The organism is Pseudomonas sp. ME-P-057 (assembly GCF_030208975.1).
Lineage (GTDB): Bacteria > Pseudomonadota > Gammaproteobacteria > Pseudomonadales > Pseudomonadaceae > Aquipseudomonas > Aquipseudomonas lutea.
In genome coordinates, this window is sequence record NZ_JARVSX010000023.1 from 114,754 (window position 1) to 171,366 (window position 56,613).

Annotated in this window: 54 protein-coding genes and 1 other RNA gene (2 of these 55 cut by a window edge); 41 read left to right on the forward strand and 14 right to left on the reverse strand. The window is 60.1% G+C overall.

Annotation, left to right across the window (positions count from 1 at the left end; translation table 11 throughout):
* On the forward strand, positions 1-842 hold the end of the coding sequence (gene cysN / locus QRN48_RS13645) for a sulfate adenylyltransferase subunit CysN (protein WP_037014749.1). The gene continues 1,057 nt to the left of window position 1, outside the view; 842 of the gene's 1,899 nt are visible here — the last part of the coding sequence; its start codon lies off the left edge, out of view; its stop codon occupies positions 840-842.
* A gap of 447 nt (positions 843-1,289) precedes the next feature.
* On the opposite strand, the gene QRN48_RS13650 is transcribed toward cysN, so the two are convergent.
* Positions 1,290-1,727 carry a Z-ring associated ZapG family protein gene (locus QRN48_RS13650; RefSeq protein ID WP_037014744.1) on the reverse strand — a complete coding sequence of 146 codons (438 nt, stop codon included), beginning with the start codon at positions 1,725-1,727 and terminating at the stop codon, positions 1,290-1,292.
* Positions 1,728-1,872: 145 nt separating this feature from the next.
* Between QRN48_RS13650 and QRN48_RS13655 the strand changes: the two genes are divergently transcribed.
* The 3 genes from QRN48_RS13655 (at position 1,873) to zapE (ending at position 5,036) form a co-directional block, all read left to right on the forward strand.
* The gene (locus QRN48_RS13655) at positions 1,873-2,502 is read left to right on the forward strand and encodes an alpha/beta hydrolase (RefSeq protein WP_191942953.1); all 630 of its coding nucleotides are present in this window, start codon (positions 1,873-1,875) and stop codon (positions 2,500-2,502) included.
* Between the two features lie 28 nt (positions 2,503-2,530).
* The gene (locus tag QRN48_RS13660) at positions 2,531-3,880 is read left to right on the forward strand and encodes a tryptophan--tRNA ligase (RefSeq protein ID WP_191942954.1); all 1,350 of its coding nucleotides are present in this window, start codon (positions 2,531-2,533) and stop codon (positions 3,878-3,880) included.
* 61 nt (positions 3,881-3,941) lie between these two features.
* Complete coding sequence (gene zapE, locus QRN48_RS13665; RefSeq protein WP_037014738.1) at positions 3,942-5,036, forward strand: cell division protein ZapE; 1,095 nt, start codon at positions 3,942-3,944, stop codon at positions 5,034-5,036.
* 70 nt (positions 5,037-5,106) lie between these two features.
* Here zapE and QRN48_RS13670 read toward each other — a convergent pair whose 3' ends face one another.
* Positions 5,107-6,003: a GlxA family transcriptional regulator gene (locus QRN48_RS13670; RefSeq protein WP_191943103.1), complete on the reverse strand. Its 897-nt coding sequence runs from the start codon at positions 6,001-6,003 to the stop codon at positions 5,107-5,109.
* Positions 6,004-6,347: 344 nt separating this feature from the next.
* Positions 6,348-7,385, reverse strand: a complete 1,038-nt coding sequence (locus QRN48_RS13675; RefSeq protein ID WP_285351138.1) for an NADP(H)-dependent aldo-keto reductase — start codon at positions 7,383-7,385, stop codon at positions 6,348-6,350.
* A 240-nt stretch (positions 7,386-7,625) separates the two neighbouring features.
* On the opposite strand from QRN48_RS13675, the gene rplM reads away from it, so the two are divergent.
* From rplM to QRN48_RS13715, 8 genes are all read left to right on the forward strand, one after another.
* Positions 7,626-8,054, forward strand: coding sequence for a 50S ribosomal protein L13 (gene rplM, locus QRN48_RS13680; RefSeq protein WP_019693576.1), 429 nt, complete (start codon positions 7,626-7,628; stop codon positions 8,052-8,054).
* A gap of 14 nt (positions 8,055-8,068) precedes the next feature.
* A complete protein-coding gene (rpsI, locus tag QRN48_RS13685) occupies positions 8,069-8,461 on the forward strand; it encodes a 30S ribosomal protein S9 (protein ID WP_037014730.1) in 393 nt (130 codons plus the stop codon).
* Positions 8,462-8,696: 235 nt separating this feature from the next.
* Complete coding sequence (petA, locus tag QRN48_RS13690) at positions 8,697-9,290, forward strand: ubiquinol-cytochrome c reductase iron-sulfur subunit (protein WP_037014728.1); 594 nt, start codon at positions 8,697-8,699, stop codon at positions 9,288-9,290.
* A complete protein-coding gene (locus tag QRN48_RS13695; protein ID WP_191942955.1) occupies positions 9,290-10,504 on the forward strand; it encodes a cytochrome b in 1,215 nt (404 codons plus the stop codon). The genes petA and QRN48_RS13695 overlap by 1 nt, the downstream gene beginning before the upstream one ends.
* A complete protein-coding gene (locus QRN48_RS13700) occupies positions 10,501-11,280 on the forward strand; it encodes a cytochrome c1 (RefSeq protein WP_191942956.1) in 780 nt (259 codons plus the stop codon). Before QRN48_RS13695 ends, QRN48_RS13700 begins: the two co-directional genes overlap by 4 nt.
* Positions 11,281-11,389: 109 nt before the next feature.
* A complete protein-coding gene (locus QRN48_RS13705; protein ID WP_274603638.1) occupies positions 11,390-11,515 on the forward strand; it encodes a hypothetical protein in 126 nt (41 codons plus the stop codon).
* Positions 11,506-12,123, forward strand: a complete 618-nt coding sequence (locus tag QRN48_RS13710) for a glutathione S-transferase N-terminal domain-containing protein (protein ID WP_037014722.1) — start codon at positions 11,506-11,508, stop codon at positions 12,121-12,123. The genes QRN48_RS13705 and QRN48_RS13710 overlap by 10 nt, the downstream gene beginning before the upstream one ends.
* Before the next feature lie 18 nt (positions 12,124-12,141).
* Entirely contained in the window at positions 12,142-12,555 is a 414-nt protein-coding gene (locus tag QRN48_RS13715) for a ClpXP protease specificity-enhancing factor (RefSeq protein ID WP_037014719.1), read from the forward strand.
* Between the two features lie 74 nt (positions 12,556-12,629).
* Here the strand turns inward: QRN48_RS13715 and QRN48_RS13720 are convergent, their stop codons facing one another.
* From QRN48_RS13720 to QRN48_RS13735, 4 genes are all read right to left on the reverse strand, one after another.
* Positions 12,630-13,208 carry a BON domain-containing protein gene (locus QRN48_RS13720; protein ID WP_037014715.1) on the reverse strand — a complete coding sequence of 193 codons (579 nt, stop codon included), beginning with the start codon at positions 13,206-13,208 and terminating at the stop codon, positions 12,630-12,632.
* Complete coding sequence (locus QRN48_RS13725) at positions 13,205-13,798, reverse strand: phosphoheptose isomerase (RefSeq protein WP_037014714.1); 594 nt, start codon at positions 13,796-13,798, stop codon at positions 13,205-13,207. Before QRN48_RS13725 ends, QRN48_RS13720 begins: the two co-directional genes overlap by 4 nt.
* 184 nt (positions 13,799-13,982) lie before the next feature.
* Positions 13,983-14,357 (reverse strand): YraN family protein, encoded by a 375-nt coding sequence (locus tag QRN48_RS13730; protein WP_191942957.1) that lies wholly within the window; start codon positions 14,355-14,357, stop codon positions 13,983-13,985.
* On the reverse strand, positions 14,354-16,168 hold the full coding sequence (locus QRN48_RS13735; protein WP_285351147.1) for a penicillin-binding protein activator: 1,815 nt from the start codon (positions 16,166-16,168) through the stop codon (positions 14,354-14,356). The genes QRN48_RS13730 and QRN48_RS13735 overlap by 4 nt, the downstream gene beginning before the upstream one ends.
* A gap of 222 nt (positions 16,169-16,390) precedes the next feature.
* Here QRN48_RS13735 and rsmI point away from each other — a divergent pair, with 222 nt between their 5' ends.
* The 18 genes from rsmI (at position 16,391) to lpxC (ending at position 35,854) form a co-directional block, all read left to right on the forward strand.
* On the forward strand, positions 16,391-17,296 hold the full coding sequence (gene rsmI, locus QRN48_RS13740; RefSeq protein ID WP_081955399.1) for a 16S rRNA (cytidine(1402)-2'-O)-methyltransferase: 906 nt from the start codon (positions 16,391-16,393) through the stop codon (positions 17,294-17,296).
* An 86-nt stretch (positions 17,297-17,382) separates the two neighbouring features.
* An RNA gene (rnpB, locus tag QRN48_RS13745) (RNase P RNA component class A) lies at positions 17,383-17,740 on the forward strand.
* Positions 17,741-18,047: 307 nt separating this feature from the next.
* The gene (gene mraZ / locus QRN48_RS13750; RefSeq protein WP_037017349.1) at positions 18,048-18,503 is read left to right on the forward strand and encodes a division/cell wall cluster transcriptional repressor MraZ; all 456 of its coding nucleotides are present in this window, start codon (positions 18,048-18,050) and stop codon (positions 18,501-18,503) included.
* Entirely contained in the window at positions 18,500-19,447 is a 948-nt protein-coding gene (rsmH, locus tag QRN48_RS13755; RefSeq protein WP_285351149.1) for a 16S rRNA (cytosine(1402)-N(4))-methyltransferase RsmH, read from the forward strand. The genes mraZ and rsmH overlap by 4 nt, the downstream gene beginning before the upstream one ends.
* The gene (ftsL, locus tag QRN48_RS13760; RefSeq protein ID WP_037014701.1) at positions 19,444-19,737 is read left to right on the forward strand and encodes a cell division protein FtsL; all 294 of its coding nucleotides are present in this window, start codon (positions 19,444-19,446) and stop codon (positions 19,735-19,737) included. Before rsmH ends, ftsL begins: the two co-directional genes overlap by 4 nt.
* Complete coding sequence (locus tag QRN48_RS13765; protein WP_194733905.1) at positions 19,737-21,482, forward strand: peptidoglycan D,D-transpeptidase FtsI family protein; 1,746 nt, start codon at positions 19,737-19,739, stop codon at positions 21,480-21,482. Before ftsL ends, QRN48_RS13765 begins: the two co-directional genes overlap by 1 nt.
* Entirely contained in the window at positions 21,482-22,945 is a 1,464-nt protein-coding gene (locus QRN48_RS13770) for a UDP-N-acetylmuramoyl-L-alanyl-D-glutamate--2,6-diaminopimelate ligase (RefSeq protein ID WP_285351152.1), read from the forward strand. Before QRN48_RS13765 ends, QRN48_RS13770 begins: the two co-directional genes overlap by 1 nt.
* The gene (locus tag QRN48_RS13775) at positions 22,938-24,308 is read left to right on the forward strand and encodes a UDP-N-acetylmuramoyl-tripeptide--D-alanyl-D-alanine ligase (protein WP_191942960.1); all 1,371 of its coding nucleotides are present in this window, start codon (positions 22,938-22,940) and stop codon (positions 24,306-24,308) included. Before QRN48_RS13770 ends, QRN48_RS13775 begins: the two co-directional genes overlap by 8 nt.
* A complete protein-coding gene (mraY, locus tag QRN48_RS13780) occupies positions 24,308-25,390 on the forward strand; it encodes a phospho-N-acetylmuramoyl-pentapeptide-transferase (RefSeq protein ID WP_037014691.1) in 1,083 nt (360 codons plus the stop codon). Before QRN48_RS13775 ends, mraY begins: the two co-directional genes overlap by 1 nt.
* Before the next feature lie 5 nt (positions 25,391-25,395).
* Entirely contained in the window at positions 25,396-26,742 is a 1,347-nt protein-coding gene (gene murD / locus QRN48_RS13785) for a UDP-N-acetylmuramoyl-L-alanine--D-glutamate ligase (RefSeq protein WP_285351156.1), read from the forward strand.
* Positions 26,739-27,956: a putative lipid II flippase FtsW gene (gene ftsW / locus QRN48_RS13790; RefSeq protein WP_414705592.1), complete on the forward strand. Its 1,218-nt coding sequence runs from the start codon at positions 26,739-26,741 to the stop codon at positions 27,954-27,956. Before murD ends, ftsW begins: the two co-directional genes overlap by 4 nt.
* On the forward strand, positions 27,943-29,016 hold the full coding sequence (gene murG / locus QRN48_RS13795; RefSeq protein WP_191942962.1) for an undecaprenyldiphospho-muramoylpentapeptide beta-N-acetylglucosaminyltransferase: 1,074 nt from the start codon (positions 27,943-27,945) through the stop codon (positions 29,014-29,016). Before ftsW ends, murG begins: the two co-directional genes overlap by 14 nt.
* Positions 29,009-30,469, forward strand: a complete 1,461-nt coding sequence (gene murC / locus QRN48_RS13800) for a UDP-N-acetylmuramate--L-alanine ligase (protein ID WP_191942963.1) — start codon at positions 29,009-29,011, stop codon at positions 30,467-30,469. Before murG ends, murC begins: the two co-directional genes overlap by 8 nt.
* A complete protein-coding gene (locus QRN48_RS13805; protein WP_285351160.1) occupies positions 30,466-31,425 on the forward strand; it encodes a D-alanine--D-alanine ligase in 960 nt (319 codons plus the stop codon). Before murC ends, QRN48_RS13805 begins: the two co-directional genes overlap by 4 nt.
* 3 nt (positions 31,426-31,428) lie before the next feature.
* Entirely contained in the window at positions 31,429-32,298 is an 870-nt protein-coding gene (locus tag QRN48_RS13810) for a cell division protein FtsQ/DivIB (RefSeq protein ID WP_285351161.1), read from the forward strand.
* A 15-nt stretch (positions 32,299-32,313) separates the two neighbouring features.
* Positions 32,314-33,573, forward strand: a complete 1,260-nt coding sequence (ftsA, locus tag QRN48_RS13815; RefSeq protein ID WP_037014678.1) for a cell division protein FtsA — start codon at positions 32,314-32,316, stop codon at positions 33,571-33,573.
* A gap of 63 nt (positions 33,574-33,636) precedes the next feature.
* On the forward strand, positions 33,637-34,830 hold the full coding sequence (gene ftsZ / locus QRN48_RS13820) for a cell division protein FtsZ (protein WP_037014676.1): 1,194 nt from the start codon (positions 33,637-33,639) through the stop codon (positions 34,828-34,830).
* A 112-nt stretch (positions 34,831-34,942) separates the two neighbouring features.
* Positions 34,943-35,854 (forward strand): UDP-3-O-acyl-N-acetylglucosamine deacetylase, encoded by a 912-nt coding sequence (gene lpxC, locus QRN48_RS13825; protein WP_037014674.1) that lies wholly within the window; start codon positions 34,943-34,945, stop codon positions 35,852-35,854.
* 325 nt (positions 35,855-36,179) lie between these two features.
* Here the strand turns inward: lpxC and QRN48_RS13830 are convergent, their stop codons facing one another.
* Positions 36,180-36,644, reverse strand: a complete 465-nt coding sequence (locus QRN48_RS13830; protein WP_037014672.1) for a DUF721 domain-containing protein — start codon at positions 36,642-36,644, stop codon at positions 36,180-36,182.
* A 320-nt stretch (positions 36,645-36,964) separates the two neighbouring features.
* On the opposite strand from QRN48_RS13830, the gene secA reads away from it, so the two are divergent.
* From secA to QRN48_RS13850, 4 genes are all read left to right on the forward strand, one after another.
* Positions 36,965-39,715, forward strand: coding sequence for a preprotein translocase subunit SecA (secA, locus tag QRN48_RS13835; protein WP_037014670.1), 2,751 nt, complete (start codon positions 36,965-36,967; stop codon positions 39,713-39,715).
* Positions 39,716-39,850: 135 nt separating this feature from the next.
* Complete coding sequence (gene argJ, locus QRN48_RS13840; RefSeq protein ID WP_037014668.1) at positions 39,851-41,068, forward strand: bifunctional glutamate N-acetyltransferase/amino-acid acetyltransferase ArgJ; 1,218 nt, start codon at positions 39,851-39,853, stop codon at positions 41,066-41,068.
* Positions 41,069-41,240: 172 nt separating this feature from the next.
* Complete coding sequence (locus tag QRN48_RS13845) at positions 41,241-41,873, forward strand: glutathione S-transferase family protein (protein ID WP_285351165.1); 633 nt, start codon at positions 41,241-41,243, stop codon at positions 41,871-41,873.
* Positions 41,870-42,814 (forward strand): Nudix family hydrolase, encoded by a 945-nt coding sequence (locus QRN48_RS13850; RefSeq protein ID WP_037014664.1) that lies wholly within the window; start codon positions 41,870-41,872, stop codon positions 42,812-42,814. The genes QRN48_RS13845 and QRN48_RS13850 overlap by 4 nt, the downstream gene beginning before the upstream one ends.
* A 278-nt stretch (positions 42,815-43,092) precedes the next feature.
* Here the strand turns inward: QRN48_RS13850 and QRN48_RS13855 are convergent, their stop codons facing one another.
* From QRN48_RS13855 to QRN48_RS13865, 3 genes are all read right to left on the reverse strand, one after another.
* The gene (locus tag QRN48_RS13855) at positions 43,093-43,671 is read right to left on the reverse strand and encodes a cob(I)yrinic acid a,c-diamide adenosyltransferase (RefSeq protein WP_037014662.1); all 579 of its coding nucleotides are present in this window, start codon (positions 43,669-43,671) and stop codon (positions 43,093-43,095) included.
* A 4-nt stretch (positions 43,672-43,675) separates the two neighbouring features.
* Positions 43,676-45,724 (reverse strand): sensor histidine kinase, encoded by a 2,049-nt coding sequence (locus tag QRN48_RS13860; RefSeq protein ID WP_037014650.1) that lies wholly within the window; start codon positions 45,722-45,724, stop codon positions 43,676-43,678.
* 63 nt (positions 45,725-45,787) lie between these two features.
* The gene (locus tag QRN48_RS13865; protein WP_285351265.1) at positions 45,788-46,699 is read right to left on the reverse strand and encodes a putative 2-dehydropantoate 2-reductase; all 912 of its coding nucleotides are present in this window, start codon (positions 46,697-46,699) and stop codon (positions 45,788-45,790) included.
* Between the two features lie 181 nt (positions 46,700-46,880).
* On the opposite strand from QRN48_RS13865, the gene QRN48_RS13870 reads away from it, so the two are divergent.
* Both QRN48_RS13870 and QRN48_RS13875 read left to right on the forward strand, forming a co-directional pair.
* Positions 46,881-47,366, forward strand: coding sequence for a YajQ family cyclic di-GMP-binding protein (locus QRN48_RS13870; RefSeq protein WP_037014643.1), 486 nt, complete (start codon positions 46,881-46,883; stop codon positions 47,364-47,366).
* A gap of 146 nt (positions 47,367-47,512) precedes the next feature.
* Positions 47,513-48,361: a mechanosensitive ion channel family protein gene (locus QRN48_RS13875; RefSeq protein ID WP_037017346.1), complete on the forward strand. Its 849-nt coding sequence runs from the start codon at positions 47,513-47,515 to the stop codon at positions 48,359-48,361.
* A gap of 288 nt (positions 48,362-48,649) precedes the next feature.
* On the opposite strand, the gene QRN48_RS13880 is transcribed toward QRN48_RS13875, so the two are convergent.
* Positions 48,650-50,215, reverse strand: coding sequence for an AmpG family muropeptide MFS transporter (locus tag QRN48_RS13880; protein ID WP_037014640.1), 1,566 nt, complete (start codon positions 50,213-50,215; stop codon positions 48,650-48,652).
* Positions 50,216-50,257: 42 nt separating this feature from the next.
* Entirely contained in the window at positions 50,258-50,623 is a 366-nt protein-coding gene (locus QRN48_RS13885; RefSeq protein ID WP_037017343.1) for an MGMT family protein, read from the reverse strand.
* Between the two features lie 163 nt (positions 50,624-50,786).
* Between QRN48_RS13885 and QRN48_RS13890 the strand changes: the two genes are divergently transcribed.
* The 5 genes from QRN48_RS13890 (at position 50,787) to groL (ending at position 55,534) form a co-directional block, all read left to right on the forward strand.
* On the forward strand, positions 50,787-51,794 hold the full coding sequence (locus QRN48_RS13890) for a DUF481 domain-containing protein (RefSeq protein ID WP_037014637.1): 1,008 nt from the start codon (positions 50,787-50,789) through the stop codon (positions 51,792-51,794).
* Positions 51,795-51,998: 204 nt separating this feature from the next.
* Positions 51,999-52,730 (forward strand): HugZ family pyridoxamine 5'-phosphate oxidase, encoded by a 732-nt coding sequence (locus QRN48_RS13895; RefSeq protein WP_285351170.1) that lies wholly within the window; start codon positions 51,999-52,001, stop codon positions 52,728-52,730.
* Positions 52,731-52,796: 66 nt separating this feature from the next.
* Positions 52,797-53,294, forward strand: coding sequence for an FxsA family protein (locus QRN48_RS13900; protein ID WP_285351172.1), 498 nt, complete (start codon positions 52,797-52,799; stop codon positions 53,292-53,294).
* Positions 53,295-53,547: 253 nt separating this feature from the next.
* A complete protein-coding gene (locus tag QRN48_RS13905; RefSeq protein ID WP_037014630.1) occupies positions 53,548-53,841 on the forward strand; it encodes a co-chaperone GroES in 294 nt (97 codons plus the stop codon).
* Between the two features lie 49 nt (positions 53,842-53,890).
* Entirely contained in the window at positions 53,891-55,534 is a 1,644-nt protein-coding gene (groL, locus tag QRN48_RS13910; protein ID WP_037014628.1) for a chaperonin GroEL, read from the forward strand.
* 348 nt (positions 55,535-55,882) lie between these two features.
* Here groL and QRN48_RS13915 read toward each other — a convergent pair whose 3' ends face one another.
* On the reverse strand, positions 55,883-56,613 hold the 3' portion of the coding sequence (locus QRN48_RS13915; RefSeq protein WP_285351175.1) for a phosphatase PAP2 family protein. Its footprint extends 13 nt past the window's final position; only the last 731 of its 744 coding nucleotides appear in the window; its start codon lies beyond the right edge, outside the window; the stop codon is at positions 55,883-55,885.

A 56,613-nucleotide genomic window follows, 5' to 3' on the forward strand; every position in this document is an offset into this window, starting at 1 on the left:
ACGACATTAAACGCGCAACGTCCTACGTGCCGGGCTCCATCGCCAGCATCAGTCATCGCGTCGACGTCAACACGCTGGAGGAGGGCCCTGCCAGCTCCCTGCAGCTCAACGAAATCGGCCGCGTGAAGATTGCGCTGGACGCACCGATTGCCCTCGATGGCTACGACAGCAACCGCACCACGGGCGCGTTCATCGTTATCGACCGGTTGACCAACGGTACCGTCGCGGCCGGCATGATCATCGCCAAGCCAGTGACGGCAGGCGGCGGGAGCCACCACGGCGCGCTGGCCCATGTGTCTGTCGAAGAGCGGGCCCAGCGCTTCGGCCAGAAGCCTGCGACCGTGCTGTTTAGCGGTCTGTCGGGCGCCGGCAAAAGTACTCTGGCGTATGCCGTGGAGCGCAAGCTGTTCGACATGGGCCGCGCGGTGTTCGTCCTTGACGGTCAGAACCTGCGTCATGACCTGAACAAAGGCTTGCCACAGGATCGCGCCGGCCGCACCGAGAACTGGCGTCGTGCCGCTCACGTTGCGCGTCAGTTCAACGAAGCGGGCCTGCTGACCCTTGCGGCCTTTGTCGCTCCGGATGCGGGTGGTCGGCAGAATGCCAAGGCCCTTATCGGTGATGATCGCCTGATCACTGTTTACGTTCAGGCTTCGCCACAGGTCTGCCGCGAGCGTGATCCGCAAGGGCTCTACGCCGCCGACAAGGACAACATCCCGGGTGAGTCCTTCCCGTACGACGTACCCCTGGACGCAGACCTGGTCATCGACACGCAGTCTTTGAACGTTGAAGAAAGCGTCAAGCAGGTGCTGGATCTGTTGCGAGCCCGTAGCGTGATTTAAACGCCGTTCGCTGCACAAAAAACCCGCCAGTGATGGCGGGTTTTTTATACGGTCCGGTTCCATGCCGGCGTTGTGGGCTTTGCCAAGACGCTTGCTCGCGAAAGCTGGCCCTGCCGGATCACCAGGCAGGCTGAACGGGCGCGCGCCCCTCGCATCGCCGATCAAACGTCTGCGTATCGCATACCGCTTCCCATCGAGACTGATATTTTGTCTGCTCTGTGATGTAGCAATCCTCCAGGCAGTTCACCGACACGCAACCTGTGACGACGACGCACATCATGATGGTCCTGATAATGCTCATGCCCCCTCCTGAATAACGAGGATGGTAGAGCTGCCCAGAAAAACGCGTAACCGGCTGACTCCGAAAAATCTGTAAGGCATTTCCGACGCCCAAAAAAAGCCCGCCGCTGAGTACCTCAGGGGCGGGCTTTGGCGAACCGTGTGCGCTTACTTCTTCAGGCCGTAATGCTCGTCCAGCATGCCCGGTGAGTCAGGCGCTTTTGGCGCGTAGTCCTTGGGCGGCTCGGCAGCGGTGCGCGGCGGCGTTAACCGGTCCCGAGGCGGCTGAAGGGCATCCGGGTGCAATGCTGCCAGCAAACGTTGACGGGTGATGTCGTCGGTGGCCAGGCGGTTGGCGCCTTCGGCGAGATGCTCCTGAACATCGTGGTAGCTTTGCGACAGCTTCTGCACCAGATTCGCCGTGCTGTTGAAGTGAGTGATCACTTCGTGCTGATAAGTGTCGAACCGCTCCTGAACGTCATCCAGCTGGCGCTGAGTCCCATTAGGCACGGCATTGGGCAGCGCGCGCGCCACGAAGAAACCGATGATCACACCAACGACCAAGGCGATGGTCGGCAGCAACCAAACTAAGAGCGAGTAATCCACGAGTCCTTCCTCTATAAACGGCTTTGCTTTACGTTAACGGCTCGAACCTGCGCTGTATAGCGGCGACGCGTCGCCAGCCTGTCAGGCGCAGACAATCAGCTAGACGAGTCGACCCAATTGAAGGTCACGGAGTTCATTCTTGCTCATGCGTGAGACCCCTGTATTCATCGACGGCCCGGCGGGCCAACTCGAAGCCCTGTACCTCGATATTGAAGAGGCCAAGGGCATCGCGCTGATATGCCATCCTAACCCGGTTCAGGGCGGCACGATGCTCAATAAAGTGATCTCGACGCTGCAGCGTACCGCACGTGATGCCGGTTTCATCACCCTGCGTTTCAACTACCGCGGCGTTGGCGCGAGCGCCGGCAGCTCGGACATGGGTGAGGGTGAAGTCGATGACGCCCAGGCTGCTGCGGCCTGGCTGCGCAGCAAACATCCCGAACTGCCCATGACCTTGTTCGGGTTCTCCTTCGGCGGTTTTGTGGCCGCCACGCTGGGCGGTCGTCTGGAAGCGCAAGGCGAAACCCTGAGCCATCTGTTTATGGTGGCCCCCGCCGTGATGCGCATTGCGACGCTGGAAGCCGTGCCACAGAGGGGCACTTTGACCCTCATTCAGCCGGAGACCGACGAAGTCGTTGACCCACAAGTTGTGTACGACTGGTCCGACAAACTCCCGCGCCCCCATGAGCTGCTGAAAGTGGCAGAATGCGGGCACTTTTTTCACGGCAAGCTGACCGATCTCAAGGATCTGATTCTGCCGCGCCTCTCGAACTGATTGCCGTACCCAAAATAAGCGACTAGCCATGACCACTCGTATCCTGACCGGTATTACCACCACCGGCACGCCGCACCTGGGCAATTATGCCGGGGCCATTCGCCCTGCCATCGTCGCCAGCCGCCAGAGCAACGCCGATTCGTTCTACTTCCTGGCTGATTACCACGCCCTGATCAAATGCGATGACCCGCTGCGCATTCAGCGCTCGCGTCTGGAAATCGCCGCGACCTGGCTGGCAGCAGGGCTGGACGTCGAGCGTGTCACGTTTTATCGACAGTCCGATATTCCGGAGATCCCGGAGCTCACCTGGCTGCTGACCTGCGTGGCGGGCAAAGGCCTGCTCAACCGCGCCCACGCCTACAAGGCATCGGTGGACAAGAACGTCGAAGCCGGCGAAGACCCGGATGCCGGCATCACCATGGGGCTTTTCAGTTACCCGGTGCTGATGGCCGCCGACATCCTGATGTTCAACGCTCACCAGGTGCCGGTCGGCCGTGACCAGATACAACATGTCGAAATGGCGCGCGATATCGGTCAGCGGTTCAACCACCTGTTCGGCAATGGCAAAGAATTCTTCGTGATGCCTGAAGCGCTGATCGAGGAAAGCGTCGCGACCCTGCCGGGCCTGGATGGCCGCAAGATGTCGAAAAGCTACGACAATACCGTCCCGTTGTTCACCAGCGCCAAGGACGTGAAGGAGGCGATCTCCCGAATCGTCACCGACTCGCGCCTGCCTGGCGAAGCAAAGGACCCAGACAATTCGCACCTGTTCACGCTGTATCAGGCCTTTGCCACAAAGGCACAAAGCGACGAATTTCACGCTGACCTGTTGCAGGGGCTGGGCTGGGGCGATGCCAAGCAGCGCCTGTTTCAGCTCTTGGATGCCGAATTGGGCGAAGCCCGCGAGCATTACCATCAGTTGATCGAACGGCCGGCGGATCTGGAAGACATCCTGCAGGCCGGCGCCCGGAAAGCCCGGCGCGTCGCTACTCCGTTTTTAGGCGAGTTGCGCGAAGCGGTTGGCCTGCGTTCATTCCGCACTGCAGCGCACGCTGTGACCGCCACGAAGAAGAAGGCCACCAAAGGCGCGCGTTTTGTCAGCTTCCGCGAAGACGACGGCAGTTTCCGCTTCCGCCTGCTGGCGGCTGACGGCGAGCAGTTGCTGCTGTCGCGCAACTTCGCGGACGGTAAAGCGGCTGGCGCAGTGACCAAACAGCTGCAGCAGGGCGGTGAGCTGGACATCCGGGCCCAGGGCGACGCTTTCGCTGTATGGCTGGATGACGCCTGTGTTGCAGACAGCCCGGCGTTCGCGGATGCGGCCGCCCGCGATGCCGCGATCGAGAGCCTGAAACTGGCGCTGGCGCCACAACAGGATTAATTGCCATTCCAATGGGCCATCGCTACAGTGACGGCCCGTTTTTGCTCCCTTGCAAGCGACTATGACCCCTCTAGAACGATACCAAGCTGACCTCAAGCGTCCGGACTTTTTCCATGACGCCGCGCAAGAGAATGCGGTGCGCCATCTGCAGCGTCTGTACGACGATCTGGTCGCCGCCCACGACAGCAAGCCGGGCCTGTTCGGCAAGCTGTTCGGCAAGAAAGAGGTCTCGGTGGTGAAGGGGCTGTATTTCTGGGGCGGTGTGGGCCGTGGCAAAACCTACCTGGTCGACACCTTCTTTGAATCGCTCCCGTTTGAAGACAAGACGCGCACGCACTTTCACCGCTTCATGAAGCGCGTCCACGAAGAGATGAAGAACCTCAAGGGCGAGAAGAACCCGCTCACCCTCATCGCCAAACAGTTTGCCCAGGAAGCCCGGGTGATCTGCTTCGACGAATTCTTCGTCTCCGACATTACCGATGCGATGATCCTTGGCACGTTGATGGAAGAGCTGTTCAAGAACGGCGTGACCCTCGTCGCGACCTCGAACATCGTGCCGGACGGCCTTTACAAGGACGGTCTGCAGCGCGCGCGGTTCCTGCCGGCGATTGCATTGATCAAACAGAACACCGAGATCGTCAACGTCGACAGTGGGGTTGATTATCGCCTGCGTCATCTGGAGCAGGCCGAGCTGTTCCATTTCCCGTTGAACGAGGCGGCTGAGGACAGCATGCGCAAGAGCTTCCGCGCGCTGACCCCTGAATGCACCAAAGCTGTCGAGAATGATGTGCTGATCATCGAAAACCGGCAGATCAAAGCCATCCGTACCTGTGACGATGTGGCGTGGTTCGACTTCCGTGAGCTGTGCGACGGTCCGCGCAGCCAGAACGACTACATCGAGCTGGGCAAGATCTTCCACGCGGTGCTGCTCAGCGGCGTCGAGCAGATGAGCGTGACGACGGATGACATCGCGCGTCGGTTCATTAACATGGTCGACGAGTTCTATGACCGCAACGTCAAGTTGATCATCTCGGCTGAAGTCGAATTGAAAGACCTGTACACCGGTGGCCGGCTGAACTTCGAATTCCAGCGCACGCTGAGCCGGTTGCTTGAAATGCAGTCCCACGAATTCCTGTCGCGGGCGCATAAGCCCTAAAGCAGCTACGAGCTGCAAGCTTCTAGCTGCAAGAAATGGCACTTACCATTCTTGCAGCTTGCAGCTGATTCTAGGCCGCCTGCTGAAACTGCTGCCGATACTGGTTCGGCGAAAGGTCGGTGTGCTGACGGAACAACCGCGCGAAGAAGCTGGCATCGTCGTAGCCGACTTCGTAACTGATGGTCTTGATGCTCTTGCGCGATCCGGACAGCAGGCCTTTCGCGGTTTCGATGCGCAGCCGTTGCAGGTAGTGCAGGGGCTTGTCGCCTGTCGCTGTCTGAAACCGGCGCATGAAGTTGCGAATGCTCATGCCGTGCTCCCGCGCCACGTCCTCGAAACGGAATTTGTCGGCGAAGTGTTCTTCGAGCCAGTGCTGGATCTGCAGGATGATCACGTCCTGATGCAGTTTCTGCCCGCCGAAGCCAATGCGGCCCGGTGCGTAACTGCGCTGCACTTCATAGAGAATGTCGCGGGCGACGGTCTGTGCGACATGGGCGCCGCAAAAGCGCTCAATCAGATAGATATAAAGGTCACAGGCTGAAATCGAACCGCCTGCGCAATACAGATTGTCGGCGTCGGTGAGATGCTTGTCCTGATTGAGCAGCACGTTTGGGAAGCGCTCTGCGAACTCGTTGAAGAACCGCCAGTACGTCGTTGCTTCTTTGCCATCCAGCAGCCCTGAATCCCCCAGCCAGAACACACCACTCGCTTCACCACACAGCACTGCGCCCCGTGCATGTTGCTCACTTAGCCATGGCAGGATTTGCGGGTAACGCGCGCGCAGGGTGTCGAAATCTTCGACGAAGGCGGGAAGGATAATGATGTCGCTGTGTTCAAGCGCGCCGTCTACCGGAATCACGACGCCGCTGAAACTGCGGACCTCTTTGCCGTCCGGGCTGACCAGCCGGGTCTCGAACGCAGGCTTGAAACCTTGTCCCAGCTGCTTGCCATAGCGCAGGCTGGCCAGGTGAAAGAAGTCTTTGGCCTGCATGAGCGTGGAGGCGAAAATTCCATCGATCGCAAGAATGCTGACACGCCGCAAGGGCGCGTTGGGTTGAATAGACATGATCTGTTGTTCTTATATGGGAAAGTGGTCAAGCAACGGCGTGATCGTCTTATTTTTTGCCGAATGTGTCCAGTGTCGCTGTAACGCGCCTGCGCGTGGTGGTGGGAATAACTGTTGCTCAGAGCGGGTGACAATGCAGATCTGTAAGCGCGCGCCTGCCCGCGACAGTCTGGGCAGTCAGTCGAAGCATCCTGACTGTCAGACTGGACATAAAGGGCAAACGCGCTTCTACAGGGGGTTACCCATCAAGGCGCAGGATTGGGTTGATCCTTGTGGATTGCCTCGATGCCCGCCAGCACCTCATCGGACAACACCAGTTCTGCGCTCGCCAGGTTGCTTTCCAGCTGCTCCATCGTCGTCGCACCGATGATGTTGCTGGTGACAAAGCTGCGTCCGGTCACGAACGCGAGGGCCATTTGAGCGGGGTCAAGACCGTGCTCACGCGCCAGCGCAACGTAGCGTGCACACGCCGCTTCCGATTGCGGATTGAAATAACGGGTGAAGCGGCTGTACAGGCTCAACCTGCCCTTGGCGGGGCGGGCGCCGTCGGCGTACTTGCCGGACAACATACCGAATGCCATGGGCGAGTAGGCCAGCAGGCCGCACTGTTCGCGGATCGCCACTTCGGCCAGGCCCACTTCAAAGCTTCGGTTGAGCAGGTTATAGGGATTCTGGATAGACACAGGGCGTGTCAGTCCGCGAGCGTCTGATTCAGCCAGAAACTTCATCGTGCCCCACGGGGTTTCGTTCGACAGGCCCACGTGGCGAATCTTGCCGGCCTTGACCTGCTCATCCAGCGCTTCAAGCACTTCCAGCAGAGGGGTGAATGGCTCATCGGTGTGGCTGTAACCCAGCTTGCCGAAGAAATTGGTGCTGCGCTCCGGCCAGTGCAGCTGATAGAGGTCGAGGTAGTCGGTCTGCAGGCGTTTGAGGCTCGCATCCAGAGCGGCGACGATGTGACTGCGGTTGAATTTCAGCTGACCGTCGCGAATGTAATCGATGCCGTTGCCGGGCCCCGCGATTTTGCTGGCGAGGATCCAGTAGGCGCGGTCACCGCTCTGCTTGAACCAGTTACCGATGATCGTCTCGGTACTGGCGTAGGTTTCCTTCTTTGGCGGGACCGGGTACATCTCGGCGGTGTCGATGAAATTGATGCCGGCGGCCTTGGCCCGTTCGATCTGCGCGAAGGCCTCGGACTGGCTGTTCTGCTCGCCCCAGGTCATGGTGCCGAGGCAGATTGCGCTGACATTGAGGTCGGTTCTGCCCAGTTGGCGGTAGTCCATTTGGCTCTCCTGTTTAAAAGAGCCATAAAAGCAGGTTGAAATTTTTTTCGCAATCTGCATAATTCCGCACCTCTTTGTTGCGGGAGTGATGCCCTGCAACAAAAGAAACCGCTGCGATCGAACGCGCTGACCCGAGCCCCCTATAGCGTTCGTGCCCGGCGGCCTTTGACTTGTCAAAGACCGTACTAATGAGTATGCTCCGCCGTCTATTTTTCAGGGCGGCCTTTGAGGCTATAAAGAATGAAAACTTTTACCGCTAAACCGGAAACAGTAAAGCGCGACTGGTTCGTCGTCGACGCTGCTGGTCAGACCCTGGGTCGTCTGGCCACTGAAATCGCGAGCCGTCTGCGTGGCAAGCACAAGCCGGAATACACTCCGCACGTTGATACTGGCGACTACATTGTCGTCATCAATGCCGAGCAGATCCGTGTGACCGGTGCCAAGACCACCGACAAGATCTACTACTCTCACTCCGGTTTCCCGGGCGGGATCAAGTCGATCAACTTTGAAAAGCTGATCGCCAAAGCTCCTGAGCGCGTGATCGAGACCGCGGTCAAAGGCATGCTGCCTAAGAACCCGCTGGGTCGCGACATGTATCGTAAGCTGAAAGTCTATGCGGGCGCTGCACACCCTCATACTGCTCAGCAGCCCCAAGAACTGAAGTTTTAACGGAATAGTTCATTATGTCGGCGACTCAAAATTACGGCACTGGCCGTCGCAAGACCGCAACCGCTCGCGTTTTCCTGCGTCCGGGCACCGGTAACATCTCCATCAACAACCGTTCCCTGGACACGTTCTTCGGTCGCGAAACTGCCCGCATGGTAGTTCGTCAGCCGCTGGAACTGACTCAGACTGTCGAGAAATTCGACATCTACGTCACTGTCATCGGCGGTGGTGTGAGTGGTCAAGCTGGCGCAATCCGCCACGGTATCACCCGCGCTCTGATGCAGTACGACGAAACCCTGCGCGGCGCTCTGCGCAAAGCAGGTTTCGTAACTCGCGATGCTCGCGAAGTTGAACGTAAGAAAGTCGGTCTGCGTAAAGCGCGTAAGCGTCCGCAGTACTCGAAGCGTTAATTCGCTTTCGTTCAAAAAGAACGCTCAGTCCCTTCATGGGGCTGGGCGTTTTTTTATGGTCGTCCATTAATGGTTCGACGCCTTCACCGGCCACGCCGACAAGCATCTTGAGCATGAGTAGGCATCGGCCTTGAGACTTCAAGCAGCGATCATTACCATTCGGCAGGCCTCTGCCAGATGACCCACCGTCGAGCGCCTGCCAGACAGACCTTTGACATCGACCGGAGAGGACGCAATGGATCATGACAGCGTCAACACAGGCCGGCGTCGCTTCCTCGTGAGGGCAACTTCGGTAGTGGGCGCGGCGGGAGTGGTGGGCGCTTCGGTGCCTTTCGTCGGCTCCTGGTTCCCGAGCGCCAAGGCAAGAGCCGCAGGCGCACCGGTCAAAATCAACGTGAGCAAGATTGAGCCCGGGCAGCAGATGATTGCTGAATGGCGCGGTCAGCCGGTGTTCATTCTGCGCCGCACGCCCGAAATCCTCTCCCGTCTCGGCGGGCTCATCGGCGAGCTCGCCGACCCCGCGTCTCATGACTCCGCTCAACCTGGCTACGTCGATCCGGCGCTGCGTTCTATTCGGCCTGAGATCGTGCTGCTGGTGGGCATCTGCACCCACCTGGGATGCTCGCCCACCTTTCGCCCCGACGTTGCGCCAGTCGACTTGGGCAAGGATTGGATCGGCGGCTATTTCTGTCCGTGTCATGGCTCGCGTTACGACTTGGCCGGGCGAGTCTACAAGTCGCAGCCGGCGCCGTTGAATCTGCCGGTGCCACCGCATTCCTACGAGTCCGATTCGGTCATCGTCATTGGTATCGACCAGGAGAACGCGTGATGAGCAAGCTCATGGAGTGGATCAACGCGCGCCTCCCGGTGACCTCGCTGTGGGAGGAGCATCTCAGCCAATACTACGTGCCCAGGAACCTAAACTTTTTCTACATCTTCGGCTCGCTGGCGCTGGTGGTGCTGATCAACCAGATCTTGACCGGTATCTGGCTGACCATGAACTACACACCTACGGCAGAGGGGGCTTTTGCCTCGATCGAATACATCATGCGGGACGTCGGATACGGCTCGATCCTGCGGTTGCTGCATTCAACCGGCGCGTCGGCGTTTTTCATCGTCATCTACCTGCACATGTTCCGCGGCCTGCTCTATGGCTCATACCAGAAGCCTCGCGAACTGGTCTGGGTGTTTGGGATGTTGATTTACCTTGCTCTGATGGCCGAAGCGTTCACGGGCTATCTGCTGCCGTGGGGGCAGATGTCCTACTGGGGGGCGCAGGTAATCATTTCGCTGTTCGGCGCCATTCCCGTGATCGGCAACGATCTGGCGCAATGGATACGCGGGGATTATCTGGTCTCGGGGATAACGCTCAACCGCTTTTTCGCACTGCACGTCGTCGCCCTGCCCATCATGATTCTGGGCCTCGTCGTGCTGCACATAATGGCGTTGCATGAAGTGGGCTCCAACAATCCCGACGGCATTGATATCAACCTGCGCAAGGACGAGAACGGTCGTCCGCTGGACGGCATTCCCTTTCATCCCTATTACACGGTCAAGGACATTTTCGGCGTCGTGGTGTTTCTGGTGATCTTCTGTTCAGTGGTGTTTTTCTATCCACAGATGGGTGGTTATTTCCTGGAGAGGCCTAACTTCGAGCAGGCTAATGCGCTCAAGACACCAGAGCACATTGCGCCGGTCTGGTACTTCACACCGTTTTACGCCATCTTGCGCGCCGTCCCGGACAAGCTGCTTGGCGTCATGGCCATGGGCGCTGCTATCGCCATGCTCTTCGTGCTGCCGTGGCTCGACCGCAGCCCGGTCAAATCAATGCGTTACAAGGGCTGGATGAGCCGGGTCGCGCTGCTGGTGTTCTGCCTGTCGTTCCTGACATTGGGCGTGCTGGGGATTGTGCCGCCCACTCCGGCTCGTACCGTGCTGGCGCAGCTCTGCACAGCTCTGTATTTCGCCTGTTTAATCCTGATGCCGTTCTATACGCGCATCGAGCGGACAAAGCCGGTGCCGGACAGAGTGACAAGCCGATGAGGGCAATGCTGGCAATACTGCTGATCAGCCTGCTGCCGGCGTGGACGTTCGCCGCCGGCCACGACACCGCACTGGAGCGCGTCGATGTCGACGTTTCAGACAAGGCAGCGATGCAGGACGGTGCACGCACCTTCGTCAGTTATTGCATGGGATGTCACAGCGCAAAATTCCAGCGTTACGAGCGGGTCGCGGATGACCTCGGCATCCCTCACGCCGTGATGATGAAGGAGCTGGTGTTCACCGGGGCCAGGATTGGCGATCACATGGACATCGGCATGCAGCCTGCGGATGCAAAAGCCTGGTTCGGCACACCACCGCCCGATCTGACCCTCGTCGCGCAAGTGCGCGGCACTGACTGGCTGTATGCCTACCTCCGTTCGTTCTACGAGGACCCCACGCGGCCGTGGGGCGTCAACAACACCGTCTTCCCCAACACGGGCATGCCCAACGTGCTGGAAGGGCTACAGGGCCGTCAGAGGCTTGACTGCACCCAGGCAGGACCCGTCGAGGAAGGCAACACACCACGCACGACGCCTGCCGTCTCGGGCCTGAGTCCTCACACGTGCGATCAGCTCGCCGTGGTACCCAACACCGGTTCTCTGACCGAGGCGCAATTCAACGAGAAGCTGAGAAATCTGGTCTCCTTTCTCGTTTATTCGGCTGACCCCGCCGCGCTGCAGCGTCAGCGCATCGGTATTTATGTGCTGATGTACCTCGCTGTGCTGCTCATCCTTGCCTACTTGCTCAAGCGCGAATACTGGAAGGACGTTAACTAAGGCGCTGTTTGAATCACTGGTCCTGGCGGTGCTGACCAGACCGTTTCGAGTATCGGGCGCGGAGCAGGTATGATGGCGGGCTGAAGATTGCAGGATCTACCTTGAGTAAATGAGCTATCTTGTCGCCCGCGTTGAACACCCGATCATCGCGGACATCGCCGAAGGCGCCGTCGTGGCGCATCCGTATTTCTGCTTTTTGAATATCTACAAGCGAGGAGGACCGCCATGGGCGTGACCAATCGGTTGGCCTGTTACTCCGACCCCGCCGACCACTATTCCCATCGCGTGCGCATTGTGCTCGCCGAGAAAGGTGTCAGCGCCGAGATCATCGAAGTTGTCGAGGGCCGTCATCCGCCCAAGTTGATCGAGGTGAATCCGTACGGCAGCGTGCCTACCCTGGTCGACCGTGACCTGGCGTTATACGAGTCGACGGTGGTGATGGAATACCTGGATGAGCGTTATCCCCATCCGCCGCTGCTGCCGGTTTATCCGGTGGCGCGTGCCAATAGCCGTTTGCTGATCCACCGGATTCAGCGCGACTGGTGCGGTCTGGTGGACCTGATTCTGGACCCGCGCAGCAAAGAAGCTGCTCGCGTTCAGGCGCGCAAGGAATTGCGCGAAAGCCTGACCGGCGTGTCGCCGTTGTTCGCGGATAAGCCTTTTTTCCTGAGCGACGAGCAAAGTCTGGTCGACTGCTGTCTATTGCCCATACTCTGGCGCCTGCCGATTTTGGGTATTGAATTGCCGCGGCCCGCCAAGCCGCTGCTTGATTATATGGAGCGCCAGTTTGCGCGTGAGGCATTTCAGGCAAGTCTGTCTGGTGTCGAACGTGACATGCGCTAAGGCCTTAGGAGCCGTTTGATGAACTCCAGTCGCCCTTATCTGATCCGCGCGTTGTATGAGTGGATCGTGGATAACGATTGCACGCCGCACGTTCTCGTCAATGCCGAGTACCCGGCGGTGCAAGTCCCGCAAGGTTTTGCCAATGACGGGCAAATCGTTTTGAACATTTCACCGAGCGCCGTTCGCCATTTGCACATGGACAACGAAGCGGTGAGCTTTGAAGGCCGCTTTGGTGGCGTTCCACACAGCCTGTTTGTGCCGATTGCGGCGATCATGGGCATCTATGCCCGCGAGAACGGGCAGGGCATGGTCTTCGATCTGGAACCCGTCGTGGGCGAGGACGAAGACCTCGAAGTCGACGATGACATGCCGCCACCGGACGATGAGCCGCCACGCCCGACTGGCCGGCCGAGTCTGAAAGTGGTGAAGTAGTCCGCGTGCGCAACAACGAAAAAGGCGATCCCCAAGGATCGCCTTTTTTGTGCCTGTCGAGTGGCAGAAGCCCGTCAGTCGATGTACTCAAACAGCTTCACAATCTTCTGCACGCCGCCGACGCCTTGCACCAGGTTTGTGGCGCGGGTGGCTTCGGCCTGGGTCAGCAGACCCAGCAGATAGACGATGCCGTTTTCGGTCACAACCTTGATGCGCGAACCCGGGATGGTGCTGTCGGTAAGCATCTCGGTTTTGATCTTACTCGTCAGCCAGGCGTCATTGCTGCGCGCCAGCATCGACGACGGGCCAGTCACCTGCAGCTCGTTGTTGACCTTCTTGACCTTCTGCACCTGGCTGGCAGTCTGTTCGGCCAGTTGCTTGAGGTCAGCGCGCGGCGTCTGGCCGGCCAGCAGCACGATGCCATTGAAGCTGGTCACAACGATGTGGGAGGCGTTGTCCAGATCGGGGTTGGCCTTGGCGATGTTCACCGAGACTTTGGTTTCGATCAGTGAGTCATCGATCTTGCTGCCGAAGGTACGGGTGCCGCGGTCATCATCGATGGGGGCTTCGCGACTGGCGTTGATTACCGAGCTGCACCCGCTGACGCCCAGGCAGAGCGTCAGGGCCAGCAGGCTAAGACGTTTGGATATCATTCTTCACTCCCGAACAGTTGGCTGTCGATCAAGTCGCAAAGGCAGTGGATCGCCAGCAGATGGACTTCCTGAATACGTGCGGTGACTTTTGCCGGAACGCGGATTTCGACGTCCTCCGGCAATAGCAGCGATGCAACGTCGCCGCCGTCGCGACCGGTCATGGCTACGACAATCATTTCACGATCATGTGCGGCCTGGATGGCCTGAATAATGTTCGCCGAATTGCCACTGGTCGAGATCGCCAGCAGCACATCGCCCGGTTGGCCCAGCGCACGAATCTGTTTGGAGAAGATTTCGTTGAAGCTGTAGTCGTTGGCAATGGAGGTGATGGTGGAGGTGTCGGTCGTCAGCGCAATGGCAGGCAGGCTAGGCCGCTCGCGTTCAAACCGATTGAGCAGCTCCGAGGAAAAGTGCTGTGCATCGCCAGCCGAACCGCCGTTGCCGCAGGCGAGCATTTTGCCTTCGTTGAGCAGGGCGTTGACCATGACCTGGCTGGCTTGCTCGATGTGAGGGGCGACCACGTCCATTGCCTGTTGCTTGGTGTCGATGCTGGCCTGAAAAAGCTGGCGAATTCGGGATTGCATGTCCATCTATGAAAACCTTAATAAGGGCGGCTGGTCGGGCGGCCTCCGATGGATCATCGGCGTCCCGGCACAAAACTGTGCAGCCCGCAAAGCAAAGAGCAAAAGAGCCAGTGTGTTCGTTTTTTCGGCAGGATCGGCTTTAGCCGGGAAAGCGGCTGTTGCGCAGCGCGTCTCACGGGGTATCGCAGTTTCAGCAGTCGAAAGCGTTGGTCAGCCAGTTCAGCGCAGGCGATGTACCCGGGTCTCCATTGATCGCCACGACGTCGAAGCGACACGGCGAATCCGCCCAACATGACTCGCTTTGAAGAAAGGACTGAGCCGCCAGCGAGAGCTTTGCCTGCTTGCGAAAATCGACGCTTTCCAGTGCGCCACCCCAACCTGCGTGACGACGATACCGAACTTCGACGAATACTACTGTATCGCCGTCGAGCATGACCAGATCAAGCTCGCCGCGTTTGCATAACCAGTTGCGCGCAATCAGTTGTAATCCATGCGCTTGCAGATGACGCAGGGCGCAGGCTTCTGCCTCGCGCCCTGCGGTTTGACGGGTATTGCGTGTGGTCAAGGCGCGGTGTCCGGCAGGCGTTGCACCTTGCCGTCCATGAACTCTGCCCAGGGCAGTTGACGCTCGATGCGCTGACCCTGACCAATCGCCAGGCTGCCGGACAAGCCATCGATGCGGCTGTCGGGCAGAGTCTTCAGTTGCGTCAGGCGTGGTGCCAGGCGATAGGCGTCGATGCCCATGGCGTACAGGCGTCCGAGGCTGCCGGCGGCTTGCGGCCACTGAGCCGTGACTTGCTGACGCAGCGGGTCATTGGCGTTGAGCAGCCATGGTGTCTCGCAGAAGCGCACGCCATTGAGATCGTTGTACATCGCCGGATCGCCGCTGTTGGTGAACAGGTGCGAAGTGGCATAGACCGGCACGTCACCTGCGTACTGGAACACCATGGTCGGCTTGATCTGCTGGGCCTGCTGCGGCGTGGCGGCGAGGAACATGAAATCCACGTCCTGACGGCGGGAAGGCTGAGCGGCCATTTGCGTGCCTGTTGCGCTCTGCACGCGTTGGGCGCGGCCTTCGCTGTTGCGCAGCTGGAACAGATCCGCCACTTGCTGAGCCAGTGCAACGGGTTGATCGATGCGTTCAGCACCCAGCAAGGTGCCGCCTTTGGCTTGCCAGCTCTGACGGAACGCCTCCAGCACACGGTCACCCCATTCACCCTTCGGCACCATGGCAACCGCACTGCGCTTGCCATCCGCCCAGGCGCGACGTGCCACTTCACGGGCTTCGTCTTCGGCTGCCAGACCGAACTGGAACAGCTCCGCAGGCCCTTGGGCGCCGGAATCACTGTAGTTCAATGCCAGGGTGGTGATCGGCAACTGGGGACGAGCGCTGAGTTGTTTGACCAGTGGCTTCTCCAGTGGGCCGACCACCAGTTGCACGCCGGCCGCTTTCGCTTGCTCGTAGAAAGCATCCATCGACGTCACGCGGGAACTGTCGAACACCTCAATGGCCGGCGGCTTTTCGCCTGCTTGCTGGGCCTGATAGTTGGCGGCCATGAAGCCGTCTCGCAGTGCGCGCGACACCGACGCGAGAGGCCCGTCCTGCGGCAGCAGCAAGGCGATCTTGGTCAGCGGCTGGCTTTTCAGTTCACGCAGCTGGGCAAGAGCAGTCGGTAACTGACGCGCTGCCGGGTGTTGCGGGTTTTGCGCTTTCCAGTTGTCGATTGCTGCTTGCTGTTGTTCCAGTGTGCCAGCGCCTTTGACCGCGCGTGCCAGACTCAGCCAGCCACCCATGTCATCGTTTGCCGCGCTTTGCAGCTGCTCGGGCGGGAGCGCCGCCACCAGGGTCCAGATAGCATCGTTGTTGGCGGTCAGGGCGTCGCCTTGCAGCAGCGGGCCCATGAACACGCGCTCACTGGCTGCCGCGAGGGTCTGGCCGTCCGCTTCAAAGGCACGGGCCCGTACGGTGTGTGCGCGGGTTTGCAGGTCAACCGGCATCTCGCCCAGATGTTGCAGGCTTGGGTGGTTGAGGGCGGTCAGCGCGGCTTTGGGCTGGCTGCGACCCAGTGCAAGCTCGGCAGACAGGACGTTGGCGTAGATTTGTTTATCGGTTTTGAGCAGGTCCATCTGCACTTGTTCGAGAATGCTCGCGGCGCGGCTGGGGTTGTTCTGGCGGGCTGCAAGATCTGCCGCCGTCAGTTTCAGCAACGCTGCCTGATCTGGCGATTTCGCCGCGGCAGCTTGTTCGAGCAGTTGTTCGATGCTGGCATCGGGGGTGCGTGGCAGTTCGCCAAGGCTGGAGGAGGGCGAACCGGCACAGGCAGCCAGAAGGGCAGCCAGGCAGAGGGCAGAGAACAGCCGCAGGCAAGCGATCATGTGTATGTTCCTGATACTCGAGCAAATTAGCGTGGAAGTGTACCCAAGCACTGGCCAGGGCGCGACGTTGAAGGCGTTAAAGCGGCGATATTGCTCGTCTCCCTGGTGCGTCAGATGACAATAGTCGAGCTGTCGCGGAGTCGCTGCCGTGGTGCTGGGCTTCGCATTGCATTTCCGGCTCACGGCGTGCGGCTTCCTGTTTTGTCGGCCGCAGCCTGTACAATGCGGGCTTTTACACAACATGAGGTGTGCGCTTTGACTGCTCCAGGTGCTTCGAATTCCACTACAGGCGCGCTTTATGTGGTGGCCACACCGATTGGCAACCTGGACGACATGAGTGCGCGCGCCTTGAAGGTGCTGCGCGACGTCTCCCTGATCGCCGCCGAAGATACCCGCCACTCGTTACGACTGATGCAGCACTTCGGCATCCCGACGCCGCTTGCCGCTTGTCACGAACATAACGAGCGCGAGGAGGGCAGCCGGTTTATCACTCGCCTGCTGGCAGGTGATGACGTGGCGCTGATTTCCGATGCCGGGACGCCGCTGATCTCCGACCCCGGTTACCACCTGGTCCGGCAGGCACGTGCTGCGGGTATACAGGTCATTCCTGTCCCGGGCGCCTGCGCGTTGATCGCGGCGCTGTCTGCAGCCGGATTGCCCTCGGACCGTTTCATTTTTGAAGGCTTTTTGCCGGCCAAGTCGGTGGGCCGCAAGGCGCGTCTGGAGCTCGTCAAGGAAGAACCCCGCACGCTGATTTTTTACGAGGCGCCCCATCGCATCCTTGAGTGCCTTCAGGACATGGAAGAAATCTTCGGGCCGGAGCGTCCCGCAGTGCTTGGGCGTGAATTGACGAAAACGTTCGAAACCCTCAAAGGGCTGCCGCTGTCGGAGCTACGTGCTTTCGTAGAAGGCGACAGTAATCAGCAGCGCGGCGAGTGCGTGGTGCTGGTGGCCGGCTGGAGCGAGCCCGAGGGCGAGGATGTAATTGGCGCCGAGGCGCGGCGGGTGCTCGACTTGCTGCTCGAAGAAATGCCGCTTAAACGCGCCGCAGCGCTGGCAGCGGAAATCACCGGCGTACGCAAGAACCTTCTCTATCAGGTCGCGCTGGATAAACAGAAAGGCATGTGACGAGATGTCGCGATCGGCTCGGTAAATGGCCTGGAGGCTGATTAATGCTTGTTCTTGCGCAGCCCTCCCATTAACCTTGGCGGCGGAGAGTCGATTGGACAGTCGCTGCCTTTCATTGTTCTGCAATGGAGGGGGGAGGAAAGTCCGGGCTCCATAGGGCGGAGTGCCAGGTAACGCCTGGGGGGCGTGAGCCTACGGAAAGTGCCACAGAAAATAACCGCCTAAGCACTTCGGTGCCGGTAAGGGTGAAAAGGTGCGGTAAGAGCGCACCGCACGTCTGGCAACAGTTCGTGGCTAGGTAAACCCCACTCGGAGCAAGACCAAATAGGGTTCCAAGGCGTGGCCCGCGCTGGAACCGGGTAGGTTGCTAAAGATGTCCAGTGATGGCCATCGTAGAGGAATGACTGTCCTCGACAGAACCCGGCTTACAGATCGACTCTCCACCTCCTTTTCTTCCCCTCGTTTGTACGATTTTTCCCTCCTTGTAATGCCAAAAAAATCTTAAACCTCACAAATCACATTAACTTGTGTACCCATCTGTCTGTTTGTCCTAGGAAATATCCGTAGGACCGTTCCGAAATCCACCATATCTCCTGCGTAAGTGCTCCTAAATATCCGTCCTGTAAGGGTTTTCCTAGTGAAGTCGCCTTGACGGTGTGGTGGGCGCATTCCTATAGTGTGCGCGAGTGGCGGAAAGTGGCGTGAAGTGGGTTTTTTCGGCCCAAAAAGATAATATTTGGAGATCGCGCCTGTGTTCCGTGGTGCAAACGCAATCAATCTCGATGCAAAGGGCCGTCTCGCTATGCCGAGCCGGTACCGCGACGAGTTGGATTCGCGTAGCGCCGGCCAGTTGATTGTCACCATCGATACCGTCGACCCGTGCTTGTGCATCTATCCGCTGCCCGAATGGGAGCTGATCGAAGCCAAGCTGCGCGAGCTCGCCACGTTCCGTGAAGAAAATCGTCGTCTGCAGCGCCTGTTGATTGGCAATGCTGTGGATCTGGAGCTGGACGGCAGTGGGCGTTTCCTGGTGCCGCCACGTTTGCGTGAATACGCCAAGCTCGACAAGCGAGTGATGCTGGTAGGCCAGCTCAACAAGTTTCAACTGTGGGATGAGGACGCCTGGAACGCACTTGCTGATGCGGACCTTGCGGCCATTCAAAAACCGGGCGCGATGCCCGATGAACTGCGTGATTTGATCCTGTGACTACGAATAGCGGCTTTACCCACATCACCGTACTGCTCGAAGAAGCCGTCGAGGCTCTCGCAGTGCGCGCCGATGGCTGCTATCTGGATGGCACCTTCGGACGTGGCGGACACAGCCGCCTTATCCTGCAGAACCTGGGCACGGAGGGTCGGCTGCTCGGATTCGATAAAGACCCCCAGGCGATTGCCACCGGGCAAACGCTGGCGGCCGAAGACGGCCGCTTTGTCATTGTGCAGCGCAGCTTTGCTGAGCTCGGCGCAGAAGCTCAAGCGCGCGGGTTGGCGGGAAACGTCAGCGGCATTTTGCTCGACCTCGGCGTCTCATCGCCTCAACTCGACGACCCCGAGCGCGGCTTCAGTTTCATGAACGATGGCCCGCTGGACATGCGCATGGACCCGTCTCGCGGGGTGAGCGCTGCCGAATTCGTTAATACCGCCCCTGCAGAAGAAATCGCCCGTGTCTTCAAGGAGTACGGCGAAGAGCGGTTTTCCCGGCGTATGGCCGGCGCAGTCGTGGCCCGTCGCGAAACCCAGCCTTTCGAGCGCACCGGCGATCTCGCCGAAGTGTTGAAGGTCGCCAACCCTGCGTGGGAAAAGGGCAAGAACCCGGCGACCCGCGCGTTCCAGGGGCTGCGCATTCACGTCAATAATGAACTGGGCGACCTGGAAGCCGGCCTGGAAGCCGCGCTGGACGTTCTTGAAGTCGGCGGTCGTCTGGTGGTCATCAGCTTTCATTCGCTGGAAGACCGCATCGTCAAGCTGTTCATGCGCAAGCTGGTCAAGGGTGAGGCCGACAACTTGCCGCGCAATCTGCCGATCCGTCATCAGGCGTTCGAACCGCGCATCAAACTGATTGGCAAGGCGCAGTTTGCTTCTGAGGAAGAGACTCGCGGCAATCCGCGTTCGCGCAGCGCCGTCATGCGCGTTGCGGAGAAGCTCCGATGAGCCGGGGTTTCTTCAAGCCGTTGCCAGGCGGCAGCTTCTTCATGCTGATGCTGTTTATCGCCGTGCTGGTCTCGGCGATTGGCGTTGCCTACAGCGCGCACTGGAACCGGCAGTTGCTCAACTCCCTTTATGGCGAGCTCAGCGTGCGCGACAAGGCTCAGGCCGAGTGGGGTCGTCTGATTCTTGAGCAAAGCACCTGGACCGCCCATAGCCGTATCGAAGCCCTGGCCACCGATCAGCTGAAAATGCGCATCCCCAACGCCGCGGACATCCGGATGGTGTCGCCATGATGAAGCTTGAAGGCGCACTGTATCCGTGGCGGTTCCGCGTCGTGGTCGGCTTGCTGTCGGTCATGGTTATCGCGATCTGCTATCGCATTGTCGACCTGCAGGTCATTGACCATCGTTTTCTCATCGAGCAGGGCGATGCGCGCAGCCTGCGCACCGTCTCGATCCCTGCTCACCGTGGTTTGATCACTGACCGCAACGGTGAGCCGCTGGCTGTCAGTACCCCGGTGACCACCATTTGGGCAAACCCGTCCGAGATGCAGGCGGACAAAACCAAATGGACCCAGCTCGCGCAGGCACTTGGACAAGACCCGAAAGCGCTGACAGACCGTCTCAACGAACAGGCAAGCAAAGAGTTTATCTATCTGGTCCGTGGCTTGACCCCGGAGCAGGGCCAGTCCGTACTTGATCTGAAAGTGCCAGGCGTTTACGGCAAGGAAGAGTTTCGACGTTTTTATCCTGCCGGTGACGTTACCGCGCACATGGTCGGCTTCACCGACCTCGATGATCATGGTCGCGAAGGCGTAGAGCTGGCTTATGAAGACTGGCTCGCTGGCGTGCCCGGCAAACGGCAGGTCATCAAGGACCGGCGCGGCAGGATGATCAAAGACCTGCAAGTGAAGAAAAACGCCAAGGCCGGCAAGACCTTGGCTTTGTCTATTGACTTGCGCCTGCAGTACCTCGCGACCCGCGAGCTACGCAACGCCATTCAGGAAAACGACGCCAAGGCCGGCAGCCTGGTGATCATGGACGTGAAGACCGGCGAAGTGCTGGCGATGGTCAATCAGCCGACCTACAACCCCAACAACCGCCGCACCATGGTGCCGGCCGCGATGCGTAACCGCGCGATCATTGACGTGTTCGAGCCGGGTTCGACCATGAAGCCGATTTCCATGACCGCAGCACTGGACAGCGGCCGCTGGAAGCCGAGTGACAAAGTCGAGGTTTACCCAGGCACTTTGCAGATCGGCAAATACACCATTCGCGACGTGACCAAGACGGAAGGCCCGATCCTCGACCTGACCGGAATCCTGATCAACTCCAGTAACGTCGGCATGAGCAAAGTGGCATTCGACGTAGGTGGCGAAGCCATCTTCCGCGCCATGCAGCGTGTGGGGCTGGGCCAGTACACCGGCCTCGGCTTCCCCGGCGAGCGTGTGGGCAACCTGCCGAACTACCGCGAGTGGCGCAAAGCTGAAACTGCCACGCTGTCGTATGGCTACGGCCTGTCAGTGACGGCACTGCAGCTGGTGCACGCCTACGCGGCGCTGGCCAACAACGGCAAGATCGTGCCGCTGACCATTTTGAAGACCGACACGCCCGCCGATTCGGTGCAGGCCATTCCGGAAGCGACAGCCAAAACGTTGCAGGGCATGTTGCAGCAAGTCATCGAAGACCCGCGCGGCGTTTACCGTGCCCGTGTGCCGTCTTATCACGTGGCGGGCAAGTCCGGTACGGCGCGTAAGACCTCCGTAGGCACCAAGGGCTACGCCGAGAATTCCTACCGTTCGCTGTTTGCCGGTTTCGGGCCCATGAGCAACCCGCGTTACGCCGTGGTTGTAGTAATCGATGAACCGAGCAAGGGCGGCTACTTCGGTGGTCTGGTTTCCGCTCCGGTGTTCAGCAAGGTGATGTCGGGCACGCTGCGTTTGATGAACGTGCGCCCGGACAACCTTGCGCCCGTGCCGCCAGAGCAACAAGCCAACGCGGCCCCCGCCGTCGCTCCAGTCAAGGGAGGACGCGGCTGATGTCCCTGAACCTGAGCAAGATATTCGCGCAGTGCAACCGTGATCTGTTGATTCGCGAACTGACCCTGGACAGCCGCAAGGTGCGTCCCGGCGATCTGTTTCTGGCGATCCCGGGCCTGAGGGTTGACGGTCGCGATCACATCACCGACGCCATTGCCCATGGCGCGGCGGCAATTGCCTATGAAGTCGAAGGCGCCAAGGTGCTGCCGATTACCGACATTCCGATGATTCCGGTCAAAGGGCTCGCGGCGCAGCTGTCTGACATCGCCGGACGTTTTTATGGCGATCCGAGCCGCAACCTGAACCTGATAGGCGTAACCGGCACCAACGGCAAAACCAGCGTAACCCAGTTAGTCGCGCAGGCCCTGGATAAGCTGGGGCAGCACTGCGGCATTATTGGCACGCTGGGCACCGGCTTTTATAGCGACCTTAAAAGCGGCATCCACACCACACCTGATCCGATCTCGGTGCAGTCGACGCTTTACGACCTGAAAAGGGCCGGAGCCAAGGCCATTGCCATGGAAGTGTCGTCCCACGGGCTCGACCAAGGGCGGGTCACCGCGCTGGCGTTCGACGTGGCCGTGATGACCAATCTGTCGCGTGATCATCTGGATTACCACGGCACGATGGAGGCCTACGCTGAAGCCAAGGCCAAGCTGTTCGCCTGGAGCGATCTGCGTTGCCGTGTGCTTAATCTGGATGACGATTTCGGTCGCCAGCTCGCTGCTTCGCCGCATGCGTCGCGTCTGATTACTTACAGCCAGGAAGACAGCGGCGCCTACCTGGTTTGCCGCGATGCTCGCTTCGACGACGATGGCGTGCGCGCAACATTGGTGACGCCACAGGGCAGTCACGCATTGCGCAGCAGCCTGCTCGGGCGCTTCAACCTGAGCAATGTGCTGGCCGCTGTCGGCGCATTGATGGGGCTGGATTACCCGCTGGATGACATTCTTAAAGTGCTGCCGACGCTGGAAGGTCCGGAGGGCCGGATGCAGCGTCTGGGCGGCGGCTCGCGCCCGTTGGTGGTGGTCGATTATGCGCACACGCCCGACGCACTGGATAAAGTCCTTGGCGCTTTGCGACCGCACGCTAAAGGTCAGCTGACTTGCCTGTTCGGTTGCGGCGGAGATCGCGACAGCGGCAAGCGCCCGCTGATGGCTGAAGTGGTCGAGCGTCTGGCGGACAACGTGTGGGTGACCGACGACAATCCGCGCAGCGAAGACCCGACGCGTATCTTCGATGACATCCGCAAAGGGTTCTCATCGCCCGACGCCGTTCATTTTGTCGCCGGTCGCGGCCAGGCCATCGCTCAAGTGATCGCTCAGGCGTCGGCAGCCGACGTGATCGTGCTGGCCGGCAAGGGCCATGAGGATTACCAGGAGATCAACGGGCAGCGTCAGCCGTTTTCCGATTTGCATGAAGCCACCAAGGCGCTCGACGCCTGGGAGGCCGCACATGCTTAAGCCGCTTTCATTCAGCGAACTGCTCGTGCCGCTCGACGCGCGCCGGGTCGGTCAGGACTGCAATTTCTCCGGCGTTAGCATCGACAGCCGAGCGATCACGCCCGGCCAATTGTTCGTAGCGCTGACCGGGCCGCGTTTTGACGGCCACGATTATCTTGATCAGGTCGCTGCAAAGGGTGCGGTTGGCGCGCTCGTCGAACGCGAGATTCCCGGCAGTTCGTTGCCCCAGTTGATCGTCGGCGACACCCGCAAGGCCTTGGCCCAGCTCGGTGCGCTGAACCGTAACGCCTTTCTCGACAAGCCGGTCGCTGCAATCACCGGTTCCAGCGGCAAGACCACCGTCAAGGAGATGCTCGCGAGCATTCTTCGTACCCGTGGTCCGGTGCTGGCCACGCGGGGCAACCTCAATAATGAGCTGGGCGTCCCGTTGACGTTGCTGGAGCTCGGACCTGAAGTTGACGCGGCCGTCATTGAGCTGGGCGCTTCGCGAGTGGGCGAGATCGCATTCACCGTCAGCCTGACCAAGCCTCACGTCTCGGTGTTGACCAACGCGGGTACGGCTCACGTAGGCGAGTTCGGCGGCCCGGACAAGATCGTTGAAGCCAAAGGCGAAATCATTGAAGGCCTGGATGCGCGCGGGGTCGCCGTGCTGAACCTCGACGACACCGCTTTCGAAATCTGGAAAGCCCGTGCCGGTTCGCGCAAGGTGCTGAGTTTCGCGCGCAATAACAGCCGCGCCGATTTCTATGCCAGTGATCTGGGTATCGACGCACGCGGGTGCCCGACATTCACGCTGAACAGCCCAAGCGGATCGGCGCCTGTTCAATTGAATCTGCTGGGCGCGCACAACGTCGCCAACGCATTGGCCGCCGCGGCAGCTGCTCATGCGCTTGATGTTTCACTGCCAGGCATCGTTGCCGGGCTCGACAGCGTGCAGCCGGTCAAGGGCCGTACCGTCGCGCAACTTGCGCCAAACGGCATGCGCGTCATTGACGACACCTACAACGCCAACCCCACATCGGTGGCTGCCGCGACCGATATCCTCACCGGGTTCACGGGCCGCAAGGTGCTGGTGCTGGGTGATATCGGCGAGTTGGGCGCCTGGGCCGAGCAGGGCCATCGCGACGTTGGCGAGTATGCGGTCGGCAAGGTCGACGCGCTGTATGCCGTCGGTCCGTTGATGGCCCATGCGGTCAAGGCTTTCGGGCAGGATGCCCGCCATTTTGAAACTCAGGCCGAGCTGATCGAAGCCCTCGGCGCCGAGCACGATAAAAACACCACCATTTTGATTAAAGGTTCACGCAGCGCTGCGATGGAAAACGTCGTAGCGGCCTTATGCGGAACACGCCTGGAGAAACATTAATGCTGCTGCTGCTGGCCGAGTATCTGCAACAGTTCTACAAAGGCTTTGCGGTCTTTCAGTACCTGACCCTGCGCGGGATCCTTGGCGTGCTCACCGCACTGTCGCTGTCCCTGTGCCTGGGCCCGTGGATGATCCGCGCCCTGCAGAGCAAGCAGATCGGCCAATCCGTGCGTAACGACGGTCCTCAGTCACACCTGTCCAAGTCGGGCACGCCGACCATGGGCGGCGCGCTGATTCTGTCGGCGATCGGTATCGCCACACTTCTCTGGGCCGACCTGAGCAACCGCTATGTGTGGGTTGTGCTGATCGTCACGCTGCTGTTTGGCGCGATCGGCTGGGTGGACGACTACCGCAAAGTGATCGAGAAGAACTCGCGAGGTCTGCCGAGCCGCTGGAAGTATTTCTGGCAATCGGTGTTCGGTCTGGGTGCAGCCATCTTCCTTTATATGACTGCGCAATCGCCGGTGGAAACCACGCTGCTGATCCCGATGCTCAAGGACTTCAGCATCCCGCTGGGCATTGGTTTCGTCGTGCTGACCTACTTCGTGATCGTCGGCTCAAGCAATGCCGTGAACCTCACGGATGGCCTGGACGGTCTGGCGATCATGCCAACCGTGATGGTCGGCGGCGCGCTGGGGATCTTCTGCTACCTGTCGGGCAACGTGAAATTCGCCGAATACCTGCTGATTCCCTACGTGCCAGGGGCGGGCGAGCTGATTGTCTTCTGTGGCGCGTTGATTGGTGCGGGGCTGGGCTTTCTCTGGTTCAACACCTATCCGGCGCAAGTGTTCATGGGCGATGTCGGCGCGCTGGCGCTGGGCGCGGCGCTGGGCACCATCGCGGTCATCGTTCGCCAGGAAATCGTGCTGTTCATCATGGGTGGGGTCTTTGTAATGGAGACCCTGTCAGTCGTCATTCAGGTCGCATCGTTTAAGTTGACCGGCCGCCGCGTTTTTCGCATGGCACCGATCCATCACCACTTTGAACTCAAGGGCTGGCCCGAGCCTCGTGTGATCGTCCGTTTCTGGATCATCACCGTGATTCTGGTGTTGGTCGGCCTTGCTACGTTGAAACTGAGGTAAGCGCCTTGTCACTGATCGCTTCTGACCACTTCCGCATCGTTGTCGGCCTCGGCAAGAGCGGCATGTCCCTGGTTCGCTTTCTGGCGAACCGGGGCGTGTCGTTTGCTGTCGCCGATACGCGGGAGCATCCGCCAGAGCTTGAGACGTTGCGCCGCGATTACCCGCAGGTCGAAGTGCGTTGTGGTGAGCTGGACGTTGAATTTCTGTGCCGTGCCGACGAGCTGTATGTCAGCCCCGGCCTGGCGCTGGCGACCCCGGCATTGCAGCAGGCCGCCATGCGCGGCGTGAAGCTTTCCGGTGATATCGAACTGTTCGCTCGCAACGCCAAGGCGCCGATTGTGGCCATTAGCGGTTCGAACGCAAAAAGCACCGTCACCACACTGGTGGGCGAGATGGCGGCAGCAGCCGGCAAGCGCGTGGCGGTCGGCGGCAATCTCGGTACCCCGGCGCTGGAACTGCTCAGCGACGATGTGGACCTGTATGTCATGGAGCTGTCGAGCTTCCAGCTGGAGACCACCGATCAACTGGGCGCCGAAGTTGCCACTGTGCTCAACATCAGCGAAGACCACATGGACCGCTACAGCGGGCTGCCGGCTTATCACCTGGCCAAGCACCGGATCTTCCGGGGTGCGCGTCAGGTGGTGGTCAACCGTCAGGACGCGCTGACCCGTCCGTTGATTGGCGAAGGCGTGCCGTGCTGGACGTTTGGTTTGAACAAGCCCGACCGTAACGGCTTCGGTTTGCGCGAAGAGAACGGCGAGAAGTATCTGGCCTTCCAGTTCGACAACCTGATGCCGGTCCGTGAACTGAAGATCCGTGGCGGCCATAACCAGGCCAATGCCCTGGCCGCTTTGGCACTGGGCCATGCGGTGGGTCTTCCGTTTGACGCGATGCTGTCCAGCCTCAAGACATTCGCCGGTCTGGTTCATCGCTGCCAATGGCTGCGTGAGCTCAACGGCGTGAATTACTACGACGACTCGAAAGCGACCAACGTTGGCGCGGCGCTGGCAGCCATTGAAGGGCTGGGTGCGGACATCGACGGCAAGCTGGTGCTGATTGCCGGCGGCGATGGCAAGGGCGCGGATTTCACCCCGCTGAAAGCCCCGGTCGCTGCCCATTGCCGCGCGGTCGTTCTGCTGGGCCGCGATGCGGATTTGCTCGCCGCGACCTTCGGCGATTCGGTGCCATTGGTACGCGTCACTACATTGGAAGAAGCCGTGCAACGTGCTGCTGATATCGCTCGGGAAGGGGACGCTGTGTTGCTGTCGCCGGCCTGCGCAAGCCTGGACATGTTCAAGAATTTCGAAGAGCGCGGACAACTGTTCGCCCGGGCCGTGGGGGACTTGTCATGATTTTTGGCGTGATCAAGCCGTACCCGTCTCCGATTATCAGCGGCCGTGGCGTTGACGTTGATTTCCCGATGCTCGCGGGCTGCCTCGCATTGCTGGGTCTGGGCCTGGTGATGATCACTTCCGCGTCGTCGGAAGTGGCCGCCGTTCAGTCGGGTAACGCGCTGTACATGATGACCCGTCACCTCATCTATCTGGTGTTGGGCCTGATCGCCTGCGTGGCGACGATGATGGTGCCGGTCGCTACCTGGCAGCGCCTGGGCTGGCTGATGCTGATAGGCGCGTTTGGCCTGCTGATCGCGGTGATCGTGCCCGGTATCGGGCGTGAGGTGAACGGCTCGATGCGCTGGATCGGCTTCGGCATGTTCAACGTACAGCCTTCGGAAATCGCGAAAGTATTCGTGGTGATCTTCCTGGCCGGTTACCTGATTCGTCGTCAGCAGGAAGTGCGCGAAAGCTGGATGGGCTTCTTCAAGCCCTTCATCGTCTTGCTGCCGATGGCCGGTCTGCTCCTGATGGAGCCGGACTTCGGTGCCACGGTCGTGATGATGGGCGCTGCCGCCGCCATGCTGTTCCTTGGCGGTGTAGGTCTGTTCCGTTTCAGCCTGATGGTCGCGCTGGCGGTCGGCGCAGTGTTCGTTCTGGTACAGGCGCAGCCTTACCGGATGGCGCGTCTGATCACCTTCACCGATCCATGGTCCGACCAGTTCGGCTCTGGCTACCAGTTGACCCAGGCACTGATCGCCTTTGGTCGTGGCGAGTGGTTGGGCGTGGGCTTGGGCAACAGCGTGCAAAAGCAGTTTTACCTGCCTGAAGCGCACACTGACTTCGTGTTCTCGGTACTGGCCGAAGAGCTGGGCGTGGTGGGTTCGCTGGCCACGGTCGGCCTGTTTGTGTTCGTCAGTATTCGCGCCATGTACATCGGCATGTGGGCCGAGCGCGCCAAGCAGTTCTTCGCCGCTTACACCGCCTACGGCCTGGCATTTTTGTGGATTGGTCAGTTTCTGATCAATATCGGCGTGAACGTCGGCCTGCTGCCGACCAAGGGCCTGACGCTGCCGTTCCTCAGCTACGGCGGCAGTTCGCTGATCATCTGCTGCGCCAGCCTGGGCCTGTTGCTGCGCATCGAGTGGGAATCGCGCAACAACATGGGCAGTGAAGAAGCCGAGTTCCAGGAAAGCGACTTTGCCGAGGAGCCCACTCATGGCCGTCGGTAACGTGCTCATCATGGCGGGCGGCACTGGCGGGCATGTGTTCCCGGCGCTGGCCTGTGCCCGTGAGTTCCAGGCGCGCGGCTACACGGTGCACTGGCTCGGGACACCGCGCGGGATCGAAAACGAACTGGTGCCTGCGGCAGGCCTCAAGCTGCACCTGATCAACGTCACCGGTTTGCGTGGCAAGGGGCGACTGTCGCTGCTCAAGGCGCCGTTCATGTTGGTCAAGGCGTTGTTGCAGGCGCGCAAAGTCGTGCGCGAGCTGTCGCCTGTCTGTGCCGTCGGTTTCGGTGGCTACGTGACTGGCCCTGGCGGTCTGGCGGCAAAACTGGCGGGCGTGCCACTGATCATCCACGAACAAAATGCCGTGGCGGGCACCGCGAACCGCAGCCTGGCTTCGTTCGCCGCGCGGGTCTGTGAAGCGTTTCCGCAAACCTTCGCCGCGTCGTCCAAGCGCCGTACCACGGGTAACCCGGTGCGTGCCGAACTGTTCTTCGAAACACCCCGCCAGACGCTGATCGGCCGCAGGCCTCGTTTGCTGGTACTGGGTGGCAGTCTGGGCGCAGAACCGCTGAATAAACTGCTGCCGGAAGCGCTGGCGCAGGTGCCTGCCGAGATCCGCCCCGAGGTGTTTCATCAGGCCGGCAAGCATCACGATGAGGTGACCGCCGAGCGCTACCGCGCTGCCGGTGTCGAGGCGCAGGTTGCCCCGTTTATCAAAGACATGGCCCAGGCGTATGGCTGGGCGGATCTGGTGGTCTGCCGCGCAGGCGCGCTGACCGTCAGTGAACTGGCTGCTGCCGGGCTGCCGTCGTTGCTGGTGCCATTGCCCCACGCGATCGACGATCACCAGTCGCGCAATGCCGAATATCTGGCTCGCGAGGGCGCTGCCTTCGTCATGCCGCAAGCGACAACTGGCGCCGCCGAGATGGCGGCTCGCCTGAAAGAGGTTTTGATGCAACCCGAACAATTGAACCGCATGGCCGTCACGGCTCGCCAACTGGCCAAGCCTGATGCCACCAACACCGTCGTCGACATCTGCCTGGAGGTGGCCCATGGTTGAGAACCAGCGCGCCATGCCTCAGCCGGAAATGCGCCGCATCCGTCGTATCCACTTCGTGGGCATCGGCGGCGTGGGGATGTGCGGTATCGCCGAGGTTCTGCTCAACCTGGGTTATGACGTCTCGGGTTCAGACCTGAAAGCATCGCCAGTGACCGAACGTCTCGAGTCGTTCGGCGCGCAGATCTTCATCGGCCACCGTGCGGAAAACGCCTCGGCAGCTGACGTGCTGGTGGTCTCCAGTGCGGTGAACACTTCCAACCCGGAAGTGGCGACCGCCCTTGAGCGTCGCATTCCTGTGGTGCCACGCGCCGAGATGCTGGCCGAGCTGATGCGTTATCGCCACGGCATCGCAGTTGCCGGCACCCACGGCAAAACTACGACCACCAGCCTGATCGCTTCGGTGTTCGCGGCCGGTGGTCTTGATCCGACCTTCGTGATCGGCGGCCGCCTGAACGCAGCCGGCACCAACGCGCAGCTGGGCACCAGCCGTTACCTGATTGCCGAAGCCGATGAAAGCGATGCAAGCTTTCTGCACCTGCAGCCGCTGGTCGCCGTTGTCACCAACATCGACGCCGACCACATGGCGACCTACGAAGGCGACTTCAACAAACTGAAGAAGACCTTTGTCGAGTTCCTGCACAACTTGCCGTTCTACGGTCTGGCCGTGGTGTGCATCGACGATCCAGTGGTGCGCGACATCCTGCCTTCGGTCAAACGCCCGTTCATGACCTATGGCTTCGATGACGCCGCCGACGTTCGTGCGATCAATGTGCGTCAGGACGGCATGCGCACCCACTTCACCGTCCTGCGTCGCGACCGCGAGCCGCTGGACGTATCAGTCAACATGCCCGGTAAGCACAACGTGCTGAACTCGCTGGCGACCATTGCCATTGCCACGGACGAGGGTGTCTCTGACGAAGCCATCATTCAGGGCCTGTCGGGATTCCAGGGCGTTGGGCGACGCTTCCAGGTCTACGGCGAATTGCCGGTCGAAGGCGGCAACGTGATGCTGGTCGACGACTACGGTCATCATCCGCGCGAAGTCGCCGCTGTTATCAATGCCGTACGCGGTGGCTGGCCGGACCGTCGTCTGGTCATGGTTTACCAGCCGCACCGTTACAGCCGCACACGCGATCTGTACGACGACTTCGTGCAGGTGCTCAACGAGGCCAATGTGTTGCTGTTGATGGAAGTCTATCCGGCCGGTGAGGAACCGATCCCGGGTGCCGACAGCCGCCAGCTGGCGCATAGCATTCGCCAGCGCGGTCAGCTTGATCCGATTTACATCGAGCGCGGCGTCGAGCTGGCGCCGCTGGTCAAGCCGCTGCTGCGTGCAGGGGACATCCTGCTGTGCCAGGGCGCCGGTGACATCGGTGGCCTTGCGCCGCAACTGCTGAAAAGCCCGCTGTTCACGGGCGCAATCGTGGCCCCAACCGAAGGTAAGCTGAAATGACAGCCGCCCTGCAGACCGCCCTGTTCTCGACGCTGGAGCCGCAACGCTTCGGTCGTGTCGCCGTGCTTTTCGGCGGCAAGAGCGCAGAGCGGGAGGTTTCCCTGAAATCCGGTAGCGCGGTGCTTGAAGCCCTGCTAAGCGCAGGCGTCGATGCATTCGGTATCGACGTGGGCGAGGATTTCCTGCAGCGGCTGGTCAGCGAAAAGATTGATCGTGCGTTCATCGTGCTGCACGGTCGCGGTGGCGAAGACGGCACCATGCAAGGCTTGCTGGAGTGCCTGGACATCCCCTACACCGGCAGCGGTGTATTGGCGTCGGCGCTGGCGATGGACAAGCTGCGTACCAAGCAAGTCTGGCAGAGCCTGGGCTTGCCGACGCCGCGTCACGCGGTGTTGAGCAGCGAGGCAGACTGTATTTCTGCCGCGACGGAACTGGGCTTGCCTTTAATCGTCAAACCGGCCCATGAAGGTTCCAGTATCGGTATGGCCAAGGTGACCGGCGTCGACGAATTGATCGCCGCCTGGAGCGCCGCCCGTACCTACGATTCGCAAGTGTTGGTCGAGCAATGGATCGAAGGTCCCGAGTTCACCATCGCCTCTCTGCGTGGGCAGGTATTGCCCCCTATCGGTTTGGGCACACCCCACAGTTTTTACGACTACGACGCAAAATATCTGGCTTCCGATACCCAGTACCGGATCCCGTGCGGCCTCGATGCAGCCAAAGAACAGGAACTCAAGGCGCTTACGGCGCGGGCGTGTGAAGCGGTCGGTGTTGCCGGCTGGGCGCGCACCGATGTCATGCAGGATGCCGAGGGCAAATTCTGGCTCCTCGAAGTCAACACCGTTCCCGGCATGACCGATCACAGCCTGGTGCCCATGGCTGCTCGCGCGGCCGGGCTTGATTTTCAACAGCTGGTGCTGGCGATTCTGGCCGACAGCGTTCAGGTGCGGGGGTAGATCATGCACGGCGCATCGGTTCGTCATCAGCAATCCGCCGCCAGCCGCAAGCCGGTGCCACGTGGCGCCAGCCGGATGGTCGCCAGGGAGCCCATGTCGTCGCGCATGCCGCGGCCGAGCTTCGGTTTCCTGCGCAGCCTGATGTGGCCGGTACTGCTGGTGGTGTTTGGTTTCGCCACTTACGAAGCTGCGCAGCGGTTGCTGCCGTACGCCGATCGGCCGATTTCGCGGATCAACGTTCAGGGCGATTTGAGCTACATCAGCCAGCAAGCCGTGCAGCAGCGGATCGCGCCCTTCGTGGCGACCAGCTTCTTCAACATCGACCTGGCCGGCATGCGCACCGAGCTTGAGCAAATGCCATGGATCGCCCACGCCGAGGTCCGCCGCGTCTGGCCGGATCAGGTGGTGATCCGTCTGGAAGAACAATTACCGGTTGCGCGCTGGGGCGATCAATCCCTGCTGAACAACCAGGGTCAGGCGTTCACCCCGCGTGAGCTGGCCAATTACGAACACCTTCCGCAGTTGTTCGGGCCTCAACGGGCCCAACAGCAGGTGATGCAGCAGTACCAGGTCCTGAGCCAGATGTTGCGCCCGCTGGGGTTCTCCATCGCTCGCCTGGAACTGCGTGAGCGAGGCAGCTGGTTTCTGACCACCGGCGCAGGCAACGCAGGCCCAGGCCTGGAGCTGCTGCTGGGACGAGGCAATCTGCTTGAGAAGATGCGCCGCTTTATCGCCATCTACGACAAGACACTGAAAGACCAGATCACGAACATTGCGCGAGTCGACCTTCGTTACAACAACGGCCTGGCCGTTGGTTGGCGCGAACAGGCAGCAGCGCCAACGACGGACAAACCCGCCGTCGCGAAGAATTGATAAGAGGCAGGACCCATGGCAAACGTGCAAAGCGGCAAAATGATCGTCGGATTGGATATCGGCACCTCCAAGGTGGTGGCGCTGGTAGGCGAAGTCGCGGCTGATGGCACGCTGGAAATCGTCGGTATCGGCACTCACCCGTCCCGCGGCCTGAAGAAGGGCGTGGTGGTGAATATCGAATCCACCGTGCAGTCGATCCAGCGCGCAGTGGAAGAAGCGCAGCTAATGGCCGGTTGCCGCATCCACTCGGCGTTCGTCGGCGTCGCGGGCAATCACATTCGCAGCCTGAATTCCCACGGCATCGTGGCGATTCGTGACCGCGAAGTGAGCTCGGCCGACCTTGAACGCGTGCTTGACGCTGCCCAGGCCGTGGCGATCCCGGCTGACCAACGCGTGCTGCACACCTTGCCGCAGGACTACGTCATCGATAACCAGGAAGGCGTTCGCGAGCCACTGGGCATGTCGGGCGTGCGCCTGGAAGCCAAGGTCCACGTGGTGACCTGCGCGGTCAATGCGGCACAGAACATCGAGAAGTGCGTGCGCCGCTGCGGCCTCGAAGTCGATGACATCATTCTGGAGCAGTTGGCGTCCGCGTACTCGGTGCTGACCGATGACGAGAAAGAACTGGGCGTTTGTCTGGTGGACATCGGTGGCGGCACTACGGACATCGCCATCTTCACCGAAGGCGCGATTCGTCACACCGCGGTGATCCCGATCGCCGGTGATCAGGTCACCAATGACATCGCCATGGCGCTGCGTACGCCGACTCAGTATGCCGAAGAAATCAAGATTCGTTACGCCTGCGCACTGGCCAAGCTGGCCGGCGCCGGGGAGACCATCAAAGTGCCGAGCGTGGGCGACCGTCCACCGCGTGAACTGTCCCGTCAGGCCCTCGCCGAAGTGGTCGAGCCGCGTTATGACGAGCTGTTCACTCTGATCCAGGCCGAGCTGCGTCGCAGCGGCTACGAGGACCTTATCCCGGCCGGCATCGTGCTGACCGGTGGCACCTCGAAAATGGAAGGCGCAGTTGAACTGGCCGAAGAGATCTTCCACATGCCGGTACGCCTGGGTGTACCGCATAGCGTCAAAGGGCTCGCGGACGTCGTTCGCAACCCGATCTACTCAACCGGCGTCGGCCTGTTGCTGTACGGACTGCAAAAGCAGTCCGACGGCATCTCGCTGTCCGGCCTTTCCGGCTCCGGTAGCAGTTATAGCGATGAACCGAAGGCACCAGTGTTAGAGCGTCTCAAGCGCTGGGTCCAGGGGAATTTCTAAGATTCAAAAAGCGGTAGGCAGGCAACAGGCGACATAAAACTAGAGAACTGAAGGAGAGGGAACATGTTCGAGCTCGTAGACAACATCCCACAAAGCCCGGTAATTAAAGTTATCGGCGTTGGTGGTGGCGGCGGCAACGCGGTCAATCACATGGTCAAGAGCAACATCGAAGGCGTCGAGTTCATCTGCGCCAACACCGATGCTCAGGCACTGAAAAACATTGGCGCACGTACCATTCTGCAACTGGGTACCGGCGTGACCAAGGGCCTGGGCGCAGGTGCAAACCCTGAAGTCGGCCGTCAAGCTGCCCTGGAAGACCGTGAGCGCATTGCTGAAGTGCTGCAAGGCACCAACATGGTTTTCATCACCACTGGCATGGGTGGCGGTACCGGTACCGGCGCGGCCCCGATCATTGCTGAAGTGGCCAAGGAAATGGGCATCCTGACCGTAGCAGTGGTCACCCGTCCGTTCCCGTTCGAAGGCCGCAAGCGTATGCAGATTGCCGATGAAGGCATTCGCGCGCTGTCGGAAAGCGTTGACTCGTTGATCACCATTCCCAACGAGAAGCTGCTGACCATCCTGGGCAAAGACGCCAGCCTGCTGTCGGCATTCGCCAAGGCTGACGATGTACTGGCCGGTGCCGTTCGCGGTATCTCCGACATCATCAAGCGTCCGGGCATGATCAACGTCGACTTCGCTGACGTACGCACTGTCATGTCCGAGATGGGCATGGCGATGATGGGCACTGGCTGCGCCAGCGGTCCGAACCGTGCGCGTGAAGCCACCGAAGCGGCCATCCGCAACCCGTTGCTGGAAGACGTGAACCTGCAAGGTGCTCGCGGCATTCTGGTCAACATCACTGCCGGTCCTGACCTGTCTCTGGGTGAGTATTCCGACGTGGGTAGCATCATCGAAGCGTTCGCCTCCGAGCACGCCATGGTCAAGGTCGGTACCGTTATTGATCCGGACATGCGCGACGAGCTGCACGTGACTGTGGTTGCAACCGGTCTGGGCGCGAAAATCGAGAAGCCTGTGAAGGTCATCGACAACACGCTGCAAACCGCCGCCCAAGCCGCACCTGCGCAGCAACATGCCGCTCGCCAGGAGTTGCCGTCGGTGAACTACCGCGACCTGGACCGTCCGACCGTGATGCGCAATCAGGCACACGCAGGCGCAACAGCCGCAGCGAAGATGAATCCGCAAGACGATCTGGATTACCTGGATATTCCAGCCTTCCTGCGTCGTCAGGCTGATTAATGGGTTCTATCAGGGGTATAAGGGTGATTGGTGTTCAGCAAAGGCGAGGTCTGCTATCATCGCCAGCCTTTGTTGATACTAATTCGCGATATGCGCTGAAGCGGCCAATGCCATGATTAAACAACGCACCCTGAAGAATATTATCCGTGCCACAGGTATCGGCCTGCACTCGGGGGAAAAGGTTTACCTGACCCTCAAACCTGCACCTGTGAACGCTGGCATTGTGTTTTTCCGTACCGACCTTGAGCCGGTAGTCCAGATCAACGCTCACGCGTTGAATGTTGGCGACACCACGCTCTCCACGACACTGTTCAACGGTGACGTGAAGGTCGATACGGTTGAGCACTTGCTGTCGGCCATGGCCGGCCTTGGCATCGATAACGCCTACGTTGAACTTTCTGCCTCCGAAGTTCCCATCATGGACGGCAGCGCAGGTCCCTTCGTATTCCTGATTCAATCGGCTGGCCTGGAAGAACAGGACGCACCGAAAAAATTCATCCGCATACTTAAAGAAGTGTGTGTTGAAGAAGACGGCAAGCACGCGAAATTTTTACCGTTTGAAGGTTTCAAGGTCGGGTTCGAGATCGATTTCGATCACCCCTATCTGAAGAACCGTACCCAAACGGCTTGTGTGGACTTTTCCAGCACTTCGTTCGTTAAAGAAGTGAGCCGTGCGCGAACATTCGGTTTCATGAAGGACATCGAATACCTGCGTAAACACAACCTTGCTCTGGGCGGCAGCGTCGAAAACGCAATCGTCGTGGACAAGGACGGCGTGTTGAACGAGGACGGTCTTCGTTACGAAGACGAATTCGTCAAACACAAGATTCTGGACGCCATCGGTGACCTGTATCTGTTGGGCAACAGCCTGATCGGCGAGTATCAGGGCTTCAAGTCGGGACACGGCCTGAACAATCGTTTGCTTCGTGCGTTGATCGCTCAGGAAGACGCTTGGGAAGTTGTGACCTTCGAAGATGCCAGCACCGCACCGATCTCCTACATGCGCCCTGTTGCGGCGGTGTAAACAGTCTCTTCTTCTCGTTCTGATGTTTTGAGGCCACCTTCGGGTGGCCTTTTTTGTGGGTCTGTGAAAAACACTGTGTCGCCGAAGCGCAGTGGCCGCTGGAAGGATCATGTGTTGCCAAAGTCGGAACGCCGGTAACTATCTGGCCGGCGGAGGTGACGTCAAGAGTGACGCAATCTGTAGGAGCCGGCTTGCTGGCGAATCCGATTCAACATCCACTCTCGAGGCGTCTGAAGAGACGCACTCGCCAGCAAGCCGGCTCCTACAGACCGGAAGGGCTAGGGTCAGTCCGGCTTAATGGAGGGCGATATGAATGTTAGTCCCACTAATTGGCAGGGTCCTTCGGCGTCGCATGCGCTGCCAGCCGCTCCAATGCCGCGCGCAACTTGGGGTCGGTGATGCCCTCTGCCGTAGCGGTGATGGTCTCGGCCGCTGACACCGAGAGGTCTCGAGTCTGAGTGGCCGCGCTTCGGTGGGTTCTCGCAGGCTGGACCTTCAGTTGCAGCCGGGTGAGGTTGGCGAATTCCTTGAACGCGACCAACTGCCGCTGCAGACGCTTCTGCTGATACCGCAATCGGGTGGCCCAGTGACCGTCAGTGACGATCAGCAGCAAGGTGCCTTCGCGCCACGAGGCGACATGGCAGTGCTCGCGCGCAGCCGGTTGCAGCTGACTTTCCAGCAGTCGTTGAAGATGAGCCAGGCGTTGAGCATGGCTGAAAATGGCTTTTAGCGGCCGGGCTTCGCGAAGCAGGACGGATGGTGCGCGAGCCGGTAGAGGACGGAATGCCATAATGGTGAGCCTGATGTTGCCAGCGCGGGATGTTAGCAGAAAGTGCCAAAGCACCTTGGCCGCGGACGACTCAGGGCGAAAAAGCGACGCTCTATCATGAAAAAACATTAATCAAACTTCTGGCCTGCACGGGTTGAAGTCATGAGAAATGCCCCTATTGTACTTCTGCCCCGTAACATTGCTGTGCCAGCATCGTGGAATAACGCCACTTTCCTCACCACCATTTCCGGGTAGAATGCTCGTTCGCATGCGGCCATGAGGGCTGCTCGGGCGACTCACGGGGCCGCCCTCCATCCCTATGTGTGGAAGATCCTTTCGATATGTTTGCACCTTTGTTAAAAAAACTTTTCGGAAGCAAGAACGAGCGCGAAGTGAAGCGCATGCTCAAGACGGTCCAGGTCGTCAACAGCTTCGAAGAGCAAATGGTCGCCCTCTCGGACGAACAGCTGCGCGCCAAGACCGATGAGTTGAAGGCCCGCATAGCCAAAGGTGAGACCCTCGACCAGCTCTTGCCGGAAGCCTTCGCGGTGTGCCGCGAGGCGGGCAAGCGCGTCATGGGCATGCGTCACTTCGATGTACAGCTGATCGGCGGTATGACGCTGCACGAAGGCATGATCGCCGAGATGCGTACCGGTGAAGGTAAAACCCTCGTCGCGACCCTCGCGGTCTACCTCAACGCGCTGTCCGGCAAAGGCGTGCACGTGGTCACGGTCAACGACTACCTGGCCCGCCGTGACGCCAACTGGATGCGCCCGCTGTATGAATTCCTCGGTCTGACCGTAGGCGTCGTAACGCCTTTCCAGCCGCCGGAAGAAAAACGCGCCGCCTACGCGTCGGACATCACCTACGGCACCAACAACGAATTCGGCTTCGACTACCTGCGCGACAACATGGCGTTCAGCCTGGAAGACAAATTCCAGCGTGAACTGAACTTCGCCGTGATCGACGAAGTGGACTCGATCCTCATCGACGAAGCCCGTACGCCCCTGATCATCTCCGGTCAGGCGGAAGACAGCTCCAAGCTCTACACCGAAATCAACAAGCTGATCCCCAAGCTCGAGCAGCACATCGAGGAAGTGGAAGGCCAGGTCACCAAGCAAGGCCATTACTCCATCGACGAGAAATCCCGTCAGGTGGAGCTCAACGAGTCCGGCCATCAGTTCATTGAAGAGATGCTGACCGAGGTCGGCTTGCTGGCTGAAGGCGAAAGCCTTTACTCGGCGCATAACCTGGGCCTGCTGACCCACGTTTATGCCGGTCTGCGCGCGCACAAGCTGTTCCATCGCAACGTCGAGTACATCGTCCAGGACGGTCAGATCCTGCTGGTCGACGAACACACCGGTCGTACCATGCCGGGTCGTCGTCTGTCCGAGGGCCTGCACCAGGCCATCGAAGCGAAGGAAGGCCTGAACATCCAGGCAGAGAGCCAGACCCTCGCGTCAACGACCTTCCAGAACTACTTCCGTCTGTACAACAAGCTGTCCGGCATGACCGGTACGGCGGACACTGAAGCGTTCGAATTCCACCAAATCTACGCCCTGGCCGTAATGGTCATTCCGCCCAACAAGCCGTTGGCGCGTAAAGACTTCAACGATCTGGTATACCTGACCGCGGAAGAGAAATACGCAGCGATCATCACGGACATCAAGGCCTGTCTGGCCGAGCAGCGTCCTGTGCTGGTGGGTACTGCGACCATCGAGACCTCCGAGCACATGTCCCGACTGCTGGTGCAGGAAGGCATCGAGCACAAGGTTCTGAACGCCAAGTTCCACGAAAAAGAAGCCGAAATCATCGCCCAGGCCGGTCGCCCCGGCGCGTTGACCATCGCCACCAACATGGCCGGTCGCGGTACCGACATCCTGTTGGGCGGTAACTGGGAAGTCGAAGTCGCCAGTCTGGAAGACCCGACCCCTGAGCAGATCGCGCAAATCAAGGCCGATTGGCAGAAACGCCATCAGCAGGTGATCGAGGCGGGCGGCCTTCACGTGATTGCTTCCGAACGCCACGAATCCCGTCGTATCGACAACCAGCTGCGTGGTCGTGCCGGTCGTCAGGGTGACACCGGTTCGAGCCGTTTCTACCTGTCGCTGGAAGACAGCCTGATGCGCATCTTTGCCTCTGATCGGGTGAAGAATTTCATGAAGGCGCTGGGCATGCAGTCCGGCGAAGCGATCGAGCACCGCATGGTGACCAACGCCATCGAGAAAGCGCAGCGCAAGGTCGAAGGTCGCAACTTCGACATCCGCAAGCAGTTGCTCGAGTTCGACGACGTTTCCAACGAACAGCGTAAAGTGATCTACCACATGCGTAACAGCCTGCTGGCTGCGACCAACATTGGTGACACCATTGCCGAGTTCCGCGAAGAAGTCCTCGACGCCACCATCTCCGCGCACATCCCGCCGCAGTCGTTGCCTGAGCAGTGGAATGTGGCCGGTCTCGAATCCGCACTCAGCACCGATTTCGGCGTGAAGCTGCCGATCCAGCAGTGGCTCGACGAAGACGACCATCTCAACGAAGACACCCTGCGTCCGAAGTTGATGGAAGCCATTCTGGCGGCCTACAACGAGAAAGAAGACCAGGCCAGTGCCGAGGCGCTGCGCACGTTCGAGAAGCAGATTCTCCTGCGCGTGCTGGACGATTTGTGGAAAGACCACCTGTCGACCATGGACCACCTGCGTCACGGCATCCACTTGCGTGGCTACGCTCAAAAGAACCCGAAGCAGGAATACAAGCGCGAGTCGTTTGCCCTGTTCCAGGAGCTGCTCGATTCGATCAAGCGCGACGCCATTCGTGTGCTTTCCCACGTTCAGGTGCGTCGCGAAGACCCGGCCGAGGAAGAGGCGCGTCTGCGTCGCGAGGCCGAGGAGCTGGCGCAGCGCATGCAATTCCAGCACGCCGAAGCACCGGGCCTTGATCAGCCTGACTTGCTGGCCGAAAGCGGTGAAGAGGTAACGGTTGCCGCAGCCGAGGCACTCACGCCGGTTCGTAACGACCAGAAGCTGGGCCGTAACGAGCTGTGCTGGTGTGGTTCGGGCAAGAAGTACAAGCATTGCCACGGCCAGATCAACTGAGTCGCCAAGCGCGGCGGGCTGTAGCTGAACTGTAAGATCACGCCGCGACCGGCTTAGCCGTCGCGGCGTTTTTCAATCCATCGAGCCGTCCCGGCAATACCGCGCGGCATGATTGTCTTTCAAGGAGCGCATTACATGGCTGTTGGTCTTGGTCCGTTGCCGACGCTGCACCCGGTTCCCGGTTTTGAACTTGGCATCGCTTCTGCGGGCATCAAGCGCCCGGGGCGCAAGGATGTCGTGGTCATGCGTTGCGCCGAAGGCTCAAGCGTCGCCGGCGTGTTTACGTTGAACGCGTTTTGCGCTGCCCCCGTCATCCTGGCCAAACAGCGTGTACAAGGCACCGTGCGTTATCTGCTGACCAACACCGGCAACGCCAATGCCGGTACTGGCGAGCCGGGCCTGGCGGCTGCCGAGCGCACCTGCGCCAGGCTCGCCGAGATCACCGGCGTGGAGGCCGGCGCCGTACTGCCATTCTCAACGGGCGTGATTGGCGAGCCGTTGCCGGTCGAGAAAATCGAAGGTGCGCTGCAGGCAGCGCTGGATGATTTGTCCGTCGACAACTGGGCCGCTGCCGCGACCGGCATCATGACCACCGACACGTTGCCCAAAGGTGCGAGCCGCCAGTTCGTGCTCGATGGCGTGACCGTGACTGTGACCGGCATCAGCAAGGGCGCGGGCATGATCCGTCCGAACATGGCGACCATGCTGGGCTACATCGCCACCGACGCTGCCGTGGCGCCGGGCGTGCTGCAGGACCTGATTCGCGACGGCGCCAACAAGTCGTTCAACCGCATCACCATCGACGGCGACACCTCGACCAACGACTGCTGCATGCTGATCGCCACCGGCCAGGCCGCGCTTCCGGCGGTGACCGAAGCCAAAGGCCCGCTGTTTGAGGCATTGAAAAAGGCGGTCTTCGAAGTGTGTATGGACGTCGCTCAGGCCATCGTCCGTGACGGCGAGGGCGCCACCAAGTTCGTGACGGTCGAAGTCAACGGCGGTGGCAATCATCAGGAGTGCCTGGACGTGGGTTACACCGTGGCCCACTCGCCGCTGATCAAAACGGCGCTCTTTGCCTCCGACCCGAACTGGGGGCGGATTCTTGCGGCCGTGGGTCGCGCGGGCGTGCCGGACCTCGACGTCAGCAAGATCGACGTGTTTCTGGGTGACGTGTGCATCGCCAGCAAAGGCGCCCGCGCCAGCACCTACACCGAAGAACAAGGCTCGCTGGTGATGGCGCAGGAAGAAATCACCATTCGCATTGAGCTGGGCCGTGGCGACTGCAGCGAAACCATCTGGACCACTGACCTGTCGCATGAGTATGTGAAGATCAACGCGGAATACCGCACCTGACAGACTTTTTTGGTCTGCGCCCAAACAACGTTTATTGCGGGGTTGAACTGTGATCTGTGGGAGCGCCACCCCGGTCGCTCCCGCAGAGACAGCGTCTGCCGCGAGAAGGGCGACTGTCATGAGGGCGGGGTAGCGCCCATGATGTTTCATGCGTCTTCAACGGAGCCAAGACATGAGCCTGCATTTGATCATCGGCGACAAGCGCTATTCCTCCTGGTCTATGCGCCCCTGGCTGGCGCTTGTACTGACCGGCGAGCCGTTTACCGATCAGGTGATTCGCCTGAATCAGACCGACACCACCCGCCTTATTCTTGAGCATTCGCCGACGGGCAAAGTCCCTGCGCTCAAATGCGAACACGGCACGATTGTCGATTCGCTGGCCATTTGTGAGTACCTTGCCGAGCGCTTTCCAGGCGCCGGCTTGTGGCCGGCAGATGTGGCAGCCCGTGCTCAGGCACGCTCGGCGTGCGCGCAGATGCACAGCGGTTTCGCCGGGTTGCGCTCGCGGCTGCCGATGGATGTGCAGCGCGACGAGGCACTGGAAGTCATTGAAGTCGAGGCTCAGGCGGACATCGACCGCATGGTGATGTTGTGGCGCGAATGTCGTGCGGTGTCAGGGGCAGGAGAGGGCTTCCTGTTCGGCGCGCCGGGCATCGTCGACGCATTTTTCGCACCGGTTGCCGTGCGCTTTCGCACGTATCAGGTGCAATTGCCAGCGGACGCTGCGGCGTACGTCGAAACGCTGTATCAGTGGCCGGCGTTCAAGCGCTGGCTGCAGGCAGGATTGGAGGAAGGTCAAGCGTGAAACGAGTCCATGTAGCTGCGGCAGTCATCCGTGGCAGCGACGGCAAGGTGCTCATTGCGCGACGCGCCGACACCCAGCATCAAGGCGGCCTGTGGGAGTTTCCCGGGGGCAAGGTCGAGGCAGGTGAGTCGGTTGATGCCGCGCTTGCTCGCGAGCTGCACGAAGAACTGGGCATCAGCGTGACGTCGGCGCGTCCGTTGATCAAGATCAGCCACGACTACCCGGACAAGCAGGTGCTGCTGGATGTCTGGGAAGTGTCGTCCTTCACCGGCGAGCCCCACGGTGTTGAAGGCCAGCCGTTGGCCTGGGTTTCGCAGCGCGAGCTGGCCGAATACGATTTTCCGGCAGCGAATCGGCCGATCGTGGCGGCTGCGCGGCTGCCCGGTGAGTACCTGATAACCCCGGACGATCTGGAAACGCCGGACCTGTTGCGCGGCATTCGCACGGCGGTGGCTGCCGGCATCAAGCTGGTCCAGCTGCGTGCGCCGAACATGTACGACCCCAAATACCGTGACGTTGCCGTTGATGCGGTGGGGCTGTGTGCGGGCAAGGCGCAGTTGATGCTCAAGGGGCCGCTCGAATGGCTGGGCGACTTTCCCGCAGCAGGTTGGCACTTGACCAGCGAGCAGCTGCGCAAGTACGCCAGCAAGGGACGGCCTTTTCCCCAGGACCGCTGGCTTGCAGCTTCATGCCACAGCGCCGAGGAGCTGAGCCTCGCCGAACAGATGGGCGTGGATTTCGTCACGCTCTCGCCCGTGCTGCCGACCTTGAGCCATCCAGACGCTCAACCGCTCGGCTGGGAAAAGGCCCGTGACTTGATCGCCGGGTTTAGCAAGCCGGTGTATTTGCTCGGCGGGGTAGGGCCGACGGATCGTCCGCAGGCGTGGGATTGTGGCGCGCAAGGTGTGGCGGGGATCAGAGCGTTCTGGCCGCAGGGCTAAACGCGCCGATGAAGTCTCGAACCGGCATGCTTGCTAGCGCTGCCGAGTTGCAGCCGGGTCGGCTGATGTACGCAATTCCCTGTAGGAGCCGGCTTGCTGGCGAACGCATTCGTTCAGTCACAACAGCGGTGCCGATGTGACGGGTTCGTCCGACCGCGGCCCGCAGCAAGCCGGCTCCTACAGACCGAAATACCATCCGATATCGGGTGGCGACCGCGAGGTGACAATTCAGGGCCGTGTTGATCTTCAGCAGTTGATCCTCGCGCCGGCCTGCAACATCACTGCGGCTTCTTCGCAGGCTCCCACAAAATCTCCGCCACACCCTCGCGACGGGCAATGATCCGCGCCGCCACGAATAACAGATCCGACAACCGATTGATGTAGGCCAGTCCAACCCCGGACAGTGGCTCCACGGCGTTCAAGTGCTGACAGCGACGCTCTGCCGTACGCGCCAGGCTTCGGCAAACGTGGGCTTGGGCAATCAACGCCGAACCGCCCGGCAAGATGAAGTTTTCCAGCGGCCCCAGCTCCTCGTTCCAGTGATCAATCGCCGCTTCCAGTCGCTCGACCTCCGCCGAGTTCAGCGCCTGATACTCCGGCATCGCCAACTCACCGCCCAGGTCAAACAGCCGATGCTGGCACGGGACCAGCACATCGATGACCTCCTGCAGTGCGGGGCGGCTCGCGACGCCGGCAGTCAGTCCCGCCAACAGCACGCCGACGTGGCTGTTGAGCGTGTCGACCTCGCCGATCGCTTCGACCCGCGGATGATCCTTCGGCACACGGCGGCCGTCGCCGAGACCTGTTTCGCCGGTGTCACCCGTGCGTGTGTAGATTTTTGACAAGCGAAATCCCATGGCGCTACTCCCGGTCGTTTTGACCAATGACCTGTGGTGCAGGCATATCTACTGAATTGTCCACCAGGGGCAGGCGCAAGGTGAAGCAGGTGCCCTGGCCGGGGGTGGAGTGCACCTCCATTTGCCCCTTGTGGTTGTTGGTGATGATGAAGTACGACACGGAAAGGCCCAGCCCCGTGCCCTGGCCGATTTCCTTGGTGGTGAAAAACGGCTCGAAGGTTCGCTTGCGCACACTTTCCGGCATGCCGATGCCGTTGTCCTCGACCTGAATTTCCGCCCATGGCGGGTTCAGGCGCGTGCGCAGAATGATGCGCCCCGGCTCGCGGTCGTCCTCACGCTGATGAATCGCCTGAGCGGCATTCTTCAGCAGGTTGAGCAGCACTTGCTCCAGTTCGTTGGCCGTCGCAGGTACCGGGCCGAGCTGAGGATCAAACTGGCGAATAATGTTCTGGCCTTTGAAATCAAAACCGATGGTCAAGTCGAAATCGTTGCTGGCAATCTCCACCGCCTGATCGATCAGCGCCGGCAAATCACAAGGGGTCAGCTGGCGATTACTGCGGCGGCTGAAACTGAGCATGTGGCTGACGATCTTTGCGGCCCGCGCGCCGGCTGACTGAATGCCGTCGAGCAGCTGCGGCACTTCCCGAGCGATCAGGTATTGATTCACTGCAGCCAGCTCAATGCCTTCCTGCTCGGCCTGCTCCAGATTCTTTGGCAAATCCGGCGATAGCCTACGTCGGATGTTCTGCACGTTGTGCATGATCGCTCCGAGAGGGTTATTGATCTCATGGGCCATGCCAGCAGCCAGTCCGCCCACCGAGAGCATTTTTTCTGACTGCACCATCATCTCCTCCAGCGACAGACGCTGGGTGATGTCATCGATGCGGATCACCGCGCCCCGGCCAGCGTCGCCGGTCAGCGGGTAGAAGGTCAGGGCGTAGTGACGCGACTCTTCGCCCTTGACCCACGTCACGCGCTCGATCTTGGTCACGGTGTGACGTTCGACGGTCTGCTTGATCTGCGGCAAAAAAGCACGCATCGGCGGGAATGCCGAATAAATGGGTTGGTTCAGCGCTTCATCCAGCGGCGTTCCCGAAAGCGCTCCGGCCTCCTGATTCCACTGGGTAACGTACAGCTGCTCGTCGAGGGCGATCAACGCCGAAGGCATCGAATCGATGATGCTGTTGAGGTAGTTCTGGAAGCCGGTGAGCTTTTTCTCGATCTTGCTGCGCACCTGCACTTCCAGCTCCAGCTTGCGGTTGGTGTGCCGGGTTTCCTCCGCCAGCCCTTGTGCCTGATCGTAGGCTTCCTGGGATTCGTCACGCGCGCGTTTGAGTTGCTGTTCGCGCGCCTGCATGCGCGACAGCATGGTGTTGAATGCCTCGGCCAGCGACCCGATTTCGTCCTGATTGCCGGGGCTTGCCCTGAGCGCGTAGTTCTCCTCGCGGGTGACCTGACGCGAAAGGTCTTCCAACTGATAAATCGGTTCGGTGATGAAACGACGGATCTGCCGGGCCACCCCCGCCCAAAGCAGCACGCTGAAAATCAGAATGCCCAGGCTGGCGGTCAGCGTGCCGGTGTAGAACGCCGTCGGCAGCTCACTGCTGGCGACCAGCAGCAAATGCCCCGAGGCCTGCCCGGCTTTCGGAACCGGGATGACCTGGGTGTTGCGAAACTCGGTAACGCGCCAGCTTTCCAGGTCGCGGTAGTGCTCGGGCATGTGCAGTTTGTCGCCCTGCTGCATCTGCGCCAGCCGCGTACCGCTGGCGTCGTACAAGGCTGCTGCCCGCAAGGGGCCGTAATTTTTCAGCTCCTTGAGCAGGTTTTGCGCGTTCGCCGTCGATGTCAGCGCCTGCTCCGACAGGCCGGGGTTGCTGATCAGCCGGCCGATGGTCTGCAAGGCCTGCGGGGCCATGGCTTCCTGGGAGATGTAATAGGCGGCGCTGATGAAGGTCAGGTTGGCCACCACCAGTACGGTGGTGAGCAACACCAACAGGGCGGCGAGCAGCTTTTGACCCACGGGCAGATTTTCGAGGCGCTGGCGCAATGGCATGGGGCAGTGTCACCGAAATGAGGAGAGGGCAGGTTAGCGCTGTTCAGCCCGCGAGCAAACCCGTCAGTCGCTGGGAAGGCCTCGCGCCTTGAGGTCTTCGATCAGGCGCAGGCGTAACCGGTTCAGGCCGGGCGCAGGGCAATCAAGCGCGCGCGCCGTGGCGCAGACATGCCCGAGCAAATAGCTGATCTCGGTGCGGCGGCCTTGTGCGACGTCCTGATACATCGAGGAATAGTTGGCGGCGGTGGCGGTGATGACCTGCTGCACCTGCTCCAGCAGGCCTTCTGCAGCGCCGGCCTGGCCACAGCATCGCAAGACGCTGCCAAGTTCGGCGCACAGCGCTGTGACTTCCTCGGCGTGTGCCTGCAAGGCTCCGTTGCGGCACTGGTGCAGCACGGTCAATGGGTTGATGGCGCAATTGAGTGCCAGCTTGCGCCAGAGGCGTTCGAGGATGCTGGAGGTCCATTGATGCGCGATCCCGGCTTGCTCAAGCTCGTTCAGCCAGGATGGCGCCAGGCTTTGGGTCGCATCGCCGAGCCAGTTGAGACCTTGCCCGGCAAACACCACGCTCCAGTCTTGATCACGATAAGCGCCCTCGGTGCTGGACACAAAAATGCAGCGCGCCTGGGGCAGCATCGCGGCGACCGCTTCCTGGCTTCCAAGGCCGTTTTGCAAAAGCAGCACGTCGGCCTTATCGGTGAGCCGATGGGCGATGGCGGCCACTGCGCGTTCTGCATCGTAGGCTTTGCAGGCCACCAGCAAACGCTCGATGGGCTGAGCCGCGCTGACCGCTTGCGCTGCTACAGCGAAGGTATGGCGCTCGCCATTTTCGTTGAGGGTCAACCCGCCCCGCGCGGTATAGGCTGCCAGTCGGGTATCGTCGCGCAACAGCAGGCACGCCGGCAGACCTGCCCGCGCCAGCCGCGTTGCCCAGAGACTCCCCAGACTGCCCGCGCCCAGAATGTGCCAGCACACGGCGCTCAAGAGCAAAGACGCCCAGACGCGATAAAACCTGCAGGAAAGGAAAACGAAATCAACATTGCAGGCTCACATGAACGTGGGAAAAGTCTCGTTATAATGACCGGGCTTTCATACCGTCAAGTCAGGCGTGCTCCATTCACATGTCGAGCCGCGCCGCATCAATTGGAGAATCTAAATGCCCTCGTTCGACGTAGTGTCCGAACTGGATAAACACGAAGTCACGAATGCCGTCGACAACGCGATCAAGGAGCTGGACCGCCGCTACGACCTTAAAGGCAAAGGCAGCTTCGAGTTCACGGAAAAAGACCTGCTGATCAAGATGACTGCCGAGGAAGGGTTTCAGCTCGAAGCCATGATCGAGATCCTCAAGCTGGCTCTGGTCAAGCGCAAGATCGATGTGCAGTGCCTGGAACTCAAGGACCCCTATGCCTCCGGCAAGGTGATGAAGCAGGAAGCCACGCTCAAGGAAGGCATCGACAAAGAGTTGGCCAAGAAGATTGTCGCCCACATCAAAGAAGCCAAACTCAAGGTGCAGGCTGCAATCCAGGGTGAGCAAGTGCGCGTCACCGGCAAGAAGCGTGATGACCTGCAAGAGGCCATTGCCGCCCTGCGTGGCCATGAGTTCGGCATGCCGCTGCAGTTCAACAACTTCCGCGATTGATCCTGCGCTTTGGCCGGCAATTCAGATTGCGCAGGAACCCGCGAGGCTCCTGCGCGTCGGAATGCAGGTCAGGCTGAAATGACGGGCCGGCCCGGCGCCGTCAGTTCAGCATTCCACGTCGCGACCCCGAGGAGAAATTGATGGACTTGGATTTGAACAGCCAAGTGGACCATCTGGTGAAGGCGTCTCAGGCCTGGATCCCGATGGTCATGCAATACGGCAGCAAGGTGCTGCTGGCACTGATTGTGTTGGTGGTGGGTTGGTGGCTGATCAACAGGCTGACCTCCCGAGTGGGCGCGCTGCTGGCGCTGCGTCATGTCGACCTTGCGCTGCAAGGCTTCATCAGCAGCATCGCCAATATTATCCTGAAGATTCTGCTGATCGTCAGCGTCGCCTCGATGATAGGGGTTGAGACCACCTCGTTTGTGGCCGCCATTGGTGCGGCAGGTCTGGCCATCGGTCTGGCGTTGCAGGGCAGTCTGGCGAACTTCGCTGGCGGGGTTTTGATTCTGCTGTTCCGTCCGTTTCGCATCGGCGACTGGATCGAGGCGCAAGGCGTTTCGGGCACCGTCGACAGCATCCAGATTTTCCATACCGTGCTGCGTACAGGGGACAACAAGACCGTCATCCTGCCCAACGGCAATCTGTCCAACGGCATCATCACCAACACCAACCGTCAGCCGACGCGCAAAATCACCTTTGATGTAGGCATCGATTACGAAGCCGATCTCAAGCAAGCGCTGCAGGTGCTGATGGACATGGCGGATGATCCGCGTGTCCTGCAGGACCCTGCGCCGCAAGCGGTGGTGGCGGCGTTGGGCGACAGCTCGATCACGGTGTCGCTGCGCGTATGGACCAAGACCGGCGACTTCGGTGATGTCTCGAACCGCTTCAACGCGGAAATCCGCGACCGCTTGCGCGCCGCCAACATCGACATCCCGTTCCCGCAACGGGTAATTCGCGTGGTGCAGGAAGAGCAGCCCGCGAAGGCGTAACGCTGATCGTAGAAACCAAAAAGCCCCGACTTTCGAGAGTTCGGGGCTTTTTGTTGATGAGGGGCAGCAGTTTGCGCAAGCGTGAATGGCGATCCGGCTATTGGATTGGCATCTCGTTCTGTAAGACCGGCTTGCAGCGAACGTCGCGAGCGAATATCGGGGCGTAATTCAATTTGTAGGAGCCGGCTTGCTGGCGAAAGCAGTGGGTCAGGTGCCGGCAATGGTGGCGGATAAAACCGGTTCGCCAGCAAGCCGGCTCCTACGGACCTGGGTTAGCCGGCGACCGTCTTATAGAACTGAATCCACAGGCTTCGCGGGCTCTTCGCCTTCTGCCGCTTCTTCGCGTGCTTCCCGGCGCGCTTCCTGGGCCCAGTGCAGGGCGATCATGAACAGCGTTGGAACGCCCATCAGAGCGGTTGCCAGGAAGAAGTTGTGATAACCCAGCTTTTCCACCATGACCCCGGAATAGCCGCCGATCAGGCGGGGCAGCAGCAACATGATCGAACTGAGCAGCGCGTATTGAGTGGCGGAGAACTTGAGGTTGGTCAGGCTCGACAGGTAAGCCACGAACGCTGATGTCGCCAGGCCCGAGCTGAAGTTGTCCAGCGAGATCGTGACGATGAGCATTTTCAGGTTCGGGCCCATGTCGGCCAGCATCAGGAACAGCAGATTGGTCGCTGCCGAAGTGATACCGCCAATGAACAGGATTGGCAGTATCCCGAAACGCACGATTGCCAGCCCGCCGAACGCCGCGCCGCCCAAGGTCATCACCAGGCCGAAAATCTTGCTGACGCTGGCGATCTGATCCTTCGTGAAGCCCTGGTCGATGTAGAACACGTTCGCCATCACGCCCATGACCGTGTCGGACATGCGATACGTGGCGATCAGCCCCAGCAACAGGAAAGCCTGCCAGCGATAACGCAGAATGAAATCGTTGATCGGCGTCAGCACGGGCGCGAGCCCGCGACGGCCCATGGACGACAGGCAGGCCACGGTCAGCAGGGTGTAGAGGATCGCGCGCAGAAAGGCGCGGTCCTCCATCAGCAGGTCTTTCCAGGTCGTGCCCTGAAACAGCACGCTGGCGAAGTCGGTGTTGTACAGCTGGGTGAACATCGCTGGTACCGACACCAACAGAATGATCAGCACGAACACCGACGCCAACTGGTGGGCGAAGCCGTAGCGCGCCGCTGACAACTGCGTACGCATGGGCACAGCAGGTTCGCGCATGATCAGACTGGTGATCAGCGCCGGAACCATGAGCAGGCCGAACAGGACGTATGTACCGGCCCACGCCGAGTGCTTGTAGGCAAAACCGGTGGAGCCAAAGCCTTCGGCAAAATACAACGCGCCGGCGGTGGCCAGCAGGGCGGCCACACGGTAGCCGGCCATGTAACTGGCGGCGAGAGTGGCCTGCTGGCTGTCGCTGGCGATTTCGAGCCGGTAGGCGTCGATGGCGATGTCTTGAGTCGCGGAGGAAAACGCTACCAGCACGGCGATCGCGATCAGCCAGGACAGATGCTGCTGTGGATCACAGAAGCCCATGCCGATCAGGCCCAGCGTCACCAGCGACTGCGACAGCACCAGCCATGAGCGGCGTCGGCCCAGCCGGCCCAGTAAAGGCAGGCTCCATTGGTCAAGCAGCGGCGACCAGACCCACTTGAAGGCGTAGGCTAGGCCGATCAGGCTGGCGTAGCCGATGGTTTCCCGGGCAACGCCGGCTTCACGCAGCCAGACCGAGAGCGTGGAAAACACCAACATGTAGGGCATGCCCGCGGCGAAGCCGAGCAAAAGGAGCACAAGTGTAGAGGGGCTGGCATATGCGGCGAGCGCGGCGCGCCAGGTTTTGCGGGGCATGGGCTGGAATCTGCCTCAGGTTACGTAAACAAAGCGCGCACTCTAACCGTTGTGCTCCATCGGGCGCCAGCCATGGCGCACCATATCCACACGATTGTTACGGATGGTCACGCCTTCTGTTCGTAAACGCGCGCGTTGCTCCTCGCCAGACGGCGTTCCGGGCGCCAGGCTGATGCGCCCGCCCGCGCCCAGCACCCGATGCCACGGCAGGCTGCTGCCTTGGGGCAACTGACTCAACGTTCTGCCCACGTAGCGCGCCGCTCGTCCCAAACCGGCCAACTCGGCCAGCTGTCCATAACTGATCACTTTGCCTTCCGGCACTTGATGCAAGGTGAGGTAGAGCGCCGTGCGCCGCGCCTCTGCTGGAGTAAGGCCTGCAGGATCGGTGTCCGGCGGTGATTGTTCGATCAAGCATTCGTTCCTGTATAAAGGATGAACGGGAATTTTCGATAAGGAACTTGGGAAATTTCCTACTGTCAGTGATACCTGTGTCGGCGGTCCGCCGATTGCCTAGACGTTGTCCATCCGGATAATGCCCGATTTTCCCCGAACCAGAGCCTTGTCGTTGCTTATGTTGTCCAGAACCCTGTTGTGCGTTGCTATTGCCAGTGCTTCAACCCCATTGCTCGCTGACACCGTCTGGTTGAAAAACGGTGACAAGATGACGGGGACTATCAAGGTCTTCGACGGCGGCAAGCTGTTGCTCAATACCAAATATGCGGGCGACGTTCCGTTGGACTGGAAGGAAATCAAGACGCTGGAAAGTGACCAGCACCTTCTGGTCAAGCAGGACGCTACCACTGGCGAGATTTCCAAGTCGCTGCAGCCAGCCGAAGACGGCAAAGTCACACTGGCCAACGGCGATGCGCCGAAGACAGTCGAATTGGCGAGCATCCAGCAGATCATGAAGCCCAAGCCGGTGGTGACCGATCTGGTCTGGAAGGGCAACATCGATGCCGCGCTGGACTTCCAGCGCGCCGAGAACGACACCGACGATTACAACATCGCCTTCAAGACCTCCGCGACCCATGGCCAATGGCGCCATAACGCCAAGGGCGAATACAACCGCGAGTCGCAGGACAGCCTCACCACCACCAACAACTGGGACGCCGAATACTCGGTCGACCGGTTCCTGACAGAAAAATGGTTCTGGGACGGTCGCATCACCTACAAGCGCGACACCATTGAAGACCTCGCGCGTCAGCGCACGGTCGGTACCGGTCCTGGTTATCAGTTCTGGGACGACGAGTTGGGCGCATTCAAGGTTGGCGCGCTGCTTAACCGCACTGATTTCGAATATTCCAACGGCGAAAAAGACAACTTCTATTCCGTGTCCGGCACGTGGGATTACAACCGCTACCTGATCGGCAAGAAGGTTGAGTTCTTCACCAACGGTGAGGTGGGCAAACCCATCAGTGGCGTGGCCGATTACAGCCTCGAGACAGAAGTGGGGCTGCGTTACAAGGTCACCGAGTGGGCATCGCTTAACCTCAAGGCCGAGAAAGACATCATCAGCGGTTCGGATAACGGGGACCTCGACAAGACCCGTTACACCGCTGGTTTCGGTGTGGCCTGGTAAGTTTTTTCTGCCGGGCAATCAGGCGCCTGCAGATCGAGTGATCTGCAGGGCCGGCTCGCAGCGTCTTTTACTCGAATTCCTCTGCAAATCGTCACTCTCCCTCAATCTGGCACGTTCGCGCGATAGCGATTATCGTGTGACGGGTTGGCGCGCCGTGCGCTTTGCGTTCGTCGATATTTCAAACAGATTCGTTCAGGAGCCCACATGAGCAACAGCGCCAACCGGCAGGCACGAGCCTTGCTGCTCAAGGAATACCGGGGCGTACTGTCGACCCATTCCAAGTCGATGCCGGGTTATCCGTTTGGCTCCGTGGTGCCTTACTGCCTGGACGATGAAGGCCGGCCGCTGATCCTGATCAGCCGCATTGCGCAGCACACCCATAACCTGCAGCTCGACGCCAAATGCTCGTTGCTGGTGGGCGAGCGGGGCGCTGAGGACGTCCAGGCAGTAGGGCGCGTTACGCTGATGGCCGAGGCCGAGAAAATCACCGACGGGGTTCGCATCGAGGCTGCGGCGCAGCGCTACTACCGCTATTTCCCGGAATCCGAGAGCTACCACAGCGCTCACGACTTCGACTTCTGGGTGCTCAAGCCTGTGCGCTATCGCTACATTGGTGGGTTTGGCGCCATCCACTGGCTGGACGACGTTGCCCTGGCCAATCCGTTCGCTGGCCCTGCCGAGATCGGCATGGTCGAGCACATGAACGATGATCACACCAAAGCCATCGCCCACTACGTCGAATTGGCCGGATTGCCCGCCACGCTGCCCGCTGTCCTGGTGGGCATCGACAGCGAGGGCATGCACCTGCGCATCGGTCAAAGTTTGTACTGGCTGGCGTTCGCCGAGCCCTGTAATACGCCGACACAAGTCCGCCAAGCCTTGGTCCAGCTGGCTCACGCTGAAAAATGGCCGGCTTTGGAACAGGTCGAGGCTTGAATTAACGACTTTGCGACGTCACGTTAGGTTTACTGGAAGCCTTCTTCCGTTCAGGAACTCATTTTGATGCGCGTTTTTCTTCTGCTTTTATTGCTTTTTCCGGTGCTTGAGCTGTTCGTACTGGTGAAAGTCGGGATGTCGATCGGCTTCCTGCCGACCTTCCTGCTGGTCGTGGGTGGGTCGATGCTGGGCATATTCGTGGTGCGGGTGGCCGGTTTGGCCACTGCAATGAGCGCCCGGCAAAGTCTGGCGCGTGGCGAGTTGCCTGCCCAGCAAATGCTGGATGGTCTGATGATGACGGTTGGCGGTGGTTTGCTTGTGCTGCCGGGGTTCATCAGCGACGTGCTGGGTCTGCTCTGCCTGATGCCTTTCACCCGTCGCCTGATCGTCGGCAAGGTTCGCCGCCGCGCCGAAGCCCAGGCATCGCGCCAGCGAGCGTTTGCCGAGGACATGCATTCCGCAGGTTCCATGCATCCCGGTGCCGCCCGCCCCGAGGCCCGTCGTCCTGAAGTGATCGAGGGCGAGGTCATCGAAGGCGAGTACGAGCCCGTCGATAAAAAGTGACGTTCATGGCTTTAAAGCACGGCACCTGCGGGTGCCGTGCCCATTTTCGCGTCTGTCATTTCTGCAAAAATTTTCTGTCCTCAGCCTTGTAATCGACCAGCACGCCCTTATGTATGGGTCACCGCAAGGTTTCTGGCGCATTTCGTCAGACCGTATTCTGCGGTTCGCTCGCGAACCGTAACCGGCAAGTCCGGATGTTTAACCCGCCGGTGTCTGCACCGGGCGTTTAAAAACCATAATTAGGAGATCGACAATGAAGCTTCGTCCTCTGCATGACCGCGTCGTAATCCGTCGCAGCGAAGAAGAAACAAAAACTGCTGGCGGTATCGTGCTGCCTGGTTCGGCTGCTGAAAAACCAAACCGTGGCGAGATCCTCGCTGTCGGCAACGGTCGCATCCTGGACAACGGTGAAGTACGTGCGCTGGCCGTGAAAGTGGGTGACAAAGTGGTGTTTGGCCCGTACTCCGGCAGCAACACTGTGAAAGTAGACGGCGAAGACCTGCTGGTGATGAGCGAGAACGAAATTCTCGCGGTCGTCGAAGGCTGAGTTGATTCCCCCTTTCCCGTTACTACAAAGTATTTAAGGAATAACGATCATGGCTGCTAAAGAAGTTAAGTTCGGCGACGCTGGCCGTAAAAAAATGCTGGCCGGTGTAAACGTCCTGGCCGACGCTGTAAAAGCAACTCTGGGCCCAAAAGGCCGTAACGTCATCATCGAAAAAAGCTTCGGCGCTCCGCTGATCACCAAAGACGGTGTGTCGGTTGCCAAAGAAATCGAGCTGAAAGACCGTTTCGAAAACATGGGCGCGCAGCTGGTCAAAGACGTTGCCTCCCGTGCCAACGATGACGCGGGCGACGGCACCACCACCGCTACCGTTCTGGCTCAGGCTATCGTCAACGAAGGCCTGAAAGCCGTCGCTGCCGGCATGAACCCGATGGACCTCAAGCGCGGTATCGACAAGGCAACCATCGCCATTGTTGCCGAGCTGAAGAAGCTGTCCAAGCCTTGCACCGACTCCAAGGCAATTGCCCAGGTGGGTACCATCTCGGCCAACTCCGACAACTCCATCGGCGACATCATTGCTGAAGCAATGGACCGCGTAACCAAAGACGGCGTTATCACCGTTGAAGAAGGTTCGGGTCTGGAAAACGAACTGTCGGTTGTTGAAGGCATGCAGTTCGACCGTGGTTACCTGTCTCCGTACTTCATCAACAAGCCGGACACCATGGTTGCCGAGCTGGACAGCCCGCTGCTGCTGTTGGTTGACAAGAAGATCTCCAACATCCGCGAAATGCTGCCAGTCCTGGAAGCTGTTGCCAAAGCCGGCCGTCCTCTGCTGATCGTAGCTGAAGACGTTGAAGGCGAAGCCCTGGCGACGCTGGTCGTGAACAACATGCGCGGCATCGTTAAGGTTGCAGCGGTCAAGGCCCCTGGCTTCGGCGACCGTCGCAAGGCCATGCTGCAGGACATCGCTGTCCTGACTGGCGGTACCGTTATCTCCGAAGAGATCGGCCTGAGCCTGGAAACCGCTACCCTGGAACACCTGGGTAACGCCAAGCGCGTTGTGCTGAACAAAGAAAACACCACGATCATCGACGGTGCTGGCGTTCGTGCCGACATCGACGGTCGCATCGCGCAGATCCGTCAGCAGATCGGCGACACCTCGTCGGACTACGACAAAGAGAAGCTGCAAGAGCGTCTGGCCAAGCTGTCGGGCGGCGTTGCAGTGATCAAGGTCGGCGCTGGTTCCGAAGTTGAAATGAAAGAGAAGAAAGCCCGCGTTGAAGACGCCCTGCACGCTACCCGTGCAGCCGTCGAAGAAGGCGTGGTACCTGGCGGTGGTGTTGCTCTGGTTCGTTCGCTGCAGGCGATTTCCGAACTGCGTGGCGACAACGCTGACCAGAACGTCGGTATCGCTCTGCTGCGTCGTGCGGTTGAAGCGCCACTGCGTCAGATCGTGGCCAACTCGGGCGACGAGCCTAGTGTTGTGGTCGACAAGGTCAAGCAGGGCACCGGTAACTACGGTTACAACGCTGCGAGCGGCGAATACGGCGACATGATCGAGATGGGTATTCTGGACCCGGCGAAGGTGACCCGTTCTGCTCTGCAGGCGGCGTCTTCCATTGCCAGCTTGATGATCACCACTGAAGCGATGATTGCTGACGTGGCAGAAGACAAGCCAGCCGGTGGCGGCATGCCTGACATGGGCGGCATGGGTGGCATGGGCGGCATGATGTAAGCCAGCCGTACCCCGATGTAAAAAACCCCGCTTCGGCGGGGTTTTTTTATGAGCGCATTTTGAGTCCCTGTGCCTGCACCGAAGTAAACGATTTTATGCTGCACCTAATGCACCGATTCCAGGCTGTACGTAATGCACTGATTCCAGGCTGCACGTAATGCACTGTAGGAGCCGGCTTGCTGGCGAATGCGATAGGTCAGCTACGCGGCCGTTGGCTGAAGAAACGCGTTCGCCAGCAAGCCGGCTCCTACAAATTGGGTTGGAACGCCAACGCTTCCGCTACGATCGTTCCCAAGCGCTACGTGGGCGTGCATACCGTGACGCTCTGCGTCATCCTGAAATAGGCGATTACCCCGAAACCACTTCCCCACTCACCGCCAGGTCCTTCTTCTTTGCCGGTCGGTACAGCACGGCGTAATACGCCCCCAGGCACAGCAGCCAGCAAAACACTGCCGTCCATATGTTGTGGGAGAAGAAGTGGGCGCCCTGCAGCATGCGGCCGATGGAAAATACGGTGCCCAGCCCCGCCGCGAAGATCAGTCCGGCTTTGGCGAGACGCGGCTTGCGGTCGCGAAATACGAAAAACAGAGCGAATAACGTGAAGCCGGTGGCGGCGTGACCTCCGGGCCAGCAGCGTCCGGGTTTGTCGGTTTGAGGGCGGGGGCTGAGCAATTCGCTGTAGGTCTCCTGACCGCCGAATTCCTTCAGGCTCCAAGGGCACTGCACCGACGTCACGACTTTGACCGGCGTGACGAAGCTGGTCGACAACGCCATGGACAGCACCATGCACCCGAGTTCGCGCTTCCAGGGTTTCAGCACGCTGACGAAGAACGATGCAATAAAACTCACGAAGGACAACACGCCGATGGCGATCACCGCTTCTTTGGCGCGGTCGTGCAGAACGTCTTCTAGGAAAAAGCTGTGCCTGCCGATGAACTCGCCCGCCGCCGGGTCATAGGCCAGCTTGGCAATGTCCATGTCCAGGGACGTCAATTCCAGCAGCACCAGGACGATCGCCGTCACGGCCGGGATGCCCAGGTAAATCCAGGGATTGATCGGTGGTGAGGCAGGCCGTTCGA

Bases quoted from the DNA above. Each gene is read 5' to 3' on its own strand.
- QRN48_RS13900 (WP_285351172.1), top strand. From the start codon at position 52,797: ATGCGCGTTTTTCTTCTGCTTTTATTGCTTTTTCCGGTGCTTGAGCTG.
- rsmI (WP_081955399.1), top strand. From the start codon at position 16,391: ATGCGGGCTTTTACACAACATGAGGTGTGCGCTTTGACTGCTCCAGGT.
- QRN48_RS13720 (WP_037014715.1), bottom strand. From the start codon at position 13,208: ATGATATCCAAACGTCTTAGCCTGCTGGCCCTGACGCTCTGCCTGGGC.
- mraY (WP_037014691.1), top strand. From the start codon at position 24,308: ATGCTGCTGCTGCTGGCCGAGTATCTGCAACAGTTCTACAAAGGCTTT.
- QRN48_RS13695 (WP_191942955.1), top strand. From the start codon at position 9,290: ATGAGCAAGCTCATGGAGTGGATCAACGCGCGCCTCCCGGTGACCTCG.
- QRN48_RS13810 (WP_285351161.1), top strand. From the start codon at position 31,429: ATGCACGGCGCATCGGTTCGTCATCAGCAATCCGCCGCCAGCCGCAAG.
- rplM (WP_019693576.1), top strand. From the start codon at position 7,626: ATGAAAACTTTTACCGCTAAACCGGAAACAGTAAAGCGCGACTGGTTC.
- murC (WP_191942963.1), top strand. From the start codon at position 29,009: ATGGTTGAGAACCAGCGCGCCATGCCTCAGCCGGAAATGCGCCGCATC.
- QRN48_RS13660 (WP_191942954.1), top strand. From the start codon at position 2,531: ATGACCACTCGTATCCTGACCGGTATTACCACCACCGGCACGCCGCAC.
- rpsI (WP_037014730.1), top strand. From the start codon at position 8,069: ATGTCGGCGACTCAAAATTACGGCACTGGCCGTCGCAAGACCGCAACC.
- QRN48_RS13655 (WP_191942953.1), top strand. From the start codon at position 1,873: ATGCGTGAGACCCCTGTATTCATCGACGGCCCGGCGGGCCAACTCGAA.
- secA (WP_037014670.1), top strand. From the start codon at position 36,965: ATGTTTGCACCTTTGTTAAAAAAACTTTTCGGAAGCAAGAACGAGCGC.
- QRN48_RS13895 (WP_285351170.1), top strand. From the start codon at position 51,999: ATGAGCAACAGCGCCAACCGGCAGGCACGAGCCTTGCTGCTCAAGGAA.
- QRN48_RS13705 (WP_274603638.1), top strand. From the start codon at position 11,390: ATGAGCTATCTTGTCGCCCGCGTTGAACACCCGATCATCGCGGACATC.
- QRN48_RS13805 (WP_285351160.1), top strand. From the start codon at position 30,466: ATGACAGCCGCCCTGCAGACCGCCCTGTTCTCGACGCTGGAGCCGCAA.
- QRN48_RS13880 (WP_037014640.1), bottom strand. From the start codon at position 50,215: ATGCCCCGCAAAACCTGGCGCGCCGCGCTCGCCGCATATGCCAGCCCC.
- QRN48_RS13890 (WP_037014637.1), top strand. From the start codon at position 50,787: ATGTTGTCCAGAACCCTGTTGTGCGTTGCTATTGCCAGTGCTTCAACC.
- ftsW (WP_414705592.1), top strand. From the start codon at position 26,739: ATGATTTTTGGCGTGATCAAGCCGTACCCGTCTCCGATTATCAGCGGC.
- QRN48_RS13905 (WP_037014630.1), top strand. From the start codon at position 53,548: ATGAAGCTTCGTCCTCTGCATGACCGCGTCGTAATCCGTCGCAGCGAA.
- QRN48_RS13830 (WP_037014672.1), bottom strand. From the start codon at position 36,644: ATGGCATTCCGTCCTCTACCGGCTCGCGCACCATCCGTCCTGCTTCGC.
- QRN48_RS13675 (WP_285351138.1), bottom strand. From the start codon at position 7,385: ATGGACTACCGCCAACTGGGCAGAACCGACCTCAATGTCAGCGCAATC.
- QRN48_RS13710 (WP_037014722.1), top strand. From the start codon at position 11,506: ATGGGCGTGACCAATCGGTTGGCCTGTTACTCCGACCCCGCCGACCAC.
- ftsL (WP_037014701.1), top strand. From the start codon at position 19,444: ATGAGCCGGGGTTTCTTCAAGCCGTTGCCAGGCGGCAGCTTCTTCATG.
- argJ (WP_037014668.1), top strand. From the start codon at position 39,851: ATGGCTGTTGGTCTTGGTCCGTTGCCGACGCTGCACCCGGTTCCCGGT.
- QRN48_RS13770 (WP_285351152.1), top strand. From the start codon at position 21,482: ATGTCCCTGAACCTGAGCAAGATATTCGCGCAGTGCAACCGTGATCTG.
- QRN48_RS13775 (WP_191942960.1), top strand. From the start codon at position 22,938: ATGCTTAAGCCGCTTTCATTCAGCGAACTGCTCGTGCCGCTCGACGCG.
- murG (WP_191942962.1), top strand. From the start codon at position 27,943: ATGGCCGTCGGTAACGTGCTCATCATGGCGGGCGGCACTGGCGGGCAT.
- QRN48_RS13855 (WP_037014662.1), bottom strand. From the start codon at position 43,671: ATGGGATTTCGCTTGTCAAAAATCTACACACGCACGGGTGACACCGGC.
- QRN48_RS13715 (WP_037014719.1), top strand. From the start codon at position 12,142: ATGAACTCCAGTCGCCCTTATCTGATCCGCGCGTTGTATGAGTGGATC.
- lpxC (WP_037014674.1), top strand. From the start codon at position 34,943: ATGATTAAACAACGCACCCTGAAGAATATTATCCGTGCCACAGGTATC.
- QRN48_RS13765 (WP_194733905.1), top strand. From the start codon at position 19,737: ATGAAGCTTGAAGGCGCACTGTATCCGTGGCGGTTCCGCGTCGTGGTC.
- ftsA (WP_037014678.1), top strand. From the start codon at position 32,314: ATGGCAAACGTGCAAAGCGGCAAAATGATCGTCGGATTGGATATCGGC.
- QRN48_RS13845 (WP_285351165.1), top strand. From the start codon at position 41,241: ATGAGCCTGCATTTGATCATCGGCGACAAGCGCTATTCCTCCTGGTCT.
- QRN48_RS13870 (WP_037014643.1), top strand. From the start codon at position 46,881: ATGCCCTCGTTCGACGTAGTGTCCGAACTGGATAAACACGAAGTCACG.
- QRN48_RS13860 (WP_037014650.1), bottom strand. From the start codon at position 45,724: ATGCCATTGCGCCAGCGCCTCGAAAATCTGCCCGTGGGTCAAAAGCTG.
- groL (WP_037014628.1), top strand. From the start codon at position 53,891: ATGGCTGCTAAAGAAGTTAAGTTCGGCGACGCTGGCCGTAAAAAAATG.
- petA (WP_037014728.1), top strand. From the start codon at position 8,697: ATGGATCATGACAGCGTCAACACAGGCCGGCGTCGCTTCCTCGTGAGG.
- QRN48_RS13700 (WP_191942956.1), top strand. From the start codon at position 10,501: ATGAGGGCAATGCTGGCAATACTGCTGATCAGCCTGCTGCCGGCGTGG.
- zapE (WP_037014738.1), top strand. From the start codon at position 3,942: ATGACCCCTCTAGAACGATACCAAGCTGACCTCAAGCGTCCGGACTTT.
- QRN48_RS13725 (WP_037014714.1), bottom strand. From the start codon at position 13,798: ATGGACATGCAATCCCGAATTCGCCAGCTTTTTCAGGCCAGCATCGAC.
- QRN48_RS13735 (WP_285351147.1), bottom strand. From the start codon at position 16,168: ATGATCGCTTGCCTGCGGCTGTTCTCTGCCCTCTGCCTGGCTGCCCTT.
- ftsZ (WP_037014676.1), top strand. From the start codon at position 33,637: ATGTTCGAGCTCGTAGACAACATCCCACAAAGCCCGGTAATTAAAGTT.